Origin of the sequence: Mycobacterium kiyosense, from assembly GCA_021654635.1 — a bacterium.
GTDB lineage: Bacteria > Actinomycetota > Actinomycetes > Mycobacteriales > Mycobacteriaceae > Mycobacterium > Mycobacterium kiyosense.
The window spans coordinates 574774-632444 of record AP025179.1; the positions used below are offsets into that span (position 1 = coordinate 574774).

The 57671-nt window shown below is 68.2% G+C and carries 47 protein-coding genes and 9 pseudogenes (2 of these 56 only partly in view); 39 read left to right on the top strand and 17 right to left on the bottom strand.

Annotated elements, in window-relative coordinates; genetic code table 11:
• Both L6444_RS02690 and L6444_RS02695 read right to left on the bottom strand, forming a co-directional pair.
• Positions 1 to 240: pseudogene (locus tag L6444_RS02690) on the bottom strand (ABC transporter substrate-binding protein) (it extends 769 nt beyond the left edge of the window).
• Between the two features lie 47 nt (positions 241 to 287).
• On the bottom strand, positions 288 to 1529 hold the full coding sequence (locus tag L6444_RS02695) for a DNA polymerase domain-containing protein (protein ID WP_236980272.1): 1242 nt from the start codon (positions 1527 to 1529) through the stop codon (positions 288 to 290).
• Between the two features lie 68 nt (positions 1530 to 1597).
• On the opposite strand from L6444_RS02695, the gene fadD2 reads away from it, so the two are divergent.
• A complete protein-coding gene (gene fadD2, locus L6444_RS02700) occupies positions 1598 to 3400 on the top strand; it encodes a long-chain-fatty-acid--CoA ligase FadD2 (RefSeq protein WP_370653067.1) in 1803 nt (600 codons plus the stop codon).
• Between the two features lie 32 nt (positions 3401 to 3432).
• Here the strand turns inward: fadD2 and L6444_RS02705 are convergent, their stop codons facing one another.
• From L6444_RS02705 to L6444_RS02725, 5 genes are all read right to left on the bottom strand, one after another.
• Positions 3433 to 3771: an ATPase gene (locus tag L6444_RS02705; protein WP_236980275.1), complete on the bottom strand. Its 339-nt coding sequence runs from the start codon at positions 3769 to 3771 to the stop codon at positions 3433 to 3435.
• A 341-nt stretch (positions 3772 to 4112) separates the two neighbouring features.
• Positions 4113 to 4319, bottom strand: coding sequence for a hypothetical protein (locus tag L6444_RS02710; protein ID WP_236980276.1), 207 nt, complete (start codon positions 4317 to 4319; stop codon positions 4113 to 4115).
• Positions 4320 to 4526: 207 nt separating this feature from the next.
• The gene (locus L6444_RS02715; protein WP_236980278.1) at positions 4527 to 6713 is read right to left on the bottom strand and encodes an acyl-CoA dehydrogenase; all 2187 of its coding nucleotides are present in this window, start codon (positions 6711 to 6713) and stop codon (positions 4527 to 4529) included.
• Positions 6714 to 6837: 124 nt separating this feature from the next.
• Complete coding sequence (locus tag L6444_RS02720) at positions 6838 to 7947, bottom strand: lysophospholipase (RefSeq protein ID WP_236980280.1); 1110 nt, start codon at positions 7945 to 7947, stop codon at positions 6838 to 6840.
• Positions 7944 to 8549, bottom strand: a complete 606-nt coding sequence (locus L6444_RS02725) for a TetR/AcrR family transcriptional regulator (protein WP_236984608.1) — start codon at positions 8547 to 8549, stop codon at positions 7944 to 7946. Before L6444_RS02725 ends, L6444_RS02720 begins: the two co-directional genes overlap by 4 nt.
• 175 nt (positions 8550 to 8724) lie before the next feature.
• Between L6444_RS02725 and L6444_RS02730 the strand changes: the two are divergent.
• Together L6444_RS02730 and L6444_RS02735 are read left to right on the top strand one after the other, a co-directional pair.
• Positions 8725 to 9229, top strand: a pseudogene (locus tag L6444_RS02730) (VOC family protein).
• Between the two features lie 25 nt (positions 9230 to 9254).
• Positions 9255 to 9803, top strand: coding sequence for a hypothetical protein (locus L6444_RS02735; RefSeq protein ID WP_236980282.1), 549 nt, complete (start codon positions 9255 to 9257; stop codon positions 9801 to 9803).
• Here L6444_RS02735 and L6444_RS02740 read toward each other — a convergent pair.
• Positions 9736 to 10440 carry a TetR/AcrR family transcriptional regulator gene (locus L6444_RS02740; RefSeq protein ID WP_236980283.1) on the bottom strand — a complete coding sequence of 235 codons (705 nt, stop codon included), beginning with the start codon at positions 10438 to 10440 and terminating at the stop codon, positions 9736 to 9738. The two genes, L6444_RS02735 and L6444_RS02740, sit on opposite strands and share 68 nt — an antisense overlap.
• A 96-nt stretch (positions 10441 to 10536) precedes the next feature.
• On the opposite strand from L6444_RS02740, the gene L6444_RS02745 reads away from it, so the two are divergent.
• From L6444_RS02745 to eccE, 15 genes and pseudogenes are all read left to right on the top strand, one after another.
• On the top strand, positions 10537 to 11445 hold the full coding sequence (locus L6444_RS02745; RefSeq protein WP_236980291.1) for an oxygenase MpaB family protein: 909 nt from the start codon (positions 10537 to 10539) through the stop codon (positions 11443 to 11445).
• A 111-nt stretch (positions 11446 to 11556) separates the two neighbouring features.
• Complete coding sequence (locus tag L6444_RS02750; protein ID WP_236980293.1) at positions 11557 to 13161, top strand: PPE family protein; 1605 nt, start codon at positions 11557 to 11559, stop codon at positions 13159 to 13161.
• Positions 13162 to 13190: 29 nt separating this feature from the next.
• Positions 13191 to 14093: a class I SAM-dependent methyltransferase gene (locus tag L6444_RS02755; protein ID WP_236980295.1), complete on the top strand. Its 903-nt coding sequence runs from the start codon at positions 13191 to 13193 to the stop codon at positions 14091 to 14093.
• A gap of 103 nt (positions 14094 to 14196) precedes the next feature.
• A pseudogene (locus L6444_RS02760) lies at positions 14197 to 15655 on the top strand (PPE family protein).
• 230 nt (positions 15656 to 15885) lie between these two features.
• Positions 15886 to 17739, top strand: coding sequence for a type VII secretion AAA-ATPase EccA (gene eccA / locus L6444_RS02765; RefSeq protein WP_236984610.1), 1854 nt, complete (start codon positions 15886 to 15888; stop codon positions 17737 to 17739).
• Positions 17736 to 19351 (top strand): annotated as a pseudogene (eccB, locus tag L6444_RS02770) (type VII secretion protein EccB). The gene eccA and the pseudogene eccB overlap by 4 nt, the downstream one beginning before the upstream one ends.
• Positions 19348 to 23367: a type VII secretion protein EccCa gene (gene eccCa, locus L6444_RS02775; protein WP_236980304.1), complete on the top strand. Its 4020-nt coding sequence runs from the start codon at positions 19348 to 19350 to the stop codon at positions 23365 to 23367. Before eccB ends, eccCa begins: the two are co-directional and overlap by 4 nt.
• Entirely contained in the window at positions 23364 to 23672 is a 309-nt protein-coding gene (locus L6444_RS02780) for a PE family protein (RefSeq protein WP_236980313.1), read from the top strand. Before eccCa ends, L6444_RS02780 begins: the two co-directional genes overlap by 4 nt.
• Position 23673: 1 nt before the next feature.
• Positions 23674 to 25215, top strand: a complete 1542-nt coding sequence (locus L6444_RS02785; protein ID WP_236980315.1) for a PPE family protein — start codon at positions 23674 to 23676, stop codon at positions 25213 to 25215.
• Positions 25216 to 25263: 48 nt separating this feature from the next.
• Positions 25264 to 25557, top strand: coding sequence for a type VII secretion system protein EsxG (gene esxG / locus L6444_RS02790; protein ID WP_180914986.1), 294 nt, complete (start codon positions 25264 to 25266; stop codon positions 25555 to 25557).
• A gap of 28 nt (positions 25558 to 25585) precedes the next feature.
• Positions 25586 to 25876 (top strand): WXG100 family type VII secretion target, encoded by a 291-nt coding sequence (locus tag L6444_RS02795; RefSeq protein WP_236980317.1) that lies wholly within the window; start codon positions 25586 to 25588, stop codon positions 25874 to 25876.
• Between the two features lie 26 nt (positions 25877 to 25902).
• Positions 25903 to 26805 carry an ESX secretion-associated protein EspG gene (locus tag L6444_RS02800; RefSeq protein WP_236980319.1) on the top strand — a complete coding sequence of 301 codons (903 nt, stop codon included), beginning with the start codon at positions 25903 to 25905 and terminating at the stop codon, positions 26803 to 26805.
• 147 nt (positions 26806 to 26952) lie between these two features.
• Positions 26953 to 28353: a type VII secretion integral membrane protein EccD gene (gene eccD / locus L6444_RS02805; RefSeq protein ID WP_236984612.1), complete on the top strand. Its 1401-nt coding sequence runs from the start codon at positions 26953 to 26955 to the stop codon at positions 28351 to 28353.
• Positions 28350 to 29783, top strand: coding sequence for a type VII secretion-associated serine protease mycosin (gene mycP, locus L6444_RS02810; RefSeq protein WP_236980321.1), 1434 nt, complete (start codon positions 28350 to 28352; stop codon positions 29781 to 29783). Before eccD ends, mycP begins: the two co-directional genes overlap by 4 nt.
• A pseudogene (gene eccE / locus L6444_RS02815) lies at positions 29780 to 30757 on the top strand (type VII secretion protein EccE); the annotation flags it as partial. The gene mycP and the pseudogene eccE, both read left to right, overlap by 4 nt.
• Before the next feature lie 84 nt (positions 30758 to 30841).
• On the opposite strand, the gene L6444_RS02820 reads toward eccE, so the two are convergent.
• Entirely contained in the window at positions 30842 to 32056 is a 1215-nt protein-coding gene (locus L6444_RS02820) for an alpha/beta hydrolase family protein (protein WP_370653068.1), read from the bottom strand.
• A gap of 207 nt (positions 32057 to 32263) precedes the next feature.
• Between L6444_RS02820 and L6444_RS02825 the strand changes: the two genes are divergently transcribed.
• Complete coding sequence (locus L6444_RS02825) at positions 32264 to 33049, top strand: trans-aconitate 2-methyltransferase (RefSeq protein ID WP_236984616.1); 786 nt, start codon at positions 32264 to 32266, stop codon at positions 33047 to 33049.
• On the opposite strand, the gene L6444_RS02830 is transcribed toward L6444_RS02825, so the two are convergent.
• Genes L6444_RS02830 through L6444_RS02840 form a run of 3 tightly spaced genes read right to left on the bottom strand, consistent with a single transcriptional unit; the run spans position 33046 to position 35626 of the window.
• Positions 33046 to 34455 carry a sulfatase family protein gene (locus tag L6444_RS02830; protein ID WP_236980323.1) on the bottom strand — a complete coding sequence of 470 codons (1410 nt, stop codon included), beginning with the start codon at positions 34453 to 34455 and terminating at the stop codon, positions 33046 to 33048. The two genes, L6444_RS02825 and L6444_RS02830, sit on opposite strands and share 4 nt — an antisense overlap.
• Positions 34445 to 35119 carry a 5,6-dimethylbenzimidazole synthase gene (gene bluB, locus L6444_RS02835; protein WP_255731136.1) on the bottom strand — a complete coding sequence of 225 codons (675 nt, stop codon included), beginning with the start codon at positions 35117 to 35119 and terminating at the stop codon, positions 34445 to 34447. Before bluB ends, L6444_RS02830 begins: the two co-directional genes overlap by 11 nt.
• A gap of 24 nt (positions 35120 to 35143) precedes the next feature.
• Positions 35144 to 35626 (bottom strand): hypothetical protein, encoded by a 483-nt coding sequence (locus L6444_RS02840; protein WP_236980326.1) that lies wholly within the window; start codon positions 35624 to 35626, stop codon positions 35144 to 35146.
• Positions 35627 to 35717: 91 nt separating this feature from the next.
• On the opposite strand from L6444_RS02840, the pseudogene L6444_RS02845 reads away from it, so the two are divergent.
• A pseudogene (locus tag L6444_RS02845) lies at positions 35718 to 36342 on the top strand (phosphatase PAP2 family protein).
• A 43-nt stretch (positions 36343 to 36385) separates the two neighbouring features.
• Positions 36386 to 37054, top strand: a complete 669-nt coding sequence (locus L6444_RS02850) for a L,D-transpeptidase family protein (protein ID WP_236980328.1) — start codon at positions 36386 to 36388, stop codon at positions 37052 to 37054.
• Between the two features lie 7 nt (positions 37055 to 37061).
• On the opposite strand, the gene L6444_RS02855 is transcribed toward L6444_RS02850, so the two are convergent.
• Positions 37062 to 37574 carry a nuclear transport factor 2 family protein gene (locus tag L6444_RS02855; RefSeq protein ID WP_370653139.1) on the bottom strand — a complete coding sequence of 171 codons (513 nt, stop codon included), beginning with the start codon at positions 37572 to 37574 and terminating at the stop codon, positions 37062 to 37064.
• Between the two features lie 353 nt (positions 37575 to 37927).
• On the opposite strand from L6444_RS02855, the gene L6444_RS02860 reads away from it, so the two are divergent.
• The 5 genes and pseudogenes from L6444_RS02860 (at position 37928) to L6444_RS02875 (ending at position 44000) form a co-directional block, all read left to right on the top strand.
• Positions 37928 to 39760 carry an Hsp70 family protein gene (locus L6444_RS02860; protein WP_459561269.1) on the top strand — a complete coding sequence of 611 codons (1833 nt, stop codon included), beginning with the start codon at positions 37928 to 37930 and terminating at the stop codon, positions 39758 to 39760.
• Positions 39761 to 39963: 203 nt separating this feature from the next.
• Positions 39964 to 40623 (top strand): annotated as a pseudogene (locus L6444_RS30965) (DUF7159 family protein); the annotation flags it as partial.
• A gap of 864 nt (positions 40624 to 41487) precedes the next feature.
• Positions 41488 to 41898 carry a hypothetical protein gene (locus L6444_RS02865; RefSeq protein WP_236984620.1) on the top strand — a complete coding sequence of 137 codons (411 nt, stop codon included), beginning with the start codon at positions 41488 to 41490 and terminating at the stop codon, positions 41896 to 41898.
• A 94-nt stretch (positions 41899 to 41992) separates the two neighbouring features.
• On the top strand, positions 41993 to 43006 hold the full coding sequence (locus tag L6444_RS02870) for an NADP-dependent oxidoreductase (protein WP_236980332.1): 1014 nt from the start codon (positions 41993 to 41995) through the stop codon (positions 43004 to 43006).
• Between the two features lie 112 nt (positions 43007 to 43118).
• Complete coding sequence (locus L6444_RS02875) at positions 43119 to 44000, top strand: glycoside hydrolase family 16 protein (protein WP_236980334.1); 882 nt, start codon at positions 43119 to 43121, stop codon at positions 43998 to 44000.
• Positions 44001 to 44017: 17 nt separating this feature from the next.
• On the opposite strand, the gene L6444_RS02880 is transcribed toward L6444_RS02875, so the two are convergent.
• Entirely contained in the window at positions 44018 to 44248 is a 231-nt protein-coding gene (locus L6444_RS02880) for a hypothetical protein (RefSeq protein ID WP_236980336.1), read from the bottom strand.
• 97 nt (positions 44249 to 44345) lie between these two features.
• Between L6444_RS02880 and L6444_RS02885 the strand changes: the two genes are divergently transcribed.
• From L6444_RS02885 to L6444_RS02895, 3 genes are read left to right on the top strand one after another with little or no spacing between them, the layout of a single operon-like run.
• The gene (locus L6444_RS02885) at positions 44346 to 44660 is read left to right on the top strand and encodes a hypothetical protein (RefSeq protein ID WP_236980338.1); all 315 of its coding nucleotides are present in this window, start codon (positions 44346 to 44348) and stop codon (positions 44658 to 44660) included.
• A 34-nt stretch (positions 44661 to 44694) separates the two neighbouring features.
• Entirely contained in the window at positions 44695 to 45303 is a 609-nt protein-coding gene (locus L6444_RS02890; protein WP_370653140.1) for a muconolactone Delta-isomerase family protein, read from the top strand.
• 31 nt (positions 45304 to 45334) lie between these two features.
• The gene (locus L6444_RS02895) at positions 45335 to 46825 is read left to right on the top strand and encodes a bifunctional phosphatase PAP2/diacylglycerol kinase family protein (RefSeq protein ID WP_236980348.1); all 1491 of its coding nucleotides are present in this window, start codon (positions 45335 to 45337) and stop codon (positions 46823 to 46825) included.
• Here L6444_RS02895 and L6444_RS02900 read toward each other — a convergent pair.
• Complete coding sequence (locus L6444_RS02900; protein ID WP_236980350.1) at positions 46779 to 47666, bottom strand: helix-turn-helix transcriptional regulator; 888 nt, start codon at positions 47664 to 47666, stop codon at positions 46779 to 46781. The genes L6444_RS02895 and L6444_RS02900 overlap by 47 nt on opposite strands.
• Before the next feature lie 27 nt (positions 47667 to 47693).
• On the opposite strand from L6444_RS02900, the gene L6444_RS02905 reads away from it, so the two are divergent.
• The 4 genes from L6444_RS02905 (at position 47694) to L6444_RS02920 (ending at position 49849) form a co-directional block, all read left to right on the top strand.
• The gene (locus L6444_RS02905; protein WP_236980351.1) at positions 47694 to 48362 is read left to right on the top strand and encodes a class I SAM-dependent methyltransferase; all 669 of its coding nucleotides are present in this window, start codon (positions 47694 to 47696) and stop codon (positions 48360 to 48362) included.
• 46 nt (positions 48363 to 48408) lie between these two features.
• Positions 48409 to 48996 (top strand): hypothetical protein, encoded by a 588-nt coding sequence (locus L6444_RS02910; RefSeq protein ID WP_236984622.1) that lies wholly within the window; start codon positions 48409 to 48411, stop codon positions 48994 to 48996.
• Positions 48997 to 49015: 19 nt separating this feature from the next.
• Entirely contained in the window at positions 49016 to 49423 is a 408-nt protein-coding gene (locus L6444_RS02915; RefSeq protein WP_236980353.1) for a hypothetical protein, read from the top strand.
• A 114-nt stretch (positions 49424 to 49537) separates the two neighbouring features.
• Complete coding sequence (locus L6444_RS02920) at positions 49538 to 49849, top strand: DUF732 domain-containing protein (RefSeq protein WP_236980355.1); 312 nt, start codon at positions 49538 to 49540, stop codon at positions 49847 to 49849.
• A 99-nt stretch (positions 49850 to 49948) separates the two neighbouring features.
• On the opposite strand, the gene L6444_RS02925 is transcribed toward L6444_RS02920, so the two are convergent.
• Positions 49949 to 52540, bottom strand: a complete 2592-nt coding sequence (locus tag L6444_RS02925; protein ID WP_236980358.1) for a flavin-containing monooxygenase — start codon at positions 52538 to 52540, stop codon at positions 49949 to 49951.
• A gap of 119 nt (positions 52541 to 52659) precedes the next feature.
• Positions 52660 to 53262 carry a TetR/AcrR family transcriptional regulator gene (locus tag L6444_RS02930; protein ID WP_236980360.1) on the bottom strand — a complete coding sequence of 201 codons (603 nt, stop codon included), beginning with the start codon at positions 53260 to 53262 and terminating at the stop codon, positions 52660 to 52662.
• 122 nt (positions 53263 to 53384) lie between these two features.
• Between L6444_RS02930 and L6444_RS02935 the strand changes: the two genes are divergently transcribed.
• The 6 genes and pseudogenes from L6444_RS02935 to L6444_RS02950 all read left to right on the top strand — a co-directional run.
• Complete coding sequence (locus L6444_RS02935) at positions 53385 to 54551, top strand: spirocyclase AveC family protein (RefSeq protein ID WP_236980362.1); 1167 nt, start codon at positions 53385 to 53387, stop codon at positions 54549 to 54551.
• Position 54552: 1 nt separating this feature from the next.
• The gene (locus L6444_RS02940; RefSeq protein ID WP_289624959.1) at positions 54553 to 55371 is read left to right on the top strand and encodes a CbbQ/NirQ/NorQ/GpvN family protein; all 819 of its coding nucleotides are present in this window, start codon (positions 54553 to 54555) and stop codon (positions 55369 to 55371) included.
• Positions 55368 to 57045 (top strand): annotated as a pseudogene (locus L6444_RS02945) (nitric oxide reductase activation protein NorD). Before L6444_RS02940 ends, L6444_RS02945 begins: the two are co-directional and overlap by 4 nt.
• A 13-nt stretch (positions 57046 to 57058) precedes the next feature.
• A pseudogene (locus L6444_RS30405) lies at positions 57059 to 57241 on the top strand (NAD-dependent epimerase/dehydratase family protein); the annotation flags it as partial.
• Positions 57225 to 57503 (top strand): NAD-dependent epimerase/dehydratase family protein, encoded by a 279-nt coding sequence (locus L6444_RS30410; protein WP_459551931.1) that lies wholly within the window; start codon positions 57225 to 57227, stop codon positions 57501 to 57503. The pseudogene L6444_RS30405 and the gene L6444_RS30410, both read left to right, overlap by 17 nt.
• A gap of 4 nt (positions 57504 to 57507) precedes the next feature.
• A protein-coding gene (locus L6444_RS02950; protein ID WP_236980364.1) for an NAD-dependent epimerase/dehydratase family protein crosses the window boundary here: on the top strand, positions 57508 to 57671 show its 5' portion. The gene runs 367 nt beyond the window's last position; the window shows 164 of its 531 coding nt (coding positions 1-164); the start codon lies at positions 57508 to 57510; the stop codon falls past the right edge of the window.

Genomic DNA, 57671 nt, shown 5'->3' on the forward strand with positions numbered 1-57671 from the left:
CCCACGGCGAGCAGATCGTCCTGCTCGGTGTAACCGGCGCTGACCACCCGCTTGGGCGGTTCCTTGACGACGGTCTGACCGAACAGGTGGGTCACCGTCACCGCTCCACCGCCGGGCGATCCCGGCGCCGGCTTGGGAGCCCGAACATCCCGCCGTAACCGCCGCAGCGCTTGCGCCGAGCAGTCCCGCGGCCCCGACGACCTGCAAGAACCCCCCGCCGACTCCATGCCTGCTGCACAGCAGGAGAGTATCGCGTGTCTTACCGGGCCGTCAGTTACGTGGCCTTACTACTCGGAGGCACGTTTGGGTGAGTAGCCGTGCCAGGGTGAGTAATCGGCGATCAGTTCCTCCTGGGGCGGACGTAGCTCCGGTGGCACATGCTGCAGGTTGACCCGGATCCGGTACCAGATCGAACTGGGCCCGCGCATCCCGTCGACCAGCACGTCGGCCGGATGCAGCCGCTCGGCCGCCGCGGGGTGGCGGCCGCGCCAGGTATCCAACGCGGCCATCGCCTCGTCCTTGGTCTTGGTTCGGGCGACTTCGATGAGCGGCATCGACGACACCCGCCTGCCGTCGGTGCCCTGCCCAGGCTTCCTCGCGCCCCGTGGCGCCTTCTCCGGCGGGCCAAGTTCCTCGGCCAGCGCCAGCAGCCGGTCCAGGCTGCCGGTGGTCGAGTCCATACCCGTCCACGGGTCACCCAGGTTGGCGAACCGGCTCGGCACGGTGGCCAGGGTGAACCGCTCCGGGCGGCAGCCGGCGACCTCGTCCCAGTGCAGCGGTGTGGACACCCGCGCATCCGGGGTGGCCCGCACCGAGTAGGCCGAGGCAACGGTGCGGTCCTTGGCGTTCTGGTTGAAGTCGACGAACACCCCTTCGCGTTCCTCCTTCCACCAGCGGCTCGTCGCCAGCTCGGGGACCCGGCGCTCAACCTCGCGGGCGACCGTTTGCGCCGCCAGTCGCACCTTGCTGAACGGCCAGCGCGGCGCGATCCGGGTGTAGATATGGAAACCGCGTGACCCCGACGTCTTCGGCCACGCGGTCAGCCCGTGATCCTCGAGAACCTCGCGGGCCACCTGGGCCACGTCGACGATGCCCTGCCAAGAGACCCCGGGCATCGGGTCCAGGTCGACCCGCAGCTCGTCGGGGTGGTCGAGGTCGCCGGCCTGGACCGGGTGCGGATTGAGGTCCACGCAGCCCAGGTTGATCACCCAGGCCAGCCCGGCCGCGTCGTGGATGACGGCCTCGTCGGCGGACGTTCCGGACGCGTAGCGCAGGGTGGCGACGTCCACCCAGTCCGGGCGCTTAGCCGGTGCCCGCTTCTGAAAGACCGCCTCCTCGGAGATGCCCTTGACGAAGCGCTTGAGGATCATCGGACGGCCGGCCACCCCGCGCAGCGCCCCCTCGGCCACCGCCAGGTAGTAGCGGATCAGATCGAGCTTGGTGATGCCCGCGTCGGGAAAGACGATCTTGTCGGGGAGGGTGACGGTGACCTCGCGCCCGTCCACGTCCAGCGACACGGGTTTGGTCATGGAAGTCGATGGTAATTACGTGGAAACCACTGGTCGTTTTGCGACCTCCGTCACATATGGTGAGGAACATGCCTAACCTCAGCGACCTGCCCGGCGTCGGAAAAATCCAGCAATACGTTGAACGCGGTGCCGCCGAACTGCACTACGTACGCAAGATCTTCGAGTCGGGCGCGTTCAAGCTGGAGTCGCCGCTCAAGACCGCCACGATGGCCAGCGGCATCCTCAAATGGGGTGAATTCGGCATGTTGCCGGCGCTCAATGCCGCGCGCACCCCGGACCGGGCGGCATGCATCGACGAAGACGGCGAATTCAGCTACCGGGAGCTCGACGAGGCCGCGCACGCGGTGGCCAACGGGCTGATCGAGATGGGCGTCAAGGCCGGGGACGGTGTTGCGATCCTGGCGCGCAACACGCGCTGGTTCTTGATCGCCAACTACGGCGCCGCCCGCGTGGGCGCCCGCATCATCCTGCTCAACAGCGAATTCTCCGGCCCGCAGGTCAAAGAGGTCTCCGAGCGCGAAGGCGCCAAGGTGATCATCTATGACGACGAGTACACCAAGGTCGTCAGCAAAGCCGAGCCCGAACTCGGCAAGCTGCGGGCGCTGGGCACCAACCCGGACAGCGACGAGGACTCGGGCAGCACGGACGAGACCCTTGCCGAGCTGATCGAGCGCAGCAGCAAGGAGCCGGCGCCCAAGGCCGACAAGCACGCCTCGATCATCATTTTGACCAGCGGAACCACCGGCACCCCGAAGGGCGCCAACCGCAGCACTCCGCCGACGCTGGCGCCGGTCGGCGGCATCCTGTCGCATGTTCCGTTCAAGGCGAACGAGATCACCTCGTTGCCGGCGCCCATGTTCCACGCCCTGGGCTATCTGCACGCCACCATCGCGATGTTCTTGGGGTCCACGCTGATCCTGCGCCGTAAGTTCAAGCCGCCGCTGGTGCTCGAGGACCTGGCGAAGTACCAGGCGACGGCGATGGTCGTGGTGCCGGTGATGCTGTCGCGGCTGCTGGACGCGATCGAGAAGATGGACAAGAAGCCCGACCTGTCCCACTTGAAGATCATCTTCGTGTCCGGATCCCAGCTGGGGGCCGAGCTGGCCACCCGTGCGCTGAAGGACTTCGGCCCCGTCATCTACAACATGTACGGCTCGACCGAGATCGCCTTCGCGACCATCGCCCGTCCCGAGGACTTGGAGAAGAACCCGGCGACGGTGGGACCGGTGGTCAAGGGTGTGAAGGTGAAGATTCTCGACGACAACGGTAAGGAGAAGCCGCAGGGCGAGGTCGGGCGGATCTTCGTCGGCAACGCGTTCCCGTTCGAGGGCTACACCGGCGGCGGGCACAAGCAGATCATCGACGGCCTGATGTCGTCGGGCGACGTCGGCTATTTCGACGAGGACGGACTGCTCTACGTCAGCGGCCGCGACGACGAGATGATCGTCTCGGGCGGTGAGAACGTGTTCCCGGCCGAGGTCGAGGACCTGATCAGCGGGCACGAACACGTGGTGGAGGCCACCGCGATCGGTGTCGAGGACAAGGAGTGGGGTCACCGGCTGCGCGCGTTCGTGGTCAAGAAGGAGGGCGCCGACCTCGACGAGGACGCCGTGAAGCACTACGTGCGGGAAAACCTGGCCCGCTACAAGGTGCCGCGGGAAGTGGTCTTCCTCGACGAGCTGCCCCGCAACCCGACCGGAAAGATCCTCAAGCGCGAACTGCGCGATCTGGACGTCGAGGACAAGGACAAAGCCAAGGACGAGGCCAAGAAACTCCAGGCAGAGGAAAAGGGTTCGGACGAGGGCGGGTCCGATTCCGAGGACGCCAAGTCCGAGGTCGCCGACGGCGAGGACTCAGCCGACTCGGAGTAGCCGGCTGCGCTCGTTGCGCTTCGACTCGGAATTCAGCGGCGGGCCTGGATCGCGCGGGTGATCTGGGCCGAGAGTTTGGGATCGACGAGCAACTGCTCGATGAGCGCGTTGATCACTTCTTGGCCGGTCACCCGCGCCACCCCGAGCCGGTCTGCGGCTTCGCGCTGCCAGATGTCCAGAGCCCGGTGGGTGCCCGGCAGCAGGTCGACGGTGCGGCGGGTCCGCTGGGTCCGTGCGGGTGGTTCGCGGCGCCGATGGTCGACGGTCGGCGACTCGCGCAGTGGGGGGACTTGGGGCCGGCGAAAGTTGGCAAACCGCTCCGTCGGCGCGCCGTCCTCGGCCTGCGACTGGTGGGTTGGGTTGATGCTCATGCGACGACCTTCCTGCCCGGGACGAGTCAGTAAGTCAGTGTAAGGGGCCAACCTTGGCATTGTCTGTGCATCATCAGAATAATTTGCTGCTAATCCGATAAAAACGATCTATTGAGACGATTTGTGGTGATGAGATAATGAGCTCAGTAGTTCAGCGAAATAGTAAATACACGGATCAGTACCCCATAATTGGTGGTTAGCAGGCTGCTGAGATCAGTATTGGTGCAGACGTTCAACAAATTTACAGGTCAGATATTTCTATTTCGTATTGTTTGCCAACAGCATTTACGTATACCGTTTTCTTGGTCAGGTGGAAGATCGTGAAAGGGGTCCCCATGAGGTCATTGCGTTCGGTGCGTACCGCGGCAACCGGGGCCATCGGCGCCGGTGTGCTGGCTACCACTCTGCTGTTCGGTGGTCCGCTGTTCGGCGGCACTGCCGTGGCGCAGGCCGCGCCGCCCGGCCCGGCCGTCGTCGCACCGGCTCTGTCCGGTCCGCATGGCGCCGCGGACCTGCCCGAGCGCCCCGGGCACGGCTGGGGCGGGCACGGCGGGGAGGTCATGGCTGGGGTGGCCACGGTTGGGGCGGCCCTGGCTGGGGCGGCCACGGCTGGGGTGGCCACGGTTTGGGCTGGCGCCACGGCGGCTGGGGCGGCGGCGGTATGGGCCGCGGCGGCTGGTTCCCGGGCGGCTGGTGGGGTCACCGAAACTTGTGGAACTGGTGGTGGTGAACCCGGCTGGGCGACGTCCCGCGGCCTAAGGGTCGCGGGGCAGGCCGAGCAACCGCTCCGCGATGATGTTGAGCTGCACCTCGGAGGTGCCGCCGTAGATCGTGGTGGCGCGGCTGGACAACAGGTAGTCGTTCCACTTGCCTTGCGGCTGTTCGGGATCCGCGATCACGGCGTCGGTGCCGAAGGACGACACCGCGAATTCGGCGTAGCCCTGACCGGTCCGCATCGACAGCAGCTTGGAGATCGCCGCCGACGGCATCGCATCGCCACCGGCCAGCGTCAGCAGGGTGGAACGCAGGTTGAGCACCTTGGCGGCATGGCCTTCGGCGATCAGCTGGCCCGCGCGGTGCCGGGCGACCTGGTCGAACTGTCCGTCCCGGACGAACTCGACGAACGCGGGCAGGCTGGCCAGGAAGTTCAGGTCGCTGCCACCGATTGAAACCCGTTCGGCGGTGAGGGTATTGCGGCTGACCTCCCAGCCCCGGTTCACCTCGCCCAGCACATACTCGTCGGGCACGAACACGTCGTCGAGGTAGACGGTGTTGAAGAACTCCTGCCCGGTGAGTTCCTTGAGCGGCTTGACCGTCACGCCCTCGCTCTTCATGTCGAGCAGGAAATAGGTGATGCCGTTGTGTTTCGGAGCGTTCGGGTCCGTCCTGGCCAGCAGTGCGCCCCACTGCGAGAACTGCGCCGCGGTGGTCCAGATCTTCTGGCCGGTGATGCGCCAGCCGCCGTCCACCCGGGTGGCCTTCGTCGTCAGCCCGGCCAGGTCGGATCCGGCGCCCGGCTCGGAGAACAGTTGGCACCAGACCATTTCGCCGCGGAAGGTGGGGGGCAGGAAGCGCTGCTGCTGTTCCTCGGTGCCGAACGCGACGATGGACGGGATGATCCACGCCGCGATGCCCACCTGTGGCCGCTTGACCCGGCCGGCGGTGAACTCCTGGGCGATGATGACCTGCTCGACCGGCCCCGACGCCCGCCCCCACGGCTTGGGCAGATACGGCAGCACCCAACCCGCCTCGGCGATCGCGACGGTGCGAGCGTCGCGGTCCATCTCCTTCAAGGCGGCGACCTCGGCCCGGATTTCGTCGCGCAGCTGCTCGGTTTCGGGATCTAAGTCGATGTCCACCGCGCGCATGCCGGTGGTGGTCGCGGTGTCCACCACCCGCTGCGGATACTCCGTGCTGCGGCCGAAGGAGGCGGCCAGCATCAGCGCCCGGCGGTAGTACACGTTGGTGTCGTGCTCCCAGGTGAAGCCGATGCCGCCGTGCACCTGGATGCAGTCCTGCGTGCAGCGCTGCGCCGCCGCCGGCGCCAACGTGGCCGCCACCGCCGCCGCGAACTCGATGTGCTCGCTGTCCTCGTCCAGCGCGCGGGCGGCGTCCCACACCGCGGCGGTGGCCCGCTCGGTGTCGGCGACCATCTCCGCGCACTTGTGCTTGATGGCCTGGAATTGCCCGATCGGCCGGCCGAACTGTTCGCGGATTTTGGCGTAACCCGACGCGGTGTCGGTGGCCCAGCGCGCCACACCCACCGCCTCGGCCGACAGCAGTGTCGTCATCAGCGCGTGCGCGGCCGTCATGCTCAGGTTGTCCAGCACCATGTCGTCGCCGACCTCGACGGCGTTGGCGCGCACGTGCGCCACCGGACGCAGCGGGTCGACACTTTGCACCGGCTCGATCTCGAGTTGGTCGGCGCGCAGCACCACCCACTCCTCGCCACTGTCGATGGCCACCGGCAGCACCAGGATCGACGCCTGTGCCGCGGCGGGCACCGCCCGGACTTCGCCGCGGATCACCAGAACCTGGCTGCCTTCCGGCCCCTGGCGGGTGGCGGTCATGGTCGAATCCAGCGCGTAGGCGCCGATGGCCGCCCCCGAGGCCAGTTCGGCGAGTACCTCGGCCTTGGGGTCGTGTGCGGCGATCAATGCGCTGGCGATCGCCGACGGCACGAACGGCCCGGGCACCGCGCCGTAGCCGAATTCGGCCAGCACGATGGCCAGCTCCAAGATGCCGTAGCCCTGGCCGCCAACCGATTCGGCTAGGTGCACGCCTTGCAGTCCCTGGTCGGCAGCGGCCTGCCAGTACGGCGGCGGGTTCTGCACCGGCGTCTCCATCGCCTCGTGCAGCACCTCCGAGGGCGCCACCCGCGCCACCAGGGACCGCACCGAGTCGGCCAGGGCTTGGTGTTCAGGGTTTATCGCGATCGGCATTGGTCGCCTTCCCGTTGCTCTCGAGGCCGTTGCGGCCGGGCACCCTTTAAGCTAACAACCGGTCGGTTGGGGGCCAACGGTGGCCGACGGAGGCCCAGGCTGTCTCCCGGCTTCGGCGAGGCGGTCAGCCCCACCGCTTGCCGATCCACTCGGCGATGATGTCGGCCTGCTCGTCGCGGGCGCCCGGTGTGGTGAAGTAATGATCGGTGTCGACGGCGGCCTGGGACTTGTCGGCGCCGGCCAGCCCGTCGTAGATGCGCTTGGCGTCCGACGGGAAGACGCCGGTGTCGGCCTCGGCGTTGATCACCAGCGCCGGGCAGGTGATGCGGGCCAGGTGCGGCTCGGCCCGGGTCTGCGCGGTGCGCAGGCTCCACATGCCCAGCCAGTTGCGCAGCGTGGTCGCGGCGGCGATACCGCGGGCCGACCGGTTCGCCTGCACCGGCGTGCCGGCGTAGCACGAATTAGCTTGGCGCTTGGTAGGTTCGAGAGTCGGATCGACCATCCGCGGGTCGGCCCAGGTACGCATCACGGTGAACGGCCGATCGGAGAAACCCGCCGCCTTGACCCGTTCGAGCTCCGATTCGGCCCAGTCGGTGATGGCGTGATTGCGGGCCACCTGCGCCGCTCGGTATCGCTGGACGAACTCCGGTGCGTACGGCGGCCGCTGGAAGAACAGATCCAGCTCCGGATCGGTTGCCACGGGGTCGTTTTCGTCGACGACGGCGCCGTCCATCCAGGCGGTCAGCACGTCGGGCCGTCCCGGGTGCGCGGCCGTGGCGACGTAGCCGTCGGCGGCGAGCAGCTCGGTCAACCCGTCGGCGGGCCGCATGCCCGCCAGCGGTGTCACGTTCGGGTCGACCGCTTGGGACTGGTAGGCCGACATCAACGATCCACCACCCGAATTACCCAGCAGAACAACAGTTTCCACGCCGGCGATCTCGCGCAGCCAGCGCACGCCGACCCCGATGTCGACCAGCGCGTGGTCGAGCAGGAAACTACTCTCGAAGCCCCGGAACCGGGTGTTCCAGCCCAGGAACCCGATCTCGCGGTTGGCCAGGTACTCGGCGATGTAGTGCTCGGAGAAGTCGATCTGGTAATGCGTGGCGATCACCGCCACCTTCGGACGATGCCCCGCGGCATGGTGATAGAGGCCCTGGCAGGGATGCCCGCCGGCACCGGCTCGCCCGGCGGTCGGCGACGGCAGCCCGATGAATTCGCGAACGACGTCGGTCAAGAGCGACCCTCCTCGCTGTAAATGGCCCGGTAGTAGATGTTGGCCAGGGTCTGGATGCACGCTTGGTCGTCGGGCTCCGTGGACCGGGTGAGCTGGAGGTAGCAGAACTGGTTGAACATCGCCACGATCGCCTCGGCCATCAGCTGTGGGTCGTCGTCGGGGCAATAACCCTGCGCCTGAGCACGTCTGACCGATTCGGCGATGAAAGAGACTGGGATCGAGCACATCTGGGCCCAGTGTTCGGCGAAGTCGTCGCTGACCATCGCCAGCTGCGAGATGCTGATCACCTCGGCGAGACGGTGCCGGTAGGTGTGCCAGTGCGCGGCGGCGGCCTGGTGCGCACGGTCGCGCTCCGACAGACCGTGCTGGGTCACCGAGACGGCGCGCTGGCCGGCTTCGTCGCGGAAGCGCAGCGCCCATTGGCGCACCATCGCCTCTTTGGAGTCGTAGTAGTTGTAGAACGACGCCGCCGACCGCCCCGCCTCGGCGGCGATATCGGCAATCGTCGTCGCCAGAATCCCCTTGCGTGCGATCACTTTTCGCGCGGCGGCGTCGATTGCGGCCTGGGTGCGCCGGCCACGGTGGGTGGGAAGCCTGGGCAGAGTTTCGGAGTGGTCGGCCGCGCTCGTCATGTCACGCACCTCCCACAAACCTGAATCTGATGTTAGATTCAGGTTTGGATCTTAGGTAGGGAGGCGGGCGATGATCAAGCCGCACAACACCAACACCGAGTTCGAGCTCGGCGGCATCAACCACGTCGCCCTGGTGTGTTCGGACATGGCGCGCACCGTGGACTTCTACAGCAACATCCTGGGTATGCCGCTGATCAAGTCGCTCGATCTGCCCGGGGGTGCGGGTCAGCACTTCTTCTTCGACGCCGGCAACGGCGACTGCGTCGCATTCTTCTGGTTCACCGAGGCCGCCGACCGGGCCCGGGATCAGTTCGCCCGGGGCGCTGCCGGGGCTAGGCGACATCACCAGCGCGGTGAGCACGATGAACCATCTCGCCTTCCACGTGCCGGCGGACAAATTCGACGCGTATCGGCAGCGGCTGAAGGACAAGGGGGTGCGGGTCGGCCCGGTGCTCAATCACGACGAGAGCCCTATGCAGGTGGCGGCGACGGTTCATCCCGGCGTCTACGTGCGGTCTTTCTACTTCCAGGATCCCGACGGCATCATGCTTGAGTTCGCTTGCTGGATAAGGGAATTCAATGAAGCCGACACCCCGGCGGTGCCCAAGACCGCGGCCGACCGGCGGCCGCCGGTGGCCGTCGGCCACTAGCCGTCGAGTGTGACAGTCTTCGGGTGTGACACAGCACATCCTGAGCGAAGAGCAGATTGCGGCGCTGTCCCCGGCGCAGCGCAAGGAGCTGATCTCGCGGCTCGAGCAACCGTTGAGCGAGCTGGTCGAACCCGCCGAGCTGGGTCGGCGGCGGCGGATCAACCTCGGGCTGATCGTCAGCGGTTCGATGGCCCTGGTGCCCTGGATCGGGTACCTGTCGATGACGCTGCCCCCCAACTACGTCGCCCACAACTGGCCGGCCACCTGGGTGGGCTTCGACATCCTGCTGGTCGGGTTCATGCTGGCGACTGCCGTGCTGGGTTTCCTGCGCCGGCAGTTGCTGCTGCTGACCGCATTCACCAGCGGGGTGTTGCTGATCTGCGACGCCTGGTTCGACCTGATGACCGCCGGGCCCGACGACGTGTGGCTGTCGGTGGTCACCGCGTTGCTGATCGAGGTGCCGATGGCAATGTTGCTGATCAGCGGTGCGCAGCGCATCATGCGGATCACCCTGATGCGTCGCTGGCTCCTGGATCCGGGGATGCGCCTGTGGCAACTTCCGCTTTTCCCTTGAGGCCGTACAGGCCCGGGCTGGTCAATTCGCTCACCAGCAACGTCAGCTGATCGACCAGTTCGTCGGGCGCCAGCCTGACGCTGCCGTCCAGCCAGGCGCTGATCGCCTGACCTACGCCACCCACCGCGAAGTGCGCGCCCATGTTGAGCCGCTCGTTTGCTGAGATGTGCAGCGCTCCGGCGGCGTACTGCCCGGACAGCACCGCGAACAACGCGGTGGACTCGGCGCGTTTGCGGATCACCATCGGATCGGAGAGTTGGGTGCTGAACACCAGGCGGCCGACCCGGGGATCGTCGGAGATGGTGTTCACGATGTAGGCCATCCCGGCTCGGGTCTGTTCGGCTACCGGCGCGGCCAGCACCGCGGCCTGGGTCTTGCCGGCCAGATCGGCGATGATCCAGTCGAAAACCGCCCCGATGAACTCGTCTTTCTCGGAGAAGTTCTCGTAGAAGTATCTGGTCGCCACGCCGGCTTCCTGACAGATCGCGCGCACCGTGACCGCGGACAAGTCCTTCTGGACCGCGCCGAGTAGCTCGAGGCCGGCCGCGAGCAGCTTTCCGCGGCGTTCGGCGAGGCGCGCTGCGGCGTCCACTCCGCGGTAAGGTCGCGTGCTCGCAGCTGCGTGATCGGAACCCATGGCCCCCATCTTGACAGCACGGGTGGGCACCGACAAACATCTGGAAACGAATGTTAACAGAATTTGCGGACCCGGCAGGGCGAGAAGGGTCGTTGGATGGCAACTCCTGAGATGAGTCAGGACCTGGTTCGGCACGTCGAACGGGCGGTCGCAGAACCGGCCCGATCCGGGCGAACCCGGCGGCTGTGGGGGCCGAGCGTTGACGACGGGATGATGGGGGTCGCGCTACTGGCGGGGCCCGCCAACGTGATCATGCAGCTCGCGCGGCCCGGCGTGGGGTACGGAGTGATGGAGAGTCGCGTCGAAAGCGGACGTATCGACCTGCATCCGATCAAGCGGGCACGCACCACCTTCACCTACCTGGCTGTGGCCACCGCCGGCACCGACGCGCAGAAGGCGGCCTTTCGCCGCGCCGTGAACCGGGCGCATGCGCAAGTCCGTTCCACGCCCGACAGTCCCGTCCAGTACAACGCCTTCGACCCCGAACTGCAGCTCTGGGTTGCCGCCTGCCTCTACAAAGGGGGGGTCGACGTCTACCGGACTTTCGTCGGGGAGCTCAGTGAAGAAGACGCCGAGCGCCACTACCGCGAGGGGATGGCGCTGGGCACCACCCTGCAGGTGCCGCCGGAGATGTGGCCGGCCGACCGCGCCGCGTTCGACCGTTATTGGCAGGAGTCGCTGGCCAAGGTGCACATCGACGACGCCGTCCGTGAGTACCTCTATCCGATTGCGGTCGCGCGGATTAAGCGGCTGCCCCTGCCCGGTTTGCTGACCGTGGTCCCGGAGAGCCTTGCCCTGCTGATCACCAGCGGCTTTCTGCCGCAACGGTTCCGCGACGAGATGGGTTTTCCCTGGGACGAGCGCCGACAACGCCTGTTCGACCAGCTGATGATGGTGGTGCGGATCAAGAACGGGCTGATGCCGCGGTTCGTCCGCCACTTCCCGTTCAACGTGCTGCTGTGGGACCTCGATCGGCGCATCAAGGCCGGTCGACCGCTCATCTGAGTTTCTCCCGGACCTGACGCCGGCAGTCCGGAGAGGACTTGCGCGGCGACGCACAGTGGTGTCGAATAGCTGATAATGAAAATCATTCTCATCTATTCGCGGGGGTGAGCGATGCTGATGTGGATGGCGTCGCCGCCCGAAGTGCATTCGGCGCTGCTCAGTAGCGGCCCGGGCCCGGGCTCGTTGCTGTCGGCCGCGGCCGCCTGGTCGTGGCTGGGCTCCGAGTACACCGAGGTCGCCGACGAACTCGTCACGGTGCTCGGTGCCGTGCAGGGCGGAGCCTGGCAAGGACCGAGCGCCGAACAGTACCTCGCCGCGCACGTCCCCTACCTGGCCTGGCTGACGCAGGCCGGCGCCAACAGCCTGACCGCGGCCGCCCAGCACGAAACCGCCGCCGCCGCTTACACGACGGCGCTGGCCGCCATGCCCACGCTGGCCGAACTGGCCGCCAACCACGCCATCCACGGGGTGCTGGTGGCCACCAACTTTTTCGGGATCAACACCATCCCGATCGCGCTCAACGAGGCCGACTACGCCCGCATGTGGGTTCAGGCGGCCACCGCGATGGCAACCTACGACACCGTATCCGGTGCCGCGCTGGGGGCCACGCCCCAGAGCAGTGCGGCACCGCAGATCGTGCTCGCCGAAGACGACCATGACCATGACGACCATGACCATGAGGAAGAGCACGAAGGCGAGGACGGTCACGAAGACCACGATCACGGGGACCCCACTGCGCTCGACTACCTCGTCGCGGACCTGCTCCGGCTGGTGACAAACGGGCAGATCGACTGGGATCCCCTGGAAGGCACCCTCAACGGCGTGCACATGCACGACTACGCCGATGCGACGCAACCGCTGTGGTGGGTGGCCCGCTCGCTGGAATTCGGCCAGCAGTTCCAGACGTTCGTGCAGCAGCTGTTCACCAATCCCGCCGCGGCGTTCGAGTACCTGGTGGAGCTCGCCGAGTTCGACTGGCCGACCCACGTCGCGCAGGCGCTGCAAGCCGTCGGCCAATCCCCGCAGTTGCTGGCGGTGGCGATCAGCGGAGCCATCGCCAACCTGGGGTCGCTGTCGGGCCTGTCGGGCCTGGCGGGTCTGGGGGCGATCCAGCCCGCGCTGCCGCCCGCGATCGTGCCGCCGGCGGCCGCGGCGCCGACATTGCCTGCGGTCGCGTCCTCGGCCCCCTCCGTCGTCGCATCGGCCGCGCCCGCAGCGCCGGCCACGACGGCGCCGACCATGACCAGTTCGGTCAGCAGCGCCGCCCCGGCCCCGCCCCCGGCTCCAGCTGGGGCCGGGTTCGGCTTCCCATTTCTGGTGGGTGGCGGTCCCGGCGTCGAATTCGGGTCGGGGATGAGTGCCGCCGCCGGCGCCAAACGCTCGGCGTCGGAGCCCGACTCGGCGGCCGCGGCGGCCGCGGCAGAAGCCCGCGCGGCGGCCCGCCGGCGCCGGCGCGGGCGCACCACGCAGCGCGGCCACGGCAACGAGTTCGTGGACATGAACATCGACGTCGACCCGCAGTGGGACGCCCCGGACGCACCCGAACTCGTCGCGGTGGCCTCCGATCGCGGCGCCGGAAACCTCGGTTTTGCCGGCACGGTTCGCAACGAGCCGGCCGCTGACGCCGTCGGGCTGGCGACGCTTGCGGACGATGAATTCGGCAGTGGCCCAACGGTACCCATGCTGCCCCAGTCCTGGGAGACGGACCACCGCTGACCACCCGGCGGACGCGTAGAGTCGGTCGGGTGCGAAGTGAACGTGACACCTGGGACATCACCACGAGCGTCGGTTCGACGGCGCTGTTCGTCGCGACCGCTCGGGCGCTGGAGGCCCAGAAGCCCGAACCGCTGGTGGTCGACCCGTACGCCGAGATGTTCTGTCGCGCCGTCGGTGGCACCTGGGCCGACGTGCTGGACGGAAACGCGCCCGACCACGAGCTGAAGAGCGACGATTTCGGTCAGCACTTCGTCAACTTCCAGGCCGGCCGCACCAAGTACTTCGACGCATATTTCGAGCGTGCCGCGGCGGCCGGTGCCCGGCAGGTGGTGATCCTGGCCGCCGGCCTGGACTCCCGGGCCTACCGGCTGCCGTGGCCGGACGGGACGACGGTATTCGAGCTGGATCAGCCGCAGGTGCTCGAATTCAAGCGGCAGGTGCTGGCCGAGCACGGCGTGCAACCGCGAGCGCAACGACGCGAAATCGCCGTCGACCTGCGCGACGACTGGTCGCAGGCGTTGCAGGACAACGGCTTCGACTCCACCAAGTCTTCCGCCTGGATCGCCGAGGGACTGTTGATCTACCTCCCGGCCGCCGCGGAGGAGCAGCTGTTCACCGGCATCGACGCGCTGGCCGCCCCGGGCAGCCACGTCGCGGTGGAGGACGGCGCCCCGCTTCCGCCGGATGAGTTCGAGGCCAGGATCGCCGAGGAGCGTGCCAACCCGGACCGCGGCCGGCGCCCGTTCTTCCAACTGGTCTACAACGAGCAGTGCGCGCCGGCCGCCGAATGGTTCGGTCAGCACGGCTGGACGGCGATCGGCACGCCGCTCAACGACTACCTGCGCGAGGTGGGCCGGCCGATCCCGGGGCCGGATTCGCAGGCGGCGGCGATGTTCGCCCGCAACACGCTGGTCAGCGCGACCAAACCGTGATGCCGCCGTCCAGGTAGGAGTTTCCTGTGCGGCTGGCAGGAATTCTCGGTGCTCCGGGAACTACCCCAGTGCGGGCACCGACAACTAATACGTGCCGGTCTGGATGGCGTTCCCACCCGAGACCCACTCGGCCCTGCTGAACACCGGGCCGGGTCCTGCCGGGCTGCTCGCGGCCGCGCAGGCCTGGAACTCGCTGAGTTCGGAGTACACCGCGGTGGCCGACGAACTCGCCGCCGTGCTGGCGGCCGTGCAGTCCGGCGCCTGGGACGGTCCGACCGCCGCCCGGTACGCGGCGGCGCACGGGCCCTACCTGGCGTGGTTGCAGCGCTCCGCTGTCACCAGCGCAGCGGCGGCCGCCCGGCACGAGGCTGCCGCGACGGCGTATGTCGCGGCCCTGGCCGCCATGCCGACCCTGGCGGAGTTGGCCGCCAACCACGCGACGCATGCCGCGCTGCTCGCCACGAACTTCTTCGGGATCAACACGATTCCCCTCGCGGTCAACGAGGCCGACTACGTCCGGATGTGGATTCAGGCGGCCGGCACCATGACCGCGTATCAAGCGGCTACCGATGCCACCGGCGCTACCGCGGCGCCGGCGTCGGCGGCCGATCCGGCTCCGCAGATCGAGGCGGCCGACGACGGTGACACCGACGACGGAGACGACGATGGCGGCATCGTCGACAACGACGGCGGCGACCCGACGCAATTGAGTTGGTGGCTGAATCGCGTCACCGAGATCACCGACACCCTGGCCAGGGACATCGAGGAGTTTCCGGAGAATCCGTCGGCTGCCCTCGCGCAGCTGGACAACGACCTGCCGCTGCTGGTGGCCGACGAGATCGGGCATGCGGGCGAGGCGATCAGCACCTTCCCGCAGCTGCAGCCGCCCGTGCCGCTGGCGCTCGGGCTACCGCCGGCCGGTCTCGGCTTGGCCGGCCTGGCCGGTCTGGGCGGGCTGGCCGGGATCGGTGCCGGCAACCCGCCGGCGGCCGTGCCGGTACCGGTGTCACCGGCGGCCGGTCCGCCCGCGACGGCGGTTCTCCGCTCGGCACGGGTGCCGCAACCCCGCGCCGGCGCCGACACCGGCGCCGTCCAGCGCGCGCCGGCCCCGGCCAGCACGGCGTCCCCGCCCCCGCCGCCCCCGGCGCCGCCGGGTGCGGGGGGCCGGTTACCCCTATCTGGTCGGCGGGCCGGGAATGGGCGCCGGCTCGACGGCGAAGTCCAGCGCCGGCCGCAAAGCCGCCGAGCCGGATGCAGCCTCTGCACCGGCGGTCGTTACCGCAGCCGCGAAGGAACAGGCCCGCGGGCGCCGGCGCCGCCGGGCGGCCGTGCAGGATCGCGGCCATCGCTTCGAGTACCTGAGCGCCGATCCTGAGCCGGACGCTGCGCCGGTGGCATCGGAGCGGGGCGCGGGACCGCTGGGATTTTCCGGGACGGTCGGCGCCGGGACGGCTGCAGCTGCCGGGTTGGCCGCACTGCCCGGCGACGAGTTCGGATCGGGACCGGTGGTGCCGATGCTGCCGGAGACCTGGCCGCCACCGACACCCGAGGAGCAGAGATGAGCCCCCAAGTTGTTAATGAAAATCATATTCAGTAAGCTGCTGAACCAGTTCGCCCGCAATCGTGGCGAGCCGGAGAAATGCTGGTCAGCCGTGGTCAGGACGGGAGCAATTGTGGCGTACAGCACCCAATTGACCGCCTCGACAGTTAGCTTAGGGAATGCTAACTTCGTGGGGCTAATGACAGGCAAACTTCGCCAATGGCGATCGTGACATCAGGGGACGGCAGGCGCGTGGAACGCGGTGACATAGGCATGCTGGCGGCTCAACCCCGCGCATCCCGACCGGACGGCAGGGTGGACGAAGACGTGATCAGCAGGTTTGCCACCTGCTGCCGCGCCCTGGGCATCGCGGTATACGAGCGGCAGCGCCCCGCCGACCTGGATGCGGCCCGATCCGGCTTCAGCGCACTGACCCGGGTCGCGCACGAACAGTGCGACGCGTGGACCGGTCTGGCCGCTTCCGGCGACACCTCCAAGCGGGTGCTGGAGCAGGTGTCGCGCACCGCGGCCACGGCGGGTGTGCTGCAGCGCCAGGTGGAGCTCAAGCCCGGCGCGCTCGGGTTCCGCTACGACACCGGACTGTATCTGCAGTTCCGGGCCAGTACGCCGGACGACTTCCACCTCGCCTACGCGGCCGCGCTGGCATCCGAGGGGCACTTCGCCGAAGCCAACGACATCGTCACCCGCATCGCCGAACGCCGGCCGAAGTCGCGCGAAGCCCGCTGGATCTCCGTCGTCATCAACTACCGCGCCGAGCGCTGGTCGGACGTCGTCAAGCTACTGACCCCGATCGTCAACGACCCCGACCTCGACGAGGCCTTCGCGCACGCGGTGAAGATCGCCCTGGGCACCTCACTGGCGCGACTGGGCATGTTCGCTCCGGCGTTGTCCTATTTGGAAGAACCCGAGGGGCCCATCGCCGTGGCCGCCGTCGACGGCGCGCTGGCCAAGGCGCTGGCGCTGCGCGCGCACGTGGACGAAGAAGCGGCCAGCGACGTGCTGCACGAGTTGTATGCCGCGAACCCGGAAAACGAAGAAATCGAGCAGGCGCTGTCCGACCCGACCTTCGGGATGGTCACCACCACCGCGGCGCGCATCGAGGCCCGCACCGACCCGTGGAATCGCGACACCGAACCCAGCGACGCCGACTTCGTGGACCCCGGTGCCCGGGAGCGCAAAGCCGCCCTGCTGGCCGAAGCGGAGGTGGCGCTCAACGAGTTCATCGGCCTGGACGAAGTGAAGAACCAGGTATCGCGACTGAAGAGTTCGGTGGCCATGGCGGTGCTGCGACAGCAACGCGGATTGACCGTCGCCCAGCGCACCCACCACCTGGTGTTCGCCGGCCCGCCCGGAACGGGTAAGACCACCATCGCCCGTGTGGTCGCCAAGATCTATTGCGGCCTAGGCCTTTTGAAGCGGGAGAACATCCGTGAAGTGCATCGCGCCGACCTGATCGGCCAGCACATCGGTGAGACCGAGGCCAAGACGAACGCGATCATCGACAGCGCGCTGGACGGTGTGCTGTTCCTGGACGAGGCGTACGCGCTGGTGGCCACCGGCGCCAAAAACGACTTCGGGCTGGTGGCCATCGACACACTGCTGGCGCGCATGGAGAACGACCGCGACCGGCTGGTGGTCATCATCGCCGGGTATCGCGCCGACCTGGACAAGTTCCTCGACACCAACGAGGGTCTGCGGTCCCGGTTCACCCGCAGCATCGACTTCCCGTCCTACCAGCCTTCGGAGCTGACCGAGATCGCGAATCTCATGGCGCAGCAACGGGATAGCGTGTTCGAGCCGGCCGCGCTCGCCGACATGCAGAAGCTGTTCACCCACCTGGCCGAGACCTCGTCACCCGACAGCAACGGCATCGACCGGCGCAGCCTGGACATCGCCGGCAACGGCCGGTTCGTTCGTAACATCGTCGAGCGCTCGGAGGAAGAGCGCGAATTCCGGCTCGATCATTCCGAGCAAGCCGGCACAGGTGAATTCACCGATGAGGAATTGATGACAATCACCGCACAAGACGTCCGCAACACCGTGGCTCCGCTGCTGCGCGGTCTCGGACTTTCGGTGCCCGCATGAGCAAGAACGAGTCCGAAGGGGAGTGGGCGGACGATCGGCGGTCGTTCGCCTCCCGGACCCCGGTCAACGAGAACCCGGACAAGGTGGAGTACCGGCGTGGTTTCGTCACCCGCCACCAGGTGACCGGCTGGCGGTTCGTGATGCGGCGCATCGCCTCCGGAATTGCGTTGCACGACACCAGAATGCTCGTCGAGCCGTTGCGCAGCCAGTCGCGTGCGGTGTTGATGGGGGTGCTGCTGCTGGTCACCGGTCTGCTTGGGTGCTTTGTGTTTTCGTTGATCCGGCCCAACGGGCAGGTCGGCAACAACGTGGTGCTCGCCGATCGGTCCACCGCCGCGCTGTATGTGCGGGTGGGCGACCAGTTGCACCCGGTGCTCAACCTGACCTCCGCCCGGCTGATCGCCGGTCAGCCCGTCAACCCCACGACGGTCAAAAGTGCTGAGCTGGACAAGTTTCCGCGTGGCAACCTGGTCGGAATCCCGGGTGCTCCGGAGCGCATGGTGCAGAGCACCTCGCGCGACGCGGACTGGACGGTATGTGACGGGGTCACCGGGCAACCCGGGCGGGGCGCGCGCAGCACGGGCGTGACGGTGATCGCGGGCCCGCTGCACAGTGACGGCGCCCGGGCGTCCATGGTCAGTTCGAAGCAGGTGATCCTGGTCGACGCCGCCGCATCGGGCGGCGAGGGCACCTGGTTGCTCTGGGAGGGCAAGCGCAGCCGGATCGACCTGGCCGACCGCGCCGTCACCAACGCGCTGGGCCTGGGCACCGACGTGCCCGCGCCACGGCCCATCGCCTCAGGCCTGTTCAATGCCATTCCGGAATCCCCACCCCTGGCGGCGCCGCCCATCCCCAACGCCGGGAACCCGGCCGGCTTCGCGGTGCCCGCGCCGATCGGAGCGGTGGTGGTGTCCTACGCGGTGGACCGGGCCGGAGCGGACAACTTCTACGCGGTGCTGCCGGACGGCCTGCAGCCGATCTCACCGGTGCTGGCGGCGATCCTGCGCAACACCAACTCCTATGGCCTGCAACAGCCTCCGCGGCTGGCTGCCGACGAGATCGCCAAGCTGCCGGTGTCACGACTGCTGGACACCTCGCGCTACCCCGCGCAGCCGGTGACGCTGGTCGACGCCGCCGGAAATCCGGTCACCTGCGCGTCCTGGAGCAAGCCCAACGGTGCGGCGACGAGTTCGCTGACCCTGCTGTCCGGCTCGGCGCTGCCGGTCGCCGAGGAGTCCGGCCGGTCGAGTTGGTCGGCGGCGGCGCGAAAGTCGCCCTGACGCCCGGCACCGGCTATTTCACCCAGACCGTCGGCGGGGGAGCGGCCGCACCGGCCACCGGATCGCTGTTCTGGGTGTCGGACACCGGCGTGCGCTACGGCATCGACAACGAGTCGGACCGGTCCAGGGGCCAGTCGGGTTCCAACGGACAGGGCAAAGCCGTTGAGGCGCTTGGCCTTACCTCGCCGCCGCTGGCCATACCGTGGTCGATCCTGTCCTTGTTCGCAGCAGGCCCGACGCTGTCGCGCACCGATGCGCTGCTGGCGCATGACGGTTTGCCGCCGGACAGCCGGCCGGGTCGTCCGGTATCCGCCGAAGGGGAGCCCCGATGAGCAGACTGATATTCGAGGCGCGCCGGCGGCTGGCGCCGCCCAGTGCCCGCAAGGGCACCATCACCATCGAGGCGCCACCGGAGCTGCCGCGGGTGATCCCGCCCTCGCTGTTCCGGCGTGCCATGCCGTATCTGATCGGCATCCTGATCGTGGGCATGATCGTCGCCCTGTTCGCCACCGGCATGCGGGTGATCTCGCCGCAGACGCTGTTCTTTCCGTTCGTGTTGCTGTTGGCGGCCACCGCGCTCTACCGCGGCAACGACAACAAGATGCGCACCGAGGAGGTCGACGCCGAACGGGCCGATTATCTGCGTTACCTCTCGGTGGTCCGGGACAACATCCGCGCCCAGGCGGCCGAGCAGCGCACCGCGGCCGAGTGGTCGCACCCGGAGCCCGAGGCGCTGGCCGCGGTGCCGGGGTCCCGACGGCAGTGGGAGCGGGACCCGCATGACCCCGACTTCCTGGTGCTGCGGGCCGGTCGGCACTCCGCACCGCTGACCACCGCGCTGCGGGTCAACGACACCGCCGACGAAATCGATCTGGAACCGGTGTCGCACAGCGCATTACGCAGCCTGCTCGACACGCAGCGCACCGTGCGCGATGTGCCGACCGGAGTCGACCTGACGAAGCTGTCCCGCATCACGGTCATTCCCGGCGCGGGCGCCGGCCAGGCAGAGGTGCGCGGCGCGGTGCGCGCCTGGATCGCCCAGGCGGTGACCTGGCACGATCCGACGGTGCTCGGGGTGGCGCTGGCCAGCCGGGACCTGGAGGGCCGCGACTGGTCCTGGCTGAAATGGCTACCGCACGTCGACATTCCCGGTCAGGTCGACGGCGTCGGCCCGGCCCGCTACCTCACCACCGACCCGGACGACCTGATCGACCTGCTCGGGCCGGCCATCGAGGACCGCCCGGCCTTCACCGGACGGCCGGTGGATGCCTTGCGGCACTTGCTGATCGTGGTGGACGACCCCGGCTACGACCTGAACCTCTCGACGCTGGCGGCCGGGCGCGCCGGCGTCACGGTGCTGCACATCTCGGCCACCCCGCCGAACCGGGAGCAGTACTCGGACCCGGAGAAGCCGATCCTGCAGGTGGCGGGCGGGGCCATTCAGCGTTGGCAGACCCGGGGGCTGGCAGCCGTACATCGACGCCGCCGACCAGTTCGGTGCCGACGAGGCCGCGCACCTGGCGCGGCGGCTGTCCCGCTGGGACTCCAACCCCACCCACACCGGGCTGCGCTCGGCGGCCACCCGGGGCGCCAATTTCACCACCCTGCTGGGCATTTCGGACGCATCCCGGCTCGATGTGCCCGCGCTGTGGTGTGGGCACCACGCAGCCGGGACGAAGAGCTGCGGGTCCCGATCGGCGTCACCGCGACCGGTGAGCCGCTGATGTTCGACCTCAAGGACGAGGCCGAAGGCGGCATGGGGCCGCACGGGCTGATGATCGGTATGACCGGTTCCGGCAAGTCGCAGACCCTGATGTCGATCCTGCTGGCGTTGCTGACCACGCACTCAGCCGACCGGCTGATCGTCATCTACGCCGACTTCAAGGGTGAGGCGGGCGCCGACAGCTTCCGCAACTTCCCGCAGGTCGTCGCGGTCATCTCGAACATGGCCGAGAAGAAGTCGCTGGCCGACCGGTTCGCCGACACGCTGCGCGGCGAGGTGGCCCGGCGCGAGATGCTGTTGCGTGAGGCCGGTCGCCGCGTGCAGGGCAGTGCGTTCAACTCGGTGACCGAGTACGAGGCGGCGCAGGCGGCGGGCCACGATTTGCCGCCCATTCCAACGCTTTTCGTGGTCGCCGACGAGTTCACCCTGATGCTGGCCGATCACCCGGAGTACGCGGAGTTATTCGACTACGTGGCGCGTAAAGGGCGCTCGTTCCGTATCCACATCCTGTTCGCCTCGCAGACGCTGGACGTGGGCAAGATCAAGGACATCGACAAGAACACCTCCTACCGGATCGGTTTGAAGGTGGCCAGCCCCAGTGTGTCCCGCCAGATCATCGGGGTCGAGGATGCCTATCACATCGAATCCGGCAAGGAGCACAAGGGAATCGGGTTCCTGGTGCCCGCACCGGGTGCCACCCCGATCAAGTTCCGGTCCACCTACGTCGACGGTATCTACGAGCCCCCTCAGACTGCGAAAACACTTGTGGTGCAATCTATTCCGGAGCCAAAGCTGTTCACCGCAGCAGCGGTGGAGCCCGATCCGGGCATGGTGATCGCCGGTGGTGAGGAAGACGAGCCGATCGGCCCGCCGCGCAAGCTGATCGCGACCATCGGCGAGCAACTGGCCGGCTACGGACCGCGAGCGCCGCAACTGTGGCTGCCCCCGCTGGACGAACCGATCCCGCTGACCGCGGTGCTGGCCCGCTCCGGGATACAGCCGCGGCAGTGGCGCTGGCCGCTCGGCGAGGTCGACAAGCCGTTCGAGATGCGCCGCGACCCGCTGGTGTTCGACGCCACCTCGGCGGCCGGCAACATGGTCATCCACGGGGGTCCGAAGTCCGGAAAGTCCACTGCGCTGCAGACCTTCATCATGTCGGCGGCCAGCCTGCACTCCCCGCGCGAGGTCACCTTCTACTGCCTGGACTACGGCGGCGGACAGCTGCGTGCGCTGGAAGATCTGGCCCACGTCGGCACGGTGGCCTCGGCGCTGGAGCCCGAGCGCATCCGCCGTACCTTCGGTGAGCTGGAGCAGCTGCTGCTGTACCGCCAGCACCGCGAGGCGTTCCGCGACCGTCCCGGCAACGGCCAGGGTGTCGCGCCGCAGGACGACGGATTCGGCGAGGTGTTCCTGGTCATCGACAACCTGTACGCCTTCAGCCGCGACAACACCGACCAGTTCAACACTCGAAATCCGTTGCTGGCCAAAGTGACCGAACTGGTCAATGTCGGCCTGGCCTACGGCATCCACGTCGTCGTCACCACGCCGAGCTGGCTGGAGGTGCCGCTGGCCATGCGCGACGGGCTAGGGCTGCGTCTCGAGCTCAGGCTGCACGACGCGCGGGACAGCAACGTGCGGGTGGCCGGTGCGCTGCATCGCCCGGCCGAAGCCGTCCCGCACGATCAGCCGGGCCGCGGCCTGACCATGGCCGCCCAGCACTTCCTGTTCGCCGAGCCGCAACTGGAGCAGATCGCCGAGATCAACGCCCGCTACCCGGGCCAGGTCGCGCCGCCGGTCCGGTTGCTGCCCACCAACCTGACACCGGCCGCGGTCGGCGCGCTGTATCGGGGACCCGAGCAGATCGTGATCGGCCAGCGCGAACAGGACCTCGCGCCGGTGGTGCACGACTTCCGCGAGCACCCGTTGCTGATGGTGTTCGGCGACAGCAAGTCGGGTAAGACCACGCTGCTGCGCCACATCATCCGCACCATCCGCGAGAACTCCACCGCCGACCAGGTCGCCTTCACCGTGCTCGACCGGCGACTGCACCTGGTCGACGAACCCCTGTTCCCGGACAACGAGTACACGGCCAACATCGACCGGATCACCCCGGCGATGATCGGCCTGGCCAACCTGATCGAGTCACGCCGGCCGCCGGCCGGTCTGTCGCCCGCCGAACTGTCGCGGTGGACGTACCAGGGCGGCCCCGACAGCCACACCCACTACCTGATCATCGACGACGTCGACCAGGTCCCGGACTCGGCGGCGACCAGCGGTCCGTACGTCGGCCAGCGTCCCTGGACCCCGCTGATCGGGCTGCTCGGTCAGGCCGCCGAGCTGGGGCTGCGGGTGATCGTCACCGGTCGGGCGTCTGGGTCGGCGCACGCGTTGATGACCAACCCGCTGCTGCGCAGGTTCAACGACCTGCAGGCCACCACGTTGATGTTGGCCGGTAACCCGCAGGACAGCGGGAAGATCCGTGGTCAGCGGTTCAGCCGGCTGCCGGCCGGCCGGGCCGTGCTGCTGTCCGACAGCGACGACCCGACGTACCTGCAGTTGGTCAATCCGCTGGTCGGTGCGGCCTCGATTATTGGTGATACGCAACAGGAGGGAAGTCAGTCATGACGTTGCGAGTGGTTCCTGAAGGATTGGCCGCCGCCAGCGCCGCGGTGGAGGCGCTGACGGCCCGGTTGGCCGCCGCGCATGCCAGCGCGGCGCCGCTGATCACCGCGGTGGTACCGCCGGCGGCGGACCCGGTGTCGCTGCAGACCGCCGCCGGGTTCAGCGCGCAGGGCGAGGAGCACGCTGCGGTGGCGGCCCAGGGCGTCGAGGAACTGGGTCGGGCCGGCGTCGGCGTCGGAACGGCCGGAGCCGGCTACGCGGCCGGTGACGCCGCGGCCGCTGCGACCTACGGGATCGCGGGCGGCTGACATGACCTCCCCACTGGGGCCGATCTGGGTTGCTTCGCCGCCCGAGGTGCATTCGGCGTTGCTGAGCAGCGGGCCGGGTCCGGCGTCGCTCACCGCGGCCGCCGGTGCCTGGAGCGCGCTCAGCGCCGAATATGCTTCGGCTGCAGCAGAACTGGACGGCCTGGTGGGGGCGGTTGGCGCGGGCGCCTGGCACGGGCCGAGCGCCGAACGGTACGTGGCGGCGCATCAGCCGTACTCGGCGTGGCTGCGACAGTCCAGCGCCGACGCCGCCGGCGTGGCGGCCCAGCACGACGTCGCGGCGACCGCGTACACCGCGGCGCTCGGGGCAATGCCGACGCTGGCGGAGTTGGCCACCAACCACCTGGTGCACGGCATGCTGGTGGCGACGAATTTCTTCGGCATCAACACCATCCCGATCACCCTCAACGAGGCTGACTACCTGCGGATGTGGCTGCAAGCCGCGACCACCATGGCGCTGTACCAGGCGACTGCGGGCGCCGCGCTGGCCTCGGCCCCGCGCAGTACCGCCGCACCGACCGTGCTGAGTCCGGGTGCGCAGGCCACGGATCTGTCGCAGACCGGCGCGGCGGCAGCTGCCGCTGACTCCAACCCGCTGAACAGCATCATCGACGCCATCGTCGCCGCACTCGAGGCATACGTGAAGGCGCTGCCCTACGGCGACGAGCTCTGGTATTTCCTGACGCACCCCGTCGAGCAGATCTCGCAGATGATCGTCGACTTCATCCAGAACCCGTACGCGGCTTTGGTCACCTGGGGCCCGCTGCTTTTCTGGCTCGGGTACCAGGCCTTCTTCCAGCCGGTCGGTTGGGGCACCTGGGGGACCGTGCTCAGCGCGCCGCTGTGGGCGCCACCGCTGTTCGCGGTCGGACTGGCCAGCCTGGCATTTCTCGGACTGATCAACTTCGACACCGTCCCCGATCTGCCCGCGGACGCCGAGGTTTCGGTGCCGCAGCCGCAACCTCGGACCTTCTCGCTCGCCGCACTCGGTGCGCCGGCGCCCGGTCCCGCCGGGGCGCCGGTTTCGGCGACCGGAGCGGGTGCGCCCGCCGGTTCGGCGCCGGCGCCGGCAGTGCCGGCGGCCACCGGGTTGGCCTACGCGGTGGCCGGACCCGACGACTGGGGCCCGGGCCTAGGTCCGACGGTCGGCGGCCGCACCGGCGCCAAGGCGCCCGCCGCGACTGTTCCCGCCTCCGGCGCGGCGGCGGCCAGCAGTGCCGCGGCGCGCGCCAGGCGGCGCCGGCGAGCACCGCTGCACGACCACAGCGACGAATTCGTGAATGCCGACCTGGACGTCGATCCCATCTGGGAGGACGGCGCGCAGGCTTCGGAACGGGGCGCCGGAACGTTCGCCGGCACCATACCCCGAGAGACCCTGTCCCGGGCGGCCGGTCTGACCGCATTGGCCGGCGACGAATTCGGCGGTGGCCCACGGATGCCGATGACGCCGAGCACCTGGGAGCAGGGACGAGAGGAAAGGGGGCCGGAAAGTCAGCGAGACGACTTACCGCGTAACGGTCGGTGATGAAGTTCTGATTCGCAGGAATCGCAAGAAGATTGGAAAGGGAGAATTATGAGTTTGTTGGATGCTCATATTCCGCAGTTGGTGTCGTCGCAGGCGGCGTTCGGCGCCAAGGCGGGGTTGATGCGGCACACGATCGGGCAGGCCGAGCAGGCGGCGATGTCGGCGCAGGCGTTTCACCAGGGTGAGTCCGCGGCGGCGTTTCAGGCGGCGCACGCCCGGTTCGTGGAGGTCGCGGCGCGGGTGAACACGTTGCTGGACATCGCGCAGGCCAACCTCGGTGATGCCGCGGGTACCTATGTGGCTGCCGATGCCGCGGCCGCCTCGACCTACACCGGTTTCTGAGCCGGTCTGTTACCAGGGAGGATCACGCATGTCGCAGATCATGTACAACTACCCGGCGATGCTGGCGCACGCCGGGGACATGGCCGGTTACGCGGGCACGATGACGGGGCTGGGCGCCGACATCTCCGCCGAGCAGGCCGCCTTGCACAGTGCCTGGCAGGGTGACACCGGGTTGACGTATCAGGCCTGGCAGGTGCAGTGGAACCAGGCCATGGAGGATCTGGTGCGGGCGTATCAGTCGATGGCCAGCACCCACGAAGCCAACACGATGGCGATGATGGCCCGCGACCAGGCCGAAGCCGCCAAGTGGGGCGCCTGAGCGCTCAGCCGAGTTGATGGATGTCGATGGACTCCAGGCCCAATGCCGTTGAGCTGACCGTCGATCAGGCGTGGTTCATCGCGGAAACTGTTGGGGCGGGCAGTTTTCCGTGGGTACTCGCGATCACTCCACCGTATCGCGACAGTGCCGAACGAACCGCGTTCTTCGACCGTCAGCGCGACGAGCTGACCCGGATGGGGTTGGTGACGCCGGACGGCGTCATCAACCCGACGGTCGCAGAGTGGATCAAGCTGGTCTGCTTCCCGGACCGCTGGCTCGACCTGCGTTACCTGGGACCCGCCCGTCCCGGCAGCGCGGGCGCCGCGGACATGCTGCGCGGCATCGTCGCGCAACGCGCCGGCGCGGCCGGGCGGGACGCCCGGTCGTTCGCCGGGCCGGCCACCGTGGTCGCGTTGCGCAGCGCGCAGCTGATCACCTTCACCGCGATGGAGATCGACGACCCGCGCGCGCTGGTTCCCGTACTGGGCGTCGGCCTGTCGCAGCGGCCGCCGGCCCGATTCGAGGAATTCAGCATGCCGACCCGGGTCGGCGCACGGGCCGACGAGCGGCTGCGCTCGGGCGCGCCGCTCGCGGAAGTCCTTGACTACCTTGGTATTCCGGCTTCGGCGCGACCGGTGGTGGAGTCGGTGTTCACCGGGCAGCGCAGCTACGTCGAAATCGTCGCGGGTTGCAACTGCGACGGCAGGCACACCACCACCGAGGTGGGCCTGAGTCTGATCGACGCCCCCGCGGGGCGGGTGCTGGTGAGCCCGACCCGCGCGTTCGACGGCGAATGGGTCTCGACGTTCGCCCCCGGCACCCCGTTCGCGACCGCGGTCGCGATCGAACAACTGACCTCCTACCTGCCCGACGGACAGTGGTTCCCCGGCCACCGGTTGTCCCGGGACTTCTCCGCACAGACCACGTAATCCGAACCGACCACATAATCCGAGCCGACCACGTAATCCGAACCGACCACATAAGTAGCCGAATAAGAAAGAGAGCACGATGTTCCAGCAACGGCCCCGACGCCACACCCGGCTTGATTGGGAGGTCCGGTGACGTCCGGGACCGTCATGCCCATTGTCCGCGTCGCCATCCTCGCGGACAGTCGCCTGACGGAGATGGCCCTGCCCGCCGAGTTGCCGCTGCGCGAAATCCTGCCTGCGGTGCAGCGGTTGGTGGTTCCCGCGGCCGGCAACGGTGACGCCGGCGAGACCGGTGCCGCCGCACCACATCTGAGCCTGGCGCCGATCGGGGGTGCGCCGTTCAGCTTGGACGCCAGCCTGGACACCGTCGGCGTGGTCGACGGCGATCTGCTCGCGCTGCAACCGGTGCCCGCGGGCCCGGCCGCGCCGGGCATCGTCGAAGACATCGCAGATGCCGCCATGATCTTCTCCACCTCGCGGCGAAACCCTTGGGGCCCAAGGCATATCCAGCTCGGAGCTCTCGCCGCGGTGATCGGTGTGACGCTGCTGGCCACCGGTCTGGCGGTGGCGCACCGGGTGGCTACCGGCGCCCTGGTCGGCCTGGTCGCGGCCAGTGTTCTAGCCGCGCTGGTCGCGATCATCGGCTTGTTGACCACCGCTCGCTCGCCGCGCACCGGGATCCCCTTGTCCATCACCGCCCTGGCGCCGATCGGGGCCGCCCTGGCCTTGGCGGTGCCCGGCAGGTTCGGCGCCGCACAGGTGCTGCTGGCCGCAGCGGGCGTCGCCGCCTGGTCGCTGGTGGCGCTCATCGTGCCCAGCGCGGAGCGCGAGCGCGCGGCGGCGTTCTTTACCACCTCGGCGGTGGTCGGCGTCGTGATCGCACTGGCTGCCGGTGCCGAATTGCTCTGGCAGCTACCGATTCTCACGCTGGGCTGCGGGCTGATCGTGGCGGCGCTGTTGATCACCATCCAGGCGGCGCAGCTCTCGGCGCTCTGGGCGCGGTTCCCGCTGCCGGTGATCCCGGCGCCGGGTGATCCGACCCCGGCACCGCCGTCGTTGCGGGTGCTCGAAGACCTGCCGCGGCGGGTGCGGATCGGCGACGCGCACCAGAACGGGTTCATCGCCGCCGCCGTGCTGCTCAGCGTGCTGGGTTCGGTGGCCATCGCGTTGCGTCCCGAGACGCTGAGCGTCGCGGGCTGGTATGTGGTCGGCGCCACCTCGCTGGCGGCCACGCTGCGTGCCCGGGTGTGGGATTCGGCCGCCTGCAAGGCGTGGCTGTTGACGCAGCCGTTCCTGGTGGCCGGCGCGTTGCTGGTGTACTACGCCGCGACCGGGCGCTACGTCGGTGCGCTGGTCGCGGTGGCGGTGCTCGCCGTACTGGTGCTGGCGTGGGTGGTGGTGGCACTGAACCCCGGCATCGCGTCGCCGGACAGCTACTCGCTGCCGCTGCGCCGGCTGCTGGGCTTCGTCTCCGCGGGCCTGGACGCATCGCTGATTCCGGTGATGGCGTTTGTGGTCGGATTGTTCACCTGGGTGCTCAATCGATGATGCGTGCCGGATCAGCTTGCCTCGCAGCGGCTTTGGCCTTCTCTCAGGTCGCTCTGCAGGCTGGCGCGGTGGGAACGGCTGCCCGGGCGGCGGCGATCAGTCCGCCGGTGGTGGATGCCGCCGCACCGCCGCCCACCGGCGCTGTCGGACCCGTGGCACCGATGGAACAGCGCGGCCAGTGCAGCGTCTCCGGGGTGATCCCCGGCACCGACGCGGGCGCGCCCACACCCAGCCAGGGCATGCTGAATCTGCCTGCGGCGTGGCAGTTCTCCCGCGGCGAGGGCCAACTGGTGGCCATCATCGACACCGGGATCCGGCCCGGCCCGCGGCTGAACAACGTCGACGCCGGTGGTGACTTCGTGGAGTCCACCGACGGCCTGACCGACTGCGACGGGCACGGCACCCTGGTCGCCGGGATCGTGGCGGGCCAGCCCGCTCCGCCCGGTCAGGAAGACGGGTTCGCCGGCGTCGCGCCGGCCGCGCGGCTGCTGTCCATCCGCGTGACGTCGGCCAAATTCTCACCGCGCACACCCGGCGGTGACCCGGCCACCGCGCGGGCCGCGATCGACATCGAGTCACTGGCCCGGGCCATCGTGCATGCGGCCGACCGCGGTGCCCGGGTGATCAACATCTCCGCCGTCACCTGCCTGCCCGCCGACCGGCCGGTCGACCAGGCCGCACTCGGTGCCGCCATCAAGTACGCCGCGGTGGAAAAGGATGTGGTCATCGTGGCCGCCGCCGGCAACACCGGGCCCACCGGCTCGGTCGCCGGGGGCACCTCCTGTGACTCCAACCCGCTCACCAATCTGAGCCGGCCCGCCGACCCCCGCAACTGGGCGGGTGTCACGTCGGTGTCGGTGCCGTCCTGGTGGCAGCCCTACGTGTTGTCGGTGGCCTCGGTGGGGCCGGACGGCCGACCCTCGAAATTCACCATGGCCGGTCCGTGGGTGGGCATCGCGGCGCCCGGCGAGGGTATCGCCTCGGTGAGCAACGCCGACGGCGGTGGCCTGGCCAACGGGCTACCCGACGACCACCAGCAGCTGATTCCGCTCAGCGGCACCAGCTATGCCGCCGGCTACGTCTCAGGGGTGGCGGCGCTGGTCCGCGCCAAGTACCCGGCGCTACCGGCGACCGAAGTGGTGCGCCGCATCACCGCCACCGCGCAGAACGGCGCACGGGACCCGTCCAACCTGGTCGGCGCCGGAACGGTGGACCCGGTGGCCGCCCTCACCTGGCAATTACCTGCCGCGGCCGGGCCGACGGACAGTCGCGCCACGGTCAAACCCGTCACCGTCCCGCCGCCGCCCGCGGCCAAGGACACCACCCCGCGCAACGTCGCGCTGGCCGGAGCCGGCCTGCTGACCTTGCTCGTCATTCTCACCGCAGCGACGGTGGCGACTGTACGCCGCCGGAAGGAGCCCACCCCGTGAGCCAAACCCTCAGCGGCGTACCGAAACCGGGCGTCGGCCGGATCACCCTGGCCTTGCTGGCCGTGGTGCCCGCGGCAATGGCGTACCCGTGGCAGTCCACCCGGGCATACTGGCTGATCGGCATTGCCGTGGCGGTGCTGATCCTGTTGCTCGGTTGCTGGCGCGGACTGTTCTTCACCACGATCCTGCGCCGTCGGCTGGCCATCGTCGGCCGCGGCGGGCGCCCGGCGCCCGACCCGGATGCCGACACCCGCGGCACGGCCCTGGTGCGGATCGGGGCGGCGCCCTCGGAATCCGACGTGCTGCCCCTGCCGTTGATCGCGGGCTATCTGGACTGCTATGGCATTCGCGCCGACAGTATCCGAATCACCAACCGGGACACCGCATCCGGGCGCCGCGAGACGTGGATCGGCCTGACCGTCTCGGCGGTGGACAACCTGGCCGCGCTGCAGGCACGCTCGTCCCGCATCCCGCTGCACGAGACGGTCGAGGTGGCCGCCCGCCGGTTGGCTGACCACCTGCGCGAGATCGGCTGGGACGCAAGTACCGTCGCGCCCGAGGACGTTCCGGAGCTGCTAACCACCCAGTCCGGCAAGGCGGGCCGCGAGACGTGGCGCGCGGTGCAGCAGGGTTCGTCGGATTATGTTGCGGCATATCGGGTTACCGTGGATTCGGCGCTGGCCGACACGTTGAGCCGGGTACGGTCGCAGCCGGCGCGCGAAATCTGGACGGCACTGGAGATCGCGCCGGGCGATGGCGGCGCGCCCTACACCGTCGCGGCCGCGGCAGCGCTGCGCACCGACGCCGCGCCCGCCGGTTCGGCGCCGACGGCCGGGCTCACCCTGGAACGCGGCAATCAGGGGCCGGCGCTGGCGGCCCTGGACCCGTTGTCCACCCGGCGGCTCGACGGGCACGCCGAGGCGCCCGCGGACCTGCTCGCCAACCTGGACTGGCCCACACCGGCTGCGGGGGCGGCGCACCGCGCGCCCGACAGCGAGGCCGCGACCCAGGTCATCGCGGTGGGGGGGGAAAGTAGGACCGCAGTCGTACCTGAAACGTCAGTCGTACATGAACTGGTGCAGGAACGGCGTCATCCGGCGCAGGTAATCCAACTGGCTCACATGCAGCACGTGGCTGCCGGGGAACCAGTGCAGCGCGCACCGGTCCCAGTGCTCCCACAACGACACCGCGTGCGACGGCGGCGCCATCCGGTCGCCCAGGCCGGTGATGATCATCCGCCGGTTCTTGGGCAGCAGCGGACGGTAGTTCAGCGGCCCGTGATAGGCCAGCCCGGCCAGCAACTCCTGCCGGCTGATGCCGGTCAAACGCAGTCCCAGGGAGAACAGCGTGCTGGCCGGAAACCACTCTTCGAACAGGTCGCCCGGGGTTACCACCGGACAGTTGGGGATGACCGCCTCGAGGCGATCGTCGACCGATGCCACCAGCGCCGAGGTGTAACCGCCCAGCGACAGACCGGTCAGCGCGATCCGCTCGACACCGGTGCCCTGCAGGTAGTCGATCACCGAACGAAAGTCGTGCACCGCCTGCGCCATCGCCTCGGCGAACACGCTCATGCCCCCGGCGAAATAGCCGTAACCGCTGAAAGGCGAATACCGTTCGGCGCGCTTGCCGTGAAAAGGCAAGGTGTACAACAACACGTCGTAGCCGGAGCGGAAATACCAGGGCAGCGAGAAGAACAGGCCGTTGAACAGATAGGACGAGCCCATGAAACCGTGGATCACGCACAGCGTCGGGCGTGGGCCGTCGTCGTGACGCCAATGCTGTGCGTGCACGATGTTGTTGGCGGACAACGCACTCCACCGCTTACGCAGCGCCGGGTTGACGGCGCGGAAGCTGCTGGGGAACGCGATGTTGTCGATGGCGGCCAACGCGACCCGCTCGATGAGCCGGCTGGGTTGCCGGGTCACGTTCGTGGGCGGCTCCGTGGGCGCCGGGAAGGACTTGCGCGGATCGTGTTCGGCGCCGAGTTCGGCGTAGAACCTGAGGTTGTCGCGCTCGCTGCCGGAGTTGACCCGGCGCACGTTGGCGCTGATCACCGCCGGTGCCACCGTGGTGGCCAGCAGCGAGGACGCCGTGGTACGCAATGCGACGTCGCTGATCGCCGACGCCTCGACAACCAGGCGCTGCCGAATCGACAGCGCCGAGCGCGGTGGCAGACCCTCGGTACCGGCGTCGCCGCCGGGCACGTCGGGAATGGGCAGCGGCGGGGTGATCGGATCGGCCTCGCCGGCCACCTCCGAGGTCTCAGACATCACGCCGATCGTAACTCGCCGCCGACGTCGATCGCAGCAGAAGTGGGTCGGATGCCCGGTATGTCAGCCCCATTGGTAAGCACCCGGCGGGGTCCGGTAATACGGTTTGTCAAGGTTCGAAAAGGATTCGACAAGGACTTGTCAGGGAAACCGGGTAAGCGCCCGAGGGCCCTGACGACGAGCAGGTGTAGATCAGGAGGATCGAATATGTGGGATCCCGACGTCTACCTGGCCTTTGCCGATCACCGCAGCCGTCCGTTCTACGACCTGATCTCGCGGGTCGGCGCGGACCGGGCGCGCCGCGTGGTCGACCTCGGTTGCGGTCCCGGCCACCTCACCCGGTACCTGTCCAAACGCTGGCCCGGCGCCCGGGTCGAAGCGATCGACAGTTCCCCGGAGATGGTCGCGGCCGCCCATGAGCGGGGTATCGAGGCCACCGTCGGCGACGTGCGCAACTGGAAGCCGCAGCCGGACACCGACGTGGTGGTCAGCAACGCCGCGCTGCACTGGGTGCCCGAGCACTCCGATCTGCTGGTCAAGTGGGTCGAGCAGTTGCCGTCCGGGTCCTGGCTGGCCATCCAGATGCCGGGCAACTTCGAAACGCCGTCGCATGCCGCGGTGCGGGCGCTGGCACGCCGTGAGCCCTACGCAAAGATCATGCGGGACATACCGTTTCGGGTCGGATCGGTGGTCCACCCGCCCAAGCATTACGCCGATCTGCTGATGGACGCCGGCTGCCGGGTGGACGCGTGGGAGACCACCTACCTGCACCAGTTGACCGGCGAGCACCCGGTCCTGGAGTGGATCACCGGTACCGCGCTGGTGCCGGTGCGCGACCGCCTCGACGACGAGAACTGGGAACAGTTCCGCGCCGAACTCATCCCACTGCTGGACGACGCCTACCCGGCCCGGGCGGACGGCACCACCATCTTCCCGTTCCGGCGGGTCTTCATCGTCGCGCAGGTCGGCGGTGGCCGCGGCCCGGACGCTTAGCCGGGGCTGACCTCGTCTTCGATGCCGCGGTCGGTCGCGATGGCCGATCTGCTGGTCGGTGTCGTGTGATGGATCTGTAGATACGTTTCGGTGTAGCGCACCGCGATGCGGGTGCCGGCGAACTCCGACGGGATCACGTCGCCGGTGCGTTGCCGCCAATCATGCAGTCGCACAGCGAGATCGGCGGCAACGGCATCGACTTCCAGGGCGTCCAGGGTGTCCAGCGTGCCGTCGAGCAGGTTGGTGGTCTCGGTCGGGTCGGCACGCAGGTCATACAGTTCGCGCTCGGGCCGCGGCGCCTTGATGAACGGGGCGACGGCCAGCCCGGACGGGCTTTCCTCGATGTCCCACGGCAGGTCCAGCAGTGGCCGCGGCACATAGTTCTCGATGTAGCTGTATTCCTTGGTGCGGATTGCCCGAATCGGGTCGAACGAGTCGTGGTAGGTCTTCGTGGTGTACACGTGGTCGCGAACCGGCTCCGTCGCCTCGGTGGCCAGCAGCGCCTGCGCATGCGAGACGCCGTCGATGTCGTCGGGCACGGCGACGCCGAGCAGGCCCAGCAGTGTCGGCAGCAGGTCGACACCGCTGAACAGCTCGTCGTAGACGCGGGGCGGGCAGGCCAGTTTCGCGGGCGGCCGGATGATCAGCGAGATGCCGGTGCCGGCGTCGTACAGGGTGGATTTCGCGCGGGGGAACGCCGGGCCGTGATCGGTGAAGAACACCACCCAGGTGTTGGCGTCCAGTCCGGTTTCGGCGAGGGTGTCCAGCATGGTGCCGACCGCGGCGTCGGCGGTGGCGATGGATCCGTAGAAGTCGGCGAGGTCGCTGCGCACCTCGGGGGTGTCGGGCAGGTAGTTGGGCAGCTGCACGGCCGAGCTGTCGGCTGGTTCGTACCGGTCGTGCGGGTACGGGCGGTGCGTCTCGAAGAAGCCGGCGGTCAGCAGGAAGGGCTGCCCGGACAGATCGGGTGCGCTGTTGTGCAGCCATTCGCCGACCTTGTCGACCACGTATTCGCAGTACGAGTTCGACACGTCGAATTCGTCGAAGCCCAGACGCTTAGGGTAGGACGTTTCGTGTTGCATCCCGAAAAGTGCTGAATACCAACCTGATTCGTGCAGAATCTGCGGAAGGGTGCGAACGCCGGCGCGGTATTCCCAGCCGTGGTGGGCCAGCCCGATCAGCCCGTTGCCCTGCGGGTAGCGACCGGTGAACAGCGACCCGCGCGACGGCGAGCACAGCGGTGCGGTGGCATGGGCCCGGGTGCACAGGATGCCTTCGGCGGCAAGGCGGTCCAGCCGCGGGCTGGAAACGTCGGGGTGACCGTAGGCGCCCAGGTAGCGCCCCAGGTCGTGCCAGTGCACCAGCAGGATGTTGGTCGGGTCGTCACTCGTTGCCTCAATGCTCACCGTCTGCCACCTCTTTCACCATCCCCCATCGGTTCTCCGATACGAACTCGCTCAGCGGCCGGGCCGCCGCCCAGCCGTCCAATTCCAGCGCGGGCCGGTCCGGGAAGTCGGGCACCGGACCCACGCACAGCACCGCCACCGGCTCGGCACCGACAGGCATTTCCAGCAGGTCGGCCAGCCGCCGCGGATCGAACAGCGACACCCAGCCCATCCCCAAACCCTCCGACCGGGCCGCCAGCCACAGGTTCTGGATCGCGCACGACACCGACGCGAGATCCATCTGCGGCAACGTGCGCCGCCCGAAGACGTGCTGTTCGCGGCCCTCGCACAGCGCCACCACCAGCAGCTCGGCGCACTCCATGATGCCTTCGACCTTCAGCGCCAGGAATTCGTCCCCCCGTGGGCCCAGGGCGGCGGCGGTGAGCTTGCGTTCGGCGTCGACGACGGCGTGAATGCGGCGGCGAAGCTGGTGGTCGGTGATGCGCACGAAGCGCCAGGGCTGCATCAAGCCCACGCTGGGTGCGGCATGGGCCGCTTGCAGTAGACGTGCCAATACCTCCTCGGGGACGTGGCCGTCCGGGCAGAACCGGCGCATGTCCCGTCGTTCGGAGATCACCCGATACACGGCGCGACGTTCCGCTGCGGTGAACGCGTGCTCGGTCACCCGGCCATCGTAGGAACGTGACGGTCAGGGACTGTAGGTGACACCCACCGCCCGGAACACATATTCGGCCGGCACGTCGAAGTGCAGTGATCGCCGCGGCAGCCGAGCCAGCACGTCGGCTCCGATGGTGTCCTTGAAGTGCAGCGAGAGATGGCCGTGGAACCGCTCGTCGACGGCGGCGGTGTCCAGGTCGAGTTGCAGCCCCGTCGCGGAGATCTCGGCGGTGGCGGCTCCGCTGTTCGCCTCGTCCCAGCGCACGTCCACGGCACGCCCGGCGAGCTTGGGCACCACCGAGAGCGTCGCGAGCACCCGCTGCGAGGTGAACGCCAGCGCGCCCACGTAGCTGGCGATGCTGCCCTGGGACCGCAGCCCGGGTATAGCGCCGCTGAACCGCCGGGTGACCGGGATCGATTCGGCGAGATGGATCAACCCCTCTTCCTCGACCTGGCTGCGCAGATCTGCAGGCAATTTGCCGACGCCGAACAACTTCCGAACAATCACCGCCATGACGCCAGTATGGGAGCGTTTCCGCGACGGTGCACCGATTCGGCTCTCGGTGCGCCCATGACCCGCCCCTTCGTGGCGGCCGGCCGCCTGGCTGGCCGTCGCCGCGGTCGCGCTGTACGCCGTGTTGTGGGTGGGGCACCGCCAGAACTGGGGCTGGCTGCACGACTTCGACTGGATGCTGTTGACCCCCGCGCATGACATCGGCGTCAAGCACCACGGCTGGGTGCGGTTCTGGTACCTGGTGTCGATCGTGTTGGGGCCCGTCCCGCTGCGGGTGCTCGGGCTGGTGGCGGCCGCGGCCGCGCTGGTGCGGCGACAGCTGCGGCTGGCGCTGCTGGTGCTGCTCGGTGCGGTGCTCAGCGGCCTGGTGACGTGGGTGGCCAAAGGCCTGGCCGGACGGCCGCGGCCGGCGACCGCACTGGTTGCGGCGGCGGAGACGTCGTTCCCGTCCGGGCACGCGCTGGAGGCGACGGCGGGTGTGCTGGCGTTGCTGACCTTTCTGTTGCCGCTGCTGACGGCGCGCTGGCTGCGGACCTCGGCGATGACGGCGGGGGGCGCTGAGCGTGTTCACCGTCGGGGTCGCCCGGGTGGCGTTGAATGTGCACCATCCCTCGGACGTGGTCGCCGGTTGGGCGCTGGGCTACGTCTTCTTCATGCTCTGTCTGTGGGTGTTGCACCCCACGCCATCACGGCGGCGTGACGCAATCGGGCCTTAACCTTTACTTGACCCTCAGGTTGGTGCCGCCTGACGATGAAACGATGCGCCGACTGGTAACTCTGTTGTGTGCCTTGGGCAGTGCACTGGTGTGCGCCGTGGGCGCGGCCGCACTCTCGGCGCCGGGGGCCGTAGCCGCCGGCAACCCGTGGTTCGCGAACTCCGTTGGCAATGCGACGCAAGTGGTTTCGGTGGTCTCCACCGGTGGATCGAACGCCAAGATGGACATCTATCAGCGCACCGCGGCCGGCTGGCAGACGCTGAAGACCGGGATTCCCACCCACGTGGGCTCGGCCGGCATGGCGCCGCAGGCCAAGAATGGTTATCCGGCCACCCCGATGGGTGTCTACAGCCTGGACTCCGCATTCGGCACCGCACCCAATCCCGGCGGCGGTCTGCCGTATACCCAAGTCGGACCCAACCATTGGTGGAGCGGCGACGACCACAGTCCCACCTTCAACACCATGCAGGTGTGTCAGAAGTCCCAGTGCCCCTTCAACACCGCGGAAAGCGAGAACCTGCAGATCCCGCAGTACAAGCACGCGGTGGTGATGGGGGTCAACAAGAACAAGGTGCCCGGCGGCGGCGCCGCATTCTTCTTCCACACCACTGACGGCGGCCCCACCGAGGGCTGCGTGGCCATCGACGACGCCACGCTGGTGTCGATCATCAAATGGCTGCGGCCCGGAGCGGTGATCGCGATCGCGAAGTAGGGCTTTCTCAGCCCGTCAGGTCCGCGCGGGCGCGGCCCGGCTTGACGTTGAAATTCAGACCCGCCACCGACATCGTCGCCTCGTAGGTGCGGTCGTAACCGGTTGCGCTGATCCGCCATCCGTCGGAGGTGCGCCGGTACTGGTCCCGGTAGAACGCGGCGCCGATCAGCATGAAGTCGAACTCGGCCACGATGACCCGGTCCTGCAGATACCAGATGCCCGAGGCGGTGTCGCCGCTGACGGTGATCTCCGGGTGCGTCACCCGGTGTTCGGTGACCACGCCGGGGCCCATCGCCGAGCTCAGGTACTCCACCAGGTCCTTGCGGTTGTCGAAGTGCAGTTCCTTGCCCAGCGACGACCCGTAGGCGCCGACGATGTCTTCGGTCATGGTCTCGGCGAAGTCGTCCCAGTGCTTGGTGTCCATCGCGCGCAGGTAGCGGTACTTGACCTGTTTGATCGCTTCGATGTCGGCGATCCGGGCTTGCGCATATTCAAGGCTCACCCAGTCATTGCAGCACACCGAATCGTCGTCGATGCCGCCGGGGAGCAAACTCTGCGCCAACGCCCGACGCGCCCGAAACGTCGCTCGGGGCGGTATGTCAAGAGAGGCGAAGGTACCTTTTTGATGACGACACGGCATCGAGCCGGTACCAATGACATTGGGGCCGAACCGTATTCGGGTGGTCCGCGGCTATGGTTAACGCGCTGGCTACCGACCGCATCGACGAAAGTATTGGCTCTATGTACGACCCGCTGGGGTTGTCGATCGGGACCATGAACTTGGTCGCGGCGGCGAACGGAGGTTCTCCGGTCATCCGTCGTGCCGTGCTCACCCTGTATCCACACTGCGCCCCGAAACTTGTTGCATCCCAGATGACTTCGGATGCAGCCCAGCTCGGTGTTCCGATGACCGGGTTCGTGGAACGGATCGGCGACTCCGTCGCGCTGATCTCACCCGACGGTGCCGCGCACGATCCCGACCTGCTGACGGTCGAGGCGCTGGATGCGATGGTCGTCGCTGCGGGCGCGGACTCCAGTTCCTCGGAGATCGCGATTGCCGTTCCCGCACACTGGAAGCCGGCCACCGTGCAGGCGTTGCGCGATGCGCTTCGAACACACGTCGGCTTCGTCCGCAGCGGGATGCCGCCGCGCCTGGTCACCGACGCGACCGCGGCGTTGACCGCGGTGCGGGCCGAGACCGAGGTCCCGTCCGCAGGGGTGGTGGGCCTGCTGGACTTCGGCGGCTCCGGGACCAGTGTCACGCTGCTGGAGATCAAGGACGTCGACGATGAGGTCGAACCACTCAGCGCCACAATGCGTTACGAGGAATTCTCGGGTAACCAGATCGACCATGAGCTGCTGCTGCACGTGTTCGAAACGGTGGGCCATCAGGACGCCGACCCGACCAGCACCGCCGCGGTCGGTCAACTCAACCGGCTGCGGATCGAGTGCCGCGAGGCCAAGGAGCGGCTGTCCGTGGACGCCGTCACCGAACTGGCGGTTGATCTTTCGGGCACCAGCACCGTCCTGCAGCTCAGCCGGGACAAGCTCGAGGACCTGATCTCCGACCGGCTGACCGGGTTCATCTACGCGTTCGACGACATGCTGGCCCGCAACCACTCCTGCTTCGCCGATCTCGCCGCCCTGGTCACCGTGGGTGGCGGGGCTAGTATTCCGCTTGTGGCCCAGCGTCTTTCGGTGCACACCCGGTTGCCGATCCTGACCGCAACGCAGCCGGTGTGCGCCGCGGCGCAGGGTGCGTTGCTGCTGGCCGCTCGCGGTGAGCTGCTCGACCTGCGGACCCGGGCTTCGATCGGTCTGATGGCCCGCACGGCCGCCGGCATCGACGTGCTGGACCCGCCGGGGGGCGATCTGCTGGTGATCGACCACGATGCGCTCACCGATCGCGAGTTGGCCTGGTCGCAAACCGAATTCCCGGAGATCCCGACACGCTTCGAGGCCGATCCCTACCACGAAGACGGCGCCTGCTTCTCGATGCGGCTAAACCTGATCGACCCGCCCAAGGAGCCGCCGTGGCGACGCTTCCGGGTTTCGCAGGTGCTGATCGGGCTGTGCGCCACGGTGGCCATGACCGCGATCGGAGGCGTGGCGATCACGCTGACCGCCATCGAGCAGCGGCACACCCCCACCAAGGCCCCGACCGCGCCCAGTGTGGCGCCGCCGACGTCGTTGCCCGCCGCCGTGCTGCCCACCGGCGCGCCACCCACCGCCGTGCCCCCAGCCCGATCGAACCGAGCCCGCTGCCGCCGCCGACCGAGGTGCCCAGTGCTGCGGCGCCGACCAGAGTGGAGACGCCGCAGCCACCCCGCCGCCACCGCCGCCCCGACCCAGCAGATGACGACCACGCGACCCGCGCCACCGGTGACCACGACCCGGCCGCCGGTCGCCACGACACCGGTGACCACCCCGCCGCCGGTTGAGTCGCCCACCCCGACGGAGTCGCCGAGCGCTGCGGAGGCGCCGACCACCTCGGAGCCGTCACCGGTGCGGATGACCACCCAGTGGTTGCATGTGCCGTTGATCCCGGTCCCGATCCCGATCCAGGTGCCGGCGAATCAGGCTCCGGCGAATCAGGGCCCGGTCAACCAGTACCCACAGAATCAATACCCGCAGAACCAGTACCCGCAGAATCAGTGGCCCCAGGAGGGTCCGCAGAACCCGTTCGCCGGCGTCGGCAGTCCGTGATCTGCAGTCTGGTCCGCCGGCGGTAGCCGTTCCGTTCGAGCTGCATATGAATCTGCCGTTCCGCCCGTCGTGCGCGAGTAGGGTTTGAGCTGGCAAACTAGATAACGCCAGCTGAACCGTCGACGGTGGACCGCGCGGCACTGGGCATGCCACGACGGACCGCCTAGACCCCGTCAATAGCTCGGACTGGGGTTGGAGGGGTTATGGACATCGTGCTCGGGATATCGATGGAGCCCGCAGCGGTCCGCATGGTGCTGATCGAGGGAGCGAACGCCGACGGCGTGACGGTCGAGGACGACAGCATCGAACTGTCGTCCGGCTCCTCGGGTGCAGGCGGTGCCGTGGCAACGCAGGCGGTCGCCGCGCTGATCGGCACCCAGGAGGGCGCCGCCGAAAGTGGCTACCGGCTCACCTCGACGGGGGTGACCTGGACCGACCCCGGTCAAGTCGGCGCGCTGCGTGCCGAACTGGCGGCCCGCGAGGTCGGCAACGTCATGCTCGTCTCGCCGCTGCTGGCCGCCGCCGCGCTGGCGCAGACCGTCGGATCGGCGCTCCATTACGCGCACCTGGCAATGCTGTTCGTGGAGGCCGAGAGCGCGACGTTGGCGGTGGTCGACGTCGCGGACGGATCCATCGTCGACTTGCATCGGCGGGCGCTGCGTTCGAGCTCGCCGGCTGCGGAGCTGGTGACGATGATCGCCGGGCTCGACGCGCCGGCATCGCGTGCCGACGGCGTGTTTCTGGTGGGATGCGGGGTGGACATCGTCGGCCTCAAGCCGGCCCTCGCGGCCGCGACGTCGTTGGTGGTCAGCGTGGCCGAGGAGCCGGAACTGGCGTTGGCTCGGGGTGCGGCGCTGGCCTCGGCGAATGCGCCCCTGTTCGCGGCGTCGACCGCGGCGCTGGCATATGCCCTGGACCCGGGCACCGGAGAGGTGAACCCGCACGCGCTGACGCCGAGCTACCTGGACGTCTGTGCGGCAGCCGGGGTGGCCGAAAACGCGCTGGCCTACAGCGCCGTGGACGACGACGCGTACACCACAGCCATGACGCCCGGCGCAAGCAGGCGTCGGCCGGTGGTGTTGCTGACCGGCGCCGCGGCCGGGATCGCCGCCGTGGTGGGCGGAATGCTGGTGGTGTCGCTGGCCGGAGATGTCCGACCGACCGCGGCGCAACAGCCGAACCACCCGGAATTCGTTCAGACGCCGGCGGTTCAGGCGCCTGCCACCGAGTTGCCGGCCCAGGTGTTGGGCCCGCCCCGAATTCGGTGCCGGAAGCCGCGCCGGCGGCCCCGGCGGCCCCGCCGCCGACCCCGATCGCCGCGCCCCGACCCCGGCCGCCCAGCCGGCCGCGCCGTCCCCGCCGGTGGTAGCGCAGCAACCGCCGCAGACGGTGACCAAACCGGCCCAGGCGCCGGCGAACCTGGCCCCCGCAGGCAACCCACCCGGCAGGCGCCCGCGCCCGTGCAGACACCCGCGCCGGCGGCCGCGCCGCAGCCGTCGGCACCGCCCGCCGCACCGGCTCCGCCCGCGCCGGCGCCCGCTCCGGCAGCCCCGCCCATGACGATGTACCTGCACTTGCCGTTCGTGTCGATCCCGATTCCGATCAACCCGCCCGCGCCGCCGGCACAGCCCCACCGCCCGCGCCGGGTCAGTGAGGGCACTTCGTGGCGGATCCACCCGGTCGAGCGCACACTGGCAGTAACGCTTTTTGAGTTGCTAGGAGGTCGCGTGAGCGGCAGTGGATCTTCAGGTGGCGGGTTCGGCTTCGACCCCGACGATTTCGACCGGGTGATCAGGGAAGGCACCGAGGGCCTGCGTGACGCGTTCGAACGGATCGGCCGGTTCGTCGGCGCGCCGGGCGCGCGGCCGGGCTGGTCGGCCATCTTCGAGGACCTCACCCGGCGACCTCGTCCGGAGCCCGAAACCACCGGCGAGGCCGGTGACGGCGTGAGGGCCATCTACACCGTCGACGCCGACGGCGGTGCCCGCGTCGAGCAGGTCTACGCCACCGAACTCGATGCGCTGCGGGCCAACAAGAACAACACCGACCCCAAACGCAAGGTGCGTTTTCTGCCGTACGGGATCGCGGTCAGCGTGCTCGACGACGTGACGGACGATTCAGCCGACACCCCCGAATAGCGTCATTGCGGCCGGCTGCGCGCTTCCGGGTCATCCTGCGGGTTCTACGCAGAGTTGCTCCCACAGACGTCACCCGGGCGAATAGGCTCGCCTGGTGCCCGAACTGCCGAATCGCCAAATCCTGTTGCGCCGCCGCCCTACTGGGCTCGTGCAGCCCGACGACACCGAGTTGGTCACCCGGCCGGCACCGCGGCCCGCGGCCGGGGAAGCGTTGCTGCGCACCACCTACGTGGGTCTGGACGCGGCTGTGCGGACCTGGCTCGATGACCAGCCCAGCTACCTGCCGCCGGTGCAGATAGGTGAGGTGATCCGAGCCGCCGGGATCGGTCAGGTCGTCGAATCCCATTGCGACGCTTACGCTGTCGGGGACATCGTCACCACGCTCACCGGGTTCCAGGAATACGTCATCATCCGGGACGACTTGTTCAGCACACCCATTCCGGGCGAGGACGACCAACTGGCGATCATGTCGGTGTACGGCCCGACGGGTGCCACCGCCTACTTCGGGATGACCGACATCGGCCGGCCGCAGGCCGGGGAGACGGTGGTGGTCTCGGCCGCGGCGGGCGCCACCGGATCGGTGGCCGGGCAGATCGCCAAGATCGCCGGGGCGCGGGTGGTCGGCATCGCCGGTGGGCCGCAGAAGTGCCGGGCTGTGGTGGAGGACTTCGGATTCGACGCGTGCATCGACTACAAGAACGACGACCTGGTGGCCGCGCTCAAGGAACATTGCCCGCGCCGCGTCGACGTCTACTTCGACAACGTGGGCGGACCGATCCTGGACGCGGTGCTCGGCCGGCTGGCCCAGAAGGCCCGGGTGGTGCTGTGCGGCGTGATCTCCAGCTACCTGACCGGCGAGCACCCGGGACCGGCCAACTACGTCAACCTGCTCTCCAAAACCGCACTCATGCAGGGATTCAACGCGCTCGACCAATGGGGCCGTTTCGACGAGGCGTTCGCCAACCTGCGCCAGTGGGAGAGCGAGGGGAGGCTCAAACACCGCCAGACCATCTACGACGGGATCGAGTCGTGCGTCGATGCCCTCAACGGACTGTTCACCGGCGCGAACATCGGCAAGACGCTGGTCAAGCTCAGCGATGCCGGCTGAGGTGCGTTCCGGCACAGGTCAGTAACTACCCGGCTGGCCTGACCTGCTGCTACATCGCGACGCACGGCCTATAGTCCGCGGCGCGCCAATTGGGCTGATATCGTCCCTTGCCATGCCACAGATGGACCGTCGCCAAATGATCATGATGGCGGGTTTCGGCGCACTGGCAGCCGCGATCCCGGCGCCGCTGGCGGGGGCCAGCCCGTCCCGACCGGCCGCGCCTTCCGGCCCAGCCCCAGTGCCGGCCGCCCCGGCCGCGGGCGCCGCGGGGTCGTTCCTATGGCATGACGAGTTCGACGGGCCGGCCGGCTCGGCGCCCGATCCGTCGAAGTGGGCGATCTCCAATTTCCGGACACCGATCCGCAATCCGGTCGACTTCGACCAACCGCAGTTCTGGGGCCAGTACCGGGACAGCCGCCAGAACGTCTTCCTGGACGGCAACTCAAACCTGGTGCTGCGCGCCACCCGGGATCACAGCGGCACCTTCGGCGGTCTGGTACACGGCCTGTGGCGTGGCGGTGTCGGGACCACCTGGGAAGCCCGGATCAAGTTCAACTGCCTCGGCCCCGGCATGTGGCCCGCGTGGTGGCTGTCCAACGACGACCCCGGCCGCAGTGGCGAAATCGACCTCATCGAGTGGTACGGCAACGGCACCTGGCCGTCGGGCACCACGGTGCACGCCAACCCGGACGGCACCGCGTTCGAGACCCACCCGATCGGCGTGGACGGTAACTGGCACAACTGGCGGGTCCGCTGGGACGTCACCGGGATGTACTTCTGGGTCGACTACGCCGACGGCGCAGCCCCGTACTTCTCGGTGCCGGCGACCGGGATCGAGAACCTGGACGAGCCGATCCGGGAGTGGCCGTTCAACGACCCCGACTACACCGTCTTCCCGGTCCTGAACCTGGCGGTCGGCGGGTCCGGCGGCGGTGACCCGGCCGCCGGCAGTTACCCGATGGACATGCTGGTCGACTGGGTGCGCGTCTTCTAGTTCGTCAGGTACGTCTTCTAGTTCGTCAGGTACAGATACCACAGACCGTCGGAACCCTGACGGCAGTCGAAGTGGGTGTAGGCGCCGTCGTTGTGCGTGATCTCGACGTGCGGTCCGTCCACCTGGCAGGCCGCCTGCGTCGCATAACTGCCTTCCACCTGCACTTCGTCGGCGTTGGCCAGGCCGACCGCGGTGGTCATCAACCCGCCGGCTGCCAAGAGTATGCCGGCGGCGACAACGGTTCTCATCGCTGATCTCCCCTCCCTGATCTTGCAGTGCTGAATAGCCCGCGGCGGCCGCGCCGAAACCCTGGGCATCAGTCATGCTCGAACATATGATCGATCAATGGGACGGCTGGCGTCGATCGGTTACAACGGACAACCGCTACGCGGCCCGTTCCGCGTGGTTCGTCCGCCGGTCCCGGTTCTGGTCGACCTGACGGTGCTGTTCCCGCGTGAGCCACACCGCTCGGGCCGCTACCACCCCAACGGACTGCAGCTGCACAAGGTGGTCGAGGGCACACTGAGCTGCTGGGGCATCTGCGAGCAGGGCGACTGGTGGGGGCTGGTGACCTATCCGGTGGAGTTCGGGGCCAGGCGGAAGTCCGTCACCCACTGGGTGCCGGCCTGGACGTTGCGCCGCAAAGCCGATCCGCCGTGAATCGGCATACAGTCGTCTCGTGCCCCACGAGGCCATGACGGAGTTTCTGGTCACGACGACGGTCCACGTGCCCGACGGCACCGCCCCGCAGCAGGTCGCCGAGTTGCGGGCGCGCCAGGCCGCGACCGCACACCGGCTCGCGACGGACGGACATCTGCTGCGGTTGTGGCGCCCACCCGGTCAATGGCGCACGATCGCGTTGTGCTGCGCCGAGGGTGAGGATCAGCTCGAGCGGTTGCTGTCCGCGATGCCGCTGCGGATCTGGGGGACCGACGAGATCACCGCGCTGGGCGTCCAGCCCGACGATCCGGCCGTTACGGGCGTGGTCGGACGGCCGGGCAAGGGCCCGGAATTTCTGGTCACGACGACGGTCACGGTGCCCTCGGACACCCCGGCATCCGCCGTGGAGCACGAGTACGCCCGGGCGCCCGGCCGGGCGCGCGAGCTGGCCGAGCGGGGACATCTGGTGCGGCAGTGGGCCCTTCCCGTGGGGCCGGACGGTCCCCGGACGCTCGGTCTGTGGCGGGCGCGCGACCCCGGCGAGCTGATGGCCATCCTCGAATCGCTACCTCTGTCGGGCTGGATGACGATCGAAACGACGCCGCTGAGCCCCCATCCCGACGACCCGATCCGGCTGCGCTGACCGCCGCGGGCCGCCGGTTAAGGTTGGGCTGATGAACCGGCGGCCCGTGCGACCACTGCGCAGCATCAGACAGATCACCCGCGGGCTGGGTGCCCTCGACCGCGAGTTGTTCGAGGTGGTCGCCGAGTCGCCCACCCCGCTGCTCGACAAGGTGATGCCCCCGTTGACCCGGGCGGCCGACCACTCCAAGCTGTGGTTCGGCATCGCCGCGGTGCTGCTGGCGTCGGGTAAGCACTCCGCGCAGCGGGGCGCCGTCCGCGGTGTGCTGTCGCTCGGCGTCACCAGCTTGTTCGCCAATCAGGTCGCCAAGCGGATCCGCACTCGCCAGCGTCCGCTCTACGACTCGGTGCCGCTGGTCCGGCGGGCCCGCCGCCGGCCCACCTCCAACTCGCTGCCGTCCGGGCACTCGGCCAGCGCCGCCGCGTTCGCGATCGGGGTGGGGCTGGAGAACCCGCCACTGGGGTTCGGGCTGTCGCTGCTGGCCGCTCTGGTCGGGATATCGCGGGTGGCAACCGGTGCGCACTATCCGGGCGACGTGTTGGCCGGGTTCAGCATCGGCGCCGGCATCGCCGTGCTGGGTGGCCGCTTGGTGCCGCCGATCGTGGAGACCTCGCTGCCCAAAACCGAACCGCTTCGGGTGGATACGCCGCAGCGGCCCGACGGTTCGGGTGTGGTCCTGGTGGTGAACCCGGCGTCGGGCAGCGGCACCGGGGCCCGGGTCATCGAGCAGGTGCGGGCCGAGTTGCCGGCGGCCGAGATCGTGGAATTGCAGGCCAGTGACGACGCGACCGAGGTGCTGCGCCGGGCCGCGGAGCGCGCCGAAGTACTCGGGGTCGGCGGCGGCGACGGCACCGTGTCCGCGGCGGCCGCGGTCGCCGTCGAGGCGGGCCTGCCGCTGGCCGTCTTTCCCGCCGGCACGTTCAACCACTTCGCCAAGGACCTCGGTTGCGACACCGTGGCCAAGACGGTGCAGGCGATCCGGCGCGGCAGTGTGGCGTGCGTGGACCTGTTGTGCCTCAACGACAGTCAGATGGTGGTCAACACCGCGAGCATCGGTGCGTACCCGGCGTTCGTGCGGCGCCGGGAGAAGCTGGAGAAGCGCATCGGCAAGCCGCTGGCCGGGTTCTACGCGATGCTGCGCACGCTGCGCAACGAGCGGCCGGTCCGCATCCGCTACGACAACAAGACGCTGCAGACGTCGTTGTTCTTCGTGGGCAATTCCCTTTATCTGCCAACGGGATTCGCGCCGGCTCGGCGCACCCGGATGGACGACGGCCTGATCGACGTGCGGATCCTGGAAACGGGCCGTCGGCTGGCGCGAACCAGGATCATCGCCGCGCTGGCATTCGGGCGGCTGCTGCGCAGCCCGCTCTACCACGAGATGCAGGTGCCGGAGTTCAGCTTCACCGCGGTGGACGGTCCCACCGTCATAGCCCACGACGGGGAGGTGGGCGAGGAGTACACCGAGGCCACCTTTATGTCGAAGTATCGGGTGCTACCGGTGTTTCGGCCGCTGCGTTGAGCGTTGAGCCGCAAGGGAACTCGCTTCCGTGCCGACGGTACGCCGACGGCGGCCGGCCCCAGGCGCCCCGGAAGGCGCGGGTGAACGAGCTGGCGCTGTCGAACCCGACCCGGGTTGCGACCTGCAGCACGCTCAACTCGGGATCGGCGAGCAGCGCGGCGGCTCGCATCAGGCGTGCTTGCCGGGTGTAGTCGCGCCAGGTCATGCCCAGCTCGCGGCTGCACAACCGGCGCAACGAGCGGGGGGACATGCCGGCCTGCCGGGCCGCCTCCTCGATGGTGATGTCGGACAACGCATTACGCGTGTGTCTGAGTGCCGCGCCAAGTTGCGGGTGCGCGGTGGTGGGCAGGCTGAACGGGCTGCGCGTTTCCAGCAGTTCGGTGAGAAGTTCGGCGAAGCAGTGGAAGTATGCATCGGCGAGGGCGTCCGACGACTCGCGGTCGATGGGCCAGCGGCAGGCGTAGAGGATCATCTGCCGGAGCAGCGGCGACACCGCCACGATTCCGGCGGCCGGACGGACGGGGTGCATCAGCGTCGGGTGCAGGAATATCGACACCGAGCGCACCTCGGTGTCGATGGTGCTGACGTGCCCGAGGCCGGCGGGGATCCACGCGGCCTGCCGGTCGGACATGAGGTAGGTGCCTGCGTCGGTCTCGACCTCGAGCATGCCCGCCACGACGTACTCCAACTGGTGCAGGTCGTGGGCGTGCCGTGTGAACGTGATCGGTCGTCCTACGTAGACGAACGCGCCCGCGGCCGGGCGACCACTCGGGCGCATGTCGACGAGCGCCGTGCTGTCCGCTGAGGACAACGATATGGCCATTCGTGCAGAGAAAGTCATGGTGGTGCGATGGTACGACTGGTAGTCATGTCCACACCGTCGTTCACTCCGGCCGCGGGTAATCCGAAGTACACCAAGTACTACGACACGGTCGTCGCACTGCTGACCCGCGAGCAGCGGTGGCGTTCGGCCGCCATCCGGCACCTCGCCCTCAAGCCCGGTCACATCGTCATCGATATCGGTTGTGGCACAGGGTCATTGGCGATCTTGTTGAAGCGGCATCAGCCCGGTGCGCGGGTGATCGGAGTGGACCCCGACCCCGAAGTGCTCGCCATGGCCCGCGAGAAGGTGCGCAAAGCCGGCGTCGAGGTGGAATTCCTGCAGGGCATGGGCGACAAGGCGGCCGAACTCGTCGGCCCCGGCAGCGCCGACAAAGCGGTGTCCAGCCTGGTGTCGCACCAATGCCCGGTGCCCATGAAGGAGGCGATCATCGCCAGCATGTTCGCGGTGTTGCGGCCCGGCGGTGACCTGGTGATCGCCGACTACGGACTGCAGCGCAGCGCCCTGATGCGGTTCGGATTCCGGTTCGTGCAACATGTCGACGGCAAGGCCGACACCCAACCCAACGCCGACGGCATCCTGCCGGAACTGATCGCACAGGCGGGCTTCGTCGACGTCGCCGAACAGGCGGTGATTCCCACGGTGACCGGGTCCTTCTCGATCTACCATGCGCGGCGGCCCGATCAGCCGGCATGATCTAGCCATCCGGTGCCGCCCCGTCGATAATCGGCAAATGTTCTCGATGCCGAGAAGTGGTGTTCGCGGGGTGGGCGCCGCACTGGGGGGAATTGTCGTCGCGGTGTGCCTGGCCGGTCCGGCCGGCGCCGATTATCAGGCGCTCCCGGTGTTCGTGCCGCACCCGTCGGACTGGCAGCCCAACTACACCGTCTTCCCGTACAACCTGTGGCAGAGCCGAGTGACCCCCGAGCAGGTGACCGCCGAGCAGGAGTCCTGCCAGTGGTTCAACGCCCAGTACGGTCAGTTGATGGATCAGGTGGTCGGGTTCCAGCACTTCCTCGGCGACCAGCACGACGTGTGGTCGGCACCCGGCGTGCAGTCCGCCGGTGACGTGGTGATCGCCAACCTCGACCAGTCGGCGGCGTTCCTGGATCCGCGCGCCCACACCCTGTACATCGTCAATTACCCGGACCAGAGCCAGTATTCGCCGCTGTACAACGGCGACTCGTTCTACCACCTCTGGTATCAGCTAACTCAGATCAGCGACAAGATGAAACAGCAGATGGTGTCCGGGGTGATCAACGCCCCCATCGCGCGGGGCAGCGTATACGGCAACACGATTCGGGATTCCGGGGTGTGCGACGGGGCATGAGGTCTGGGAAAGGAGTGCCATGACACGGTGCCGCAAGAAGGTCGCCCTGATGGTTCCGGTGCTGGCGTGGGGTGCGACCCTGGCCGCATCCGCGGCGCACGCCGCGGGGAACTGCACAGTCGCGGGCCCGCAACTGCAAATGCACCAGTCCACCGGCTACGACGTCACAGTCGACGCCAACGGGGCGGCGCTGGGTCCGACGGCGGTGGTGAGCACCGCGGAACAAACCTCGCCGGGCAGTATCACCGGGGGCATCGAGGGCCGCACCGTCGACTTCGTCGTCACCTTTGCCGGCACCAAGGCCTACGTGCACTTCACCGGAACGGTCAGCAACGACGGCACCGCACACGGGACATCGAGTGGCACTGCGGTTCCGCTCAAACTCGATGCCGGCTCCTGGGATTCCACGACTCGGTTCACTTGTTAGCCAGATTGACGATTGCGCTACTCAAACCAGCGAAAATGCGCAAAGATCGTCCTAGCTGAACGCAGTCGGGGTGCGAGTCAAGCTCAGTGGAATGTCTCGTGAAAGGAACCGTCCATGAAATCGCTGCTGCGAATCGCCGCGCCCGGGCTGGCCGCCCTGGCTACCGCCGCCGTCGTGTCGGCCCCGGCCGCTTCGGCGGACCCCAACAGTTTCCTGGACGAGCTGCAGACCAACAACGTGCACCTGCCAGGCAAGACGCCGGCCCAGACGGTCGCCGCGGGCAACCAGGCGTGCAGCGACCTGCGCGGCGGGGCCTCCGTGCTCGACGAGATGAGCAAAGTCGAAAAGCAGTACGGCTTCAACCAGGGCACCCTGTTCGTCAGCGCCGCGACGACCAACCTGTGCCCGGACTTCGCCAACCACTGACCGCCCGGGCTCGGGCCCGCGGTACAGCTCAGCTACGAGTGTGTGCGCAACAGGTGAGCGCCGGCCGTTGCTGCGACGCAACGGCCACGGATCCGCCGGCTACGCGGATTCGGCGACGTGGGCCGGGAAGAACCCGTGCAGCGCGGCGGCCAGCGCAGCGCGTATCGGCGCTCCGGAGACCACCACGTCGACCATCGTCAACGACAGGTGGGTGTGCCCGCGCGCCTGAATCAGCTGTGTGGAAACCCCAGCCGCGGCAAGGGCTTCGGCGTAGGCGATGCCCTCGTCGCGCAGCGGGTCGAATTCTGCGACCACCACGATCGCCGGCGGCAGGCCGGACAGGTCCGCGGCGCGCAGCGGCGCGATCCGCGGGTCGTCCCGGACCTCGGGTTCGGCGTAGTAGTCCAAGAACCACTTCATCAGCCCAGCGGTGAGAACGTATCCCTCACCGTTCTCGATATAGGAGCCGCGGGTCTGGTCGGTGTCGGTGACGGGAGTGAGCAATGCCTGTCCGACGATGCTCGGGCCGCCGGCATCCCGGGCGAGTTGGCAGACCGCGGCCGCGATCCCACCGCCGGCGCTCCATCCGCACACGGCCAGCTGACCCGGGATGCCGCCGAGTTCCGCGGCGTGGTCGGCCACCCACCGCGTCGCCGCCCAGCCGTCCTCGAACGCGGCGGGGAAACGATGCTCCGGGGCGTGCCGGTAGTCGACCGAGACCACCAGCGCGTCGCTGCGCACGCACAGATCCCGGCACAGCGGATCGTCGGAGGTCGCGTCGCCCAGCACCCAACCGCCGCCGTGGAAGTAGACAACGACGGGATGCGGCCCCGGGCTGGCCGGCCGGTACAGGCGGTAAGCCAGGATGCCGCCGGCGCCGGGTAGGGTGCCGTCGACGATCTCACCCACCTGCGGGCCGGGCGGGCGCGCCTGGTTCAACTCGTCCATGACTGCCCGCGTCTGTTCGGCGGGCATCGACTCGAGCGGAGGCATGCCCAGCAGCGCCATCTGGTCGAGCACCATCTGGACATCGGGCTGCAGCCGGCGCACCACGCCGTCGTTGCACTGCGCACCGTCGCGACCGGACAGCCGGAAGCCCAGATAGTCCCGGGCCACCACCTCATCACAGGCCACCCGGTAGAAGTCGACGCCGGCGGCGTAGGCCATGAACGTCCGCGGCTTGCCGGGCACGTTGGCGCCGACGTACCACGAGTTCGCTTGCGGGAAAAGCGTTATCGCTGCGGCGTCGTCAGAATGCTGCATCCAGCCGGCCTCGGCGAGCGGGGTGGGTTCGATCCGGTCGAAGCCATGGTCGCGAAGGTACGTCAGGGCGTCGGCGACGAAGTCGACGTGCTGCTCGATCGAGACCGCCATGTTCGACAGCACCGACGGGCTGTTGGGTCCGGCGATGAGGAACATGTTGGGGAAACCCTCGGTGGTCAGGCCCAGATAGGTGGTGGGGCCCTGTGCCCACTTGTCTTTCAGCGCGATTCCGTCGCGTCCGACGATGTCGATCTTCGCCACGGCGCCGGTGATGGCGTCGAACCCGGTGGCGAACACGATCGCCTCGAAGTCGAAAGACCTCGTAGCCGTGTCGATTCCGGATTCGGTGACGCCCACCAAGGGGTCTTCCCGCAGGTCGACCAGCTGCACGTGCGGCAGATTGAACGTGTCGTAGTAGCCGGTGTCCAGGCACAGCCGCTTGGCGCCGACCGGATAACTGTTGGGGCACAGTGCTTCCGCTGTCTGCGGATCGTGCACGATGCCGCGGATCTTGGCTCGGATGAACTCGGCGAACTCGTTGTTGGCTTCCGGATTGCTCATGCTGTCGCTGTACAGGTTGAGCACCTCCAGCAGTTCGCCGCGCTGCCAGGCGCGTTCGTAGCGCTCTTGGCGCTCCTCGGCGGGCACCGCGATAGACGGCGTGATGGTGCGTTCCAGCGGCACCCCGCCGAAGGAGTATCTGGCCGCCTGCCGGTAGGCGGCCTCGTCGGCCAGCTGGGCGAGCTTTTCGGGGTCGACAGGCCCGTTGTGGGCGGGGATCGAAAAGCAGGGTGTGCGCTGGAAGACGGTCAGCTGGGCGGCCTGCGCGGCGATCAGGGGGATGGACTGGATGCCGGAGGACCCGGTGCCGACCACTCCGACGCGCTTGCCGGTGAAGTCGACGGGCTGGTGCGGCCACCGGCTGGTGAAATACACCTCGCCGGTGAAGTTCTCGACGCCGTCGATGTCGAGTTCCTTGGGCACCGAGAGGCAGCCGGTCGCCACGACGAGGTACCGGCAGCTGATGTCCTCGCCCCGGTCGGTGCGGACGCGGTAGGTGCCGGAGTCGTCGTCCCAGTGCGCCTGCGTAACTCGGGTGTTGAACTGCATGTCGCGGCGAAGGTCGTGCTTGTCGGCGACATGGTTCAGGTACCGCAGGATCTCGGGCTGGGTGGCGTATTTTTCCGACCATTGCCAGTCCCGCGCCCAGTCCGGGTCGAAGCTGAACATGTAGTCGACGCTGGGGATGTCGACGCGGGCGCCCGGATAGCGGTTCCAGTACCACGTGCCGCCGATGTCGTCGCCGGCTTCGAAGATCCGCATCGAATGACCGGCTTGCCGCAGGCGATAGGCGCTGTAGAGGCCCGCGAATCCTGCGCCGACGACCACGACGTCTACATCCACCCCGATGTGGCGTGCATCACTCATGCGCTAATCATTGGCCTTTTGCGACAAATTTGGTAGGGCGATCTGCGCGGCACTTCGCACCGCAGCACGGGTGTGTCGGTGAACGGTCCCGGCCTTGCGTGCCTCGTTTGTGGGTGGTTCTAGGGCATCTTGATCATCGACACGTACATCGCGACCGTGGGGCGATACATGTCGACGTGGTTGAGTTGGCTGCTCATTTCGATGGCGTCGGTGGTCGCGATGAGGATGTGCGCGAATGTCTGCGCAGGGATCAGCAGCGTCCCGCCGAGCCGGTCGATCCCCAGCACGATGAACTTCGCGAGCGACTCGACCACCTGTGCCCGCTTAGCCTCCACCCGAGCCTGCGCGTCGGGATTGCGCAACAGGTAGAGGCTGAATTCCAGACCCAGGGCGGCGTGCTCGGCGCCGCGCTCGCGACTCAGCTGCTGCCAGCGGTCGGCGATCTCGTCGAGTTCCTGCGGGCCGATCTTTTCCGCGGCGGACATCACTTGGGCGAAGTTGTCGAAATAGCGCCGCCAGTATCGGTCGCTGGTCGCCAGAAAAAGGTCTTCCTTGGTCGAGAAGTACTTGTAGACAGCGCCTTTGGAGTAGCCAGCGGCCTTGGCGATGTCGTCGATGGTGGCCGCGATGAAGCCTTTTTCGGCGAAGACCGCCTCGGCGGCATCGAGCAGCAACGAGCGGGTGCGCTCCAGCCGTCGCTCTCGGGTCCAAGCCTCGACCATGCCAGGATCTTGCCACAGTCAGAAAATGACCTATTGGTCAGCTAGTGACTGACTGGTATCTTTTCGGACGGGTGGACACCACAGGGGGTGCCGGCCACGAGTTCGTGAGGGGAGCGGATGGCATGAGCGATCTGTCTCAGAAGAAGAAACTCGCAGTCACCGAGAAACTTGGCAGCGCGGCGGCACTGGCCGTAGGGCCACGGCCGAAAATCCCGCCGGTGCGCATCTGGGCCGCGGTCGGTGGCGCCATCCTGGCCTTTCAGCTGTATGTGTGGATCCGCTGGATCACCGGCCCCAATTTCGAGCGGGTCCCCGCCGGGGCGTCCGAACCGCCCACCTTCATGAAGGTGATCCTGGTGACCTGGACCGGCGTCATCGTCGTCGGCTATCCGCTGGCCATCTACTACTTCATCGTCCGGCCCTGGCGCCGGGAACGCCGAATCACGTTGGACGGCATGCTTTTCGCCTCGTGCGGGCTGTTGTTCTTCCAAGACCCGCTGTTGAACTACTTCAATACCTGGAGCACCTACAACACGTGGATGTGGAACCGCGGATCCTGGGTGCAGGACATCCCGGGCTGGGTGTCGTTCGGGAAACCGGGCGCGATGATGGCCGAACCGTTCCTGATGAACGCGCCGGGATACTCGTTCGTGCTGTTGTGCACGATGCTCGGCTGCTGGATCATGCGCAAAGCCAAACAGCGCTGGCCCAACATCAACACGATCGGCTTGATCGGCGTGGTGATGGTGTGGACGTTCTTCTTCGATCTCGTCATCGAGGGCCTGTTCCTGATGCCGATGGGCCTGTTCACCTATCCCGGTGCCATTCAAGCGCTTTCGATCAACGCAGGCACCTACTACCAGTGGCCGATCTACGAGGGCCTGATGTGGGGTGGCGTGCAGGCCGGGCTGTGCTGCCTGCGCTACTTCACCGACGACCGCGGGCGCACGTTCGTGGAACGGGGACTGGACAACGTCCGCGGCGGCCAGGCGACTCAGCAGTTCACCCGGTTCCTGGCCATCTTCGCCGCCTGTAGCGCGTTCTTCTTCGTGCTCTACAACATTCCCGCGCAATGGTTCGCCATGCACCAAGACCCTTGGCCCCAAGACGTTTTGAAGCGCTCGTACTTCTTGATGGGTATCTGCGGTGCAGACACCGACCGGCCCTGCCCGGATCCCGCCCTGCCGATGCCACTACGAAACTCCGGCTACATCAACAAGGACGGTCAGCTGGTGCTGCCCAACGGTGTTCAGCTCCCGAAATCCATTCCGGTCGAACGGGGTAAGTAGCTTGCCGAACAACCTCTCCGCTGCGGTCCGCTCGCTGTCGGACGCACCGTTCTACCGTGCGGTTGCCGACGAAGTCGAGGTCTTTCAGGCGGCGGCGCGGCGTGGCTTGCCGGTGCTGCTGAAGGGCCCCACCGGATGCGGCAAGACCCGCTTCGTCGAGGCGATGGCCCACCAGCTGGGCCGAGAGCTGATCACGGTCGCCGGCCACGAAGACATGACATCGGCCGACCTGGTGGGCCGATTCCTGCTCAAAGGCGGTGAAACCGTCTGGGTGGACGGCCCTTTGACCCGGGCAGTACGCAGTGGTGCCATCTGCTATCTCGACGAGATCGTGGAAGCCCGCCAGGACACCACGGTGGTAATCCACCCGCTCGCCGACCATCGCCGCGAGTTGCCGGTCGACCGGCTGGGCACGACACTGACCGCCGCGCCGGGGTTCCAGCTGGTCATCTCCTACAATCCGGGCTATCAGAGCGTGTTGAAGAACATCAAAGAATCGACCCGCCAACGATTTATCGCTATCGAGCTGGACTTCCCACCGGCCGAGGTGGAGACCGAAGTGGTGGCCCACGAGGCGGGAATCGAGATGGGCACCGCACGCGCTCTGGTAAGGCTCGGCACCGCCATCCGGGGCCTGGACAACTCGCCGCTACGTGAGGTGTCCTCGACGCGGATGCTCATCCTGGCCGGCGGTCTCGTTGCGGAAGGGCTCAGTCTGCGGAGCGCCGTGCGCTCGGCGGTGGTGCAGGTCCTCACCGACGACCTGGACCTCGGCCGCGCCCTCGACGAACTCGTCGACGCGGTGCTACCGCAGGCGTGAGCGACACCCCGTCGGATGGCGCGGGCCGATTCCGGCTCCTGGCCTCCTACCTTGCGGGCAGATGTATTCAGGTCGCTGAGACAACGGGTCAGCCGGCATATACGGATGGGCACGTCATTTTCGTGTCGGCGGCTGCGTCGCCGTCCGAGCAGCGGCTCGAGGTCCTGGTGCAGGGTGCTCTGCTGGGGGCGGGCAGCCTGGACCCGCAGTGGGTCAAGGGCCTGCGGGCGCGGCCGGGATTGGCGCTGCGCTACCTGGCGCTGGAGGGTCGGCGGGTGCTGGACGAGTTGGCTTGCGCCGTCACGATCGAAGCGGCGCTGGACGTGCCGCCGACCACCTCGACAAGTGCCGAGTCGCTCGAAACAGCCAGGGGGTCGCGGCAAAATCCCAGATCCGCCCCGCTGGTTTGGGGTGATCAAGCCGGCCCAACTGATGGGGGCGGCCGTCGGACCCGGCGTGCGGGCGAGTGATCACGAACTGCGATTGGAGTTCGACCTCACCGATGTCCCGGAGGCCCCCGAAGACACCGACGACGCACCGTCGGAACAGAGCAAGATTCTCAAGCTGTTCGACAACCCGCTGTTCAAGTCGCAGGCGCTGTCGGACTATATGCGCAAGCTGCTGGGCAATTCGCGGACACCGGGTAACGACGCACCCGGCGGCGGCCTGCAAGTGCGCGCGACGCGGCGCGCGCGTGCGGTCGGGCCGACGGCGAGGCCCCTGCCGACGCGCATTCGATTCACCGAGGATGAGAAGCCCGGCGCCGCAATCGGAGTCGGTGGGGCGCTGTACCCGGAATGGGACGTCTTCGAGAACAGGTACCGCCCGGACTGGTGTCGTGTCCTGGATTTTCCGCTCACGTTGGCGGCTGACGTGTCCGGTGCGGGCGTCGACCGCGACGACGTGTTACGCCGGCGACTATCCCGAGTCGGGTTGGGCCCCAAAGTCTTGCGTGGCCGCGCCGACGGCGACGATCTCGATATCGAAGCTCTGATCGACCTGTTCGTCGATCTGCGCTCCGGCTACTCACCCCCCGAACACGTCTACCTCGAACGCCGCAAACTCGCCCGCAATCTCGGCGTCCTGATTCTGCTGGACGCCTCCGGTTCGGCCACCGACACCGATCCGGCGGGTCTGGCAGTGCACGAACACCAACGCAAAGCGGCCGCCACCCTGGCCGCCACGTTGGAGGAACTCGGCGACCGGGTCGCCGTGTACGCCTTTCGCTCGCAGGGGCGTCACGCAGTGCAGCTGCCGGTGATCAAGCCGTTCGATCAGCGCTTCGCAGCGATGGGCCGGGCCCGCCTCAACCAGATCGAGCCGTCGGGCTATACCCGGCTGGGTGCGGCCATCCGGGGTGCGGGAGAAATCCTCAAGGCCGAGGCCGGTACGCCGAACCGGCTGTTGCTGGTGCTGTCCGACGGTTATCCCTACGACGACGGGTACGAAGGACGATACGCAGAAGCCGACGCGCACAAGGCACTTGCGGAACTTCGGCTCGACGGTGTTGCCTGCCTGTGCCTTTCGATCGGTGCCGACACCCGCGCCGAGTCGCTGGAGCGGGTCTTCGGATCCGCCAGCCACGCCAGTGCCGCGACCCTGGCGCAACTGAGCCCTCGGATGGACGAACTGTTCCTGTCGTCACTGCGGGAGCTGGCGGCGCCGAAACCCTAGGAGGCCAGGGAATATGAAGGTGTTGGTGACAGGCGCACTGGGCAACGTCGGTTTGTACACGGTGCGTGCGCTGCTGGACGAAGGGCACGACGTCGTCGCATTCGACCTGCCGTCCCGCAGAGCGCGCCGGCTGGCGTCGCGTCTCGCCGACCGGGTGCAGGCGATCTGGGGCGATATCACTGAGCCCGACGAGGTCCGCTCAGCGCTTGGGGGGAGTGGACGCGGTAATTCATCTGGCGGCCATCATTCCGCCTGCCTCGGAGCGAATTCCGGACATCGCCCGGCGGGTCAACCTCGACGCGACGTGCCGGTTGATCGAGCTGATGGCGGAGTCGCGCGCCGCCAAACGACTGGTTTTCGCGTCGTCGATCGGAATATTCGGCGACGTCCAGGATCGCGAACCACCCCCTTCGCGTCGACACACCGGTACATCCCACCGACGAGTACGGACGCCATAAAGTATTGTGCGAGAAAGCAATTCGGCAGTCCGGATTGCGGTGGAGCATTCTGCGGCTGGCCGCCGTGTCGCCAATTCATCTGCAGGCGCAGGATCCCAGCATCATGTTCGAGTCCAGTCCCAACGCGCGGTTCGAGTTTCTGCACCCCGCCGACGCCGGCACGGCCTT

Bases quoted from the DNA above. Each gene is read 5' to 3' on its own strand.
- eccD (WP_236984612.1), top strand. From the start codon at position 26,953: ATGCCCATTGTCCGCGTCGCCATCCTCGCGGACAGTCGCCTGACGGAG.
- L6444_RS02895 (WP_236980348.1), top strand. From the start codon at position 45,335: ATGAACCGGCGGCCCGTGCGACCACTGCGCAGCATCAGACAGATCACC.
- L6444_RS02840 (WP_236980326.1), bottom strand. From the start codon at position 35,626: ATGGCGGTGATTGTTCGGAAGTTGTTCGGCGTCGGCAAATTGCCTGCA.
- L6444_RS02905 (WP_236980351.1), top strand. From the start codon at position 47,694: ATGTCCACACCGTCGTTCACTCCGGCCGCGGGTAATCCGAAGTACACC.
- L6444_RS02880 (WP_236980336.1), bottom strand. From the start codon at position 44,248: ATGAGAACCGTTGTCGCCGCCGGCATACTCTTGGCAGCCGGCGGGTTG.
- L6444_RS02875 (WP_236980334.1), top strand. From the start codon at position 43,119: ATGCCACAGATGGACCGTCGCCAAATGATCATGATGGCGGGTTTCGGC.
- L6444_RS02795 (WP_236980317.1), top strand. From the start codon at position 25,586: ATGTCGCAGATCATGTACAACTACCCGGCGATGCTGGCGCACGCCGGG.
- L6444_RS02930 (WP_236980360.1), bottom strand. From the start codon at position 53,262: ATGGTCGAGGCTTGGACCCGAGAGCGACGGCTGGAGCGCACCCGCTCG.
- L6444_RS02695 (WP_236980272.1), bottom strand. From the start codon at position 1,529: ATGACCAAACCCGTGTCGCTGGACGTGGACGGGCGCGAGGTCACCGTC.
- L6444_RS02800 (WP_236980319.1), top strand. From the start codon at position 25,903: ATGGACTCCAGGCCCAATGCCGTTGAGCTGACCGTCGATCAGGCGTGG.
- L6444_RS02785 (WP_236980315.1), top strand. From the start codon at position 23,674: ATGACCTCCCCACTGGGGCCGATCTGGGTTGCTTCGCCGCCCGAGGTG.
- L6444_RS02850 (WP_236980328.1), top strand. From the start codon at position 36,386: ATGCGCCGACTGGTAACTCTGTTGTGTGCCTTGGGCAGTGCACTGGTG.
- L6444_RS02750 (WP_236980293.1), top strand. From the start codon at position 11,557: ATGCTGATGTGGATGGCGTCGCCGCCCGAAGTGCATTCGGCGCTGCTC.
- L6444_RS02910 (WP_236984622.1), top strand. From the start codon at position 48,409: ATGCCGAGAAGTGGTGTTCGCGGGGTGGGCGCCGCACTGGGGGGAATT.
- L6444_RS02925 (WP_236980358.1), bottom strand. From the start codon at position 52,540: ATGAGTGATGCACGCCACATCGGGGTGGATGTAGACGTCGTGGTCGTC.
- mycP (WP_236980321.1), top strand. From the start codon at position 28,350: ATGATGCGTGCCGGATCAGCTTGCCTCGCAGCGGCTTTGGCCTTCTCT.
- L6444_RS02705 (WP_236980275.1), bottom strand. From the start codon at position 3,771: ATGAGCATCAACCCAACCCACCAGTCGCAGGCCGAGGACGGCGCGCCG.
- L6444_RS02900 (WP_236980350.1), bottom strand. From the start codon at position 47,666: ATGACTTTCTCTGCACGAATGGCCATATCGTTGTCCTCAGCGGACAGC.
- esxG (WP_180914986.1), top strand. From the start codon at position 25,264: ATGAGTTTGTTGGATGCTCATATTCCGCAGTTGGTGTCGTCGCAGGCG.
- L6444_RS02780 (WP_236980313.1), top strand. From the start codon at position 23,364: ATGACGTTGCGAGTGGTTCCTGAAGGATTGGCCGCCGCCAGCGCCGCG.
- L6444_RS02885 (WP_236980338.1), top strand. From the start codon at position 44,346: ATGGGACGGCTGGCGTCGATCGGTTACAACGGACAACCGCTACGCGGC.
- L6444_RS02920 (WP_236980355.1), top strand. From the start codon at position 49,538: ATGAAATCGCTGCTGCGAATCGCCGCGCCCGGGCTGGCCGCCCTGGCT.
- L6444_RS02935 (WP_236980362.1), top strand. From the start codon at position 53,385: ATGAGCGATCTGTCTCAGAAGAAGAAACTCGCAGTCACCGAGAAACTT.
- fadD2 (WP_370653067.1), top strand. From the start codon at position 1,598: ATGCCTAACCTCAGCGACCTGCCCGGCGTCGGAAAAATCCAGCAATAC.
- L6444_RS02890 (WP_370653140.1), top strand. From the start codon at position 44,695: ATGACGGAGTTTCTGGTCACGACGACGGTCCACGTGCCCGACGGCACC.
- L6444_RS02825 (WP_236984616.1), top strand. From the start codon at position 32,264: ATGTGGGATCCCGACGTCTACCTGGCCTTTGCCGATCACCGCAGCCGT.
- L6444_RS02820 (WP_370653068.1), bottom strand. From the start codon at position 32,056: ATGTCTGAGACCTCGGAGGTGGCCGGCGAGGCCGATCCGATCACCCCG.
- eccCa (WP_236980304.1), top strand. From the start codon at position 19,348: ATGAGCAGACTGATATTCGAGGCGCGCCGGCGGCTGGCGCCGCCCAGT.
- L6444_RS02740 (WP_236980283.1), bottom strand. From the start codon at position 10,440: ATGGGTTCCGATCACGCAGCTGCGAGCACGCGACCTTACCGCGGAGTG.
- L6444_RS02915 (WP_236980353.1), top strand. From the start codon at position 49,016: ATGACACGGTGCCGCAAGAAGGTCGCCCTGATGGTTCCGGTGCTGGCG.
- L6444_RS02715 (WP_236980278.1), bottom strand. From the start codon at position 6,713: ATGCCGATCGCGATAAACCCTGAACACCAAGCCCTGGCCGACTCGGTG.
- L6444_RS02860 (WP_459561269.1), top strand. From the start codon at position 37,928: ATGACTTCGGATGCAGCCCAGCTCGGTGTTCCGATGACCGGGTTCGTG.
- L6444_RS02745 (WP_236980291.1), top strand. From the start codon at position 10,537: ATGGCAACTCCTGAGATGAGTCAGGACCTGGTTCGGCACGTCGAACGG.